The 41,023-nt window shown below is 42.3% G+C and carries 35 protein-coding genes and 3 tRNA genes; 16 read left to right on the top strand and 22 right to left on the bottom strand.

The features are described from left to right. Positions 1 to 15 precede the first annotated feature (15 nt). The 10 genes from GQA99_RS18810 to GQA99_RS18765 all read right to left on the bottom strand — a co-directional run bounded on the left by GQA99_RS18810 (position 16) and on the right by GQA99_RS18765 (position 7,863). Positions 16 to 91, bottom strand: a tRNA-Lys gene (locus tag GQA99_RS18810). 132 nt (positions 92 to 223) lie between these two features. Next, a tRNA-Lys gene (locus tag GQA99_RS18805) sits at positions 224 to 299 on the bottom strand. A 356-nt stretch (positions 300 to 655) separates the two neighbouring features. Continuing rightward, entirely contained in the window at positions 656 to 1,399 is a 744-nt protein-coding gene (gene ybgF / locus GQA99_RS18800; protein WP_160056543.1) for a tol-pal system protein YbgF, read from the bottom strand. Positions 1,400 to 1,455: 56 nt separating this feature from the next. Beyond that, positions 1,456 to 1,992, bottom strand: coding sequence for a peptidoglycan-associated lipoprotein Pal (gene pal, locus GQA99_RS18795; protein ID WP_160056541.1), 537 nt, complete (start codon positions 1,990 to 1,992; stop codon positions 1,456 to 1,458). Positions 1,993 to 2,015: 23 nt separating this feature from the next. After that, positions 2,016 to 3,344: a Tol-Pal system beta propeller repeat protein TolB gene (gene tolB / locus GQA99_RS18790; RefSeq protein ID WP_160056539.1), complete on the bottom strand. Its 1,329-nt coding sequence runs from the start codon at positions 3,342 to 3,344 to the stop codon at positions 2,016 to 2,018. A gap of 41 nt (positions 3,345 to 3,385) precedes the next feature. Continuing rightward, on the bottom strand, positions 3,386 to 4,369 hold the full coding sequence (gene tolA, locus GQA99_RS18785; RefSeq protein ID WP_160056537.1) for a cell envelope integrity protein TolA: 984 nt from the start codon (positions 4,367 to 4,369) through the stop codon (positions 3,386 to 3,388). Continuing rightward, a complete protein-coding gene (gene tolR / locus GQA99_RS18780; protein ID WP_160056535.1) occupies positions 4,370 to 4,798 on the bottom strand; it encodes a protein TolR in 429 nt (142 codons plus the stop codon). Then, complete coding sequence (gene tolQ / locus GQA99_RS18775; protein ID WP_160056533.1) at positions 4,798 to 5,487, bottom strand: protein TolQ; 690 nt, start codon at positions 5,485 to 5,487, stop codon at positions 4,798 to 4,800. Before tolQ ends, tolR begins: the two co-directional genes overlap by 1 nt. After that, a complete protein-coding gene (gene ybgC / locus GQA99_RS18770) occupies positions 5,477 to 5,878 on the bottom strand; it encodes a tol-pal system-associated acyl-CoA thioesterase (RefSeq protein ID WP_160056547.1) in 402 nt (133 codons plus the stop codon). The genes tolQ and ybgC overlap by 11 nt, the downstream gene beginning before the upstream one ends. Positions 5,879 to 6,993: 1,115 nt before the next feature. Continuing rightward, positions 6,994 to 7,863, bottom strand: a complete 870-nt coding sequence (locus GQA99_RS18765; protein WP_160056531.1) for a flagellar protein MotY — start codon at positions 7,861 to 7,863, stop codon at positions 6,994 to 6,996. Between the two features lie 186 nt (positions 7,864 to 8,049). Here GQA99_RS18765 and rnt point away from each other — a divergent pair, with 186 nt between their 5' ends. Continuing rightward, positions 8,050 to 8,712, top strand: a complete 663-nt coding sequence (gene rnt / locus GQA99_RS18760) for a ribonuclease T (protein ID WP_160056529.1) — start codon at positions 8,050 to 8,052, stop codon at positions 8,710 to 8,712. Between the two features lie 151 nt (positions 8,713 to 8,863). Here the strand turns inward: rnt and GQA99_RS18755 are convergent, their stop codons facing one another. Beyond that, the gene (locus GQA99_RS18755; RefSeq protein ID WP_160056527.1) at positions 8,864 to 9,469 is read right to left on the bottom strand and encodes a peroxiredoxin; all 606 of its coding nucleotides are present in this window, start codon (positions 9,467 to 9,469) and stop codon (positions 8,864 to 8,866) included. Between the two features lie 700 nt (positions 9,470 to 10,169). Here GQA99_RS18755 and GQA99_RS18750 point away from each other — a divergent pair. Further along, positions 10,170 to 11,492 carry a Na+/H+ antiporter family protein gene (locus tag GQA99_RS18750; protein ID WP_160056525.1) on the top strand — a complete coding sequence of 441 codons (1,323 nt, stop codon included), beginning with the start codon at positions 10,170 to 10,172 and terminating at the stop codon, positions 11,490 to 11,492. Positions 11,493 to 11,593: 101 nt separating this feature from the next. Here the strand turns inward: GQA99_RS18750 and upp are convergent, their stop codons facing one another. Then, positions 11,594 to 12,220: a uracil phosphoribosyltransferase gene (gene upp, locus GQA99_RS18745; RefSeq protein ID WP_160056523.1), complete on the bottom strand. Its 627-nt coding sequence runs from the start codon at positions 12,218 to 12,220 to the stop codon at positions 11,594 to 11,596. Positions 12,221 to 12,460: 240 nt separating this feature from the next. Here upp and purM point away from each other — a divergent pair, with 240 nt between their 5' ends. After that, positions 12,461 to 13,498 (top strand): phosphoribosylformylglycinamidine cyclo-ligase, encoded by a 1,038-nt coding sequence (gene purM / locus GQA99_RS18740; RefSeq protein ID WP_160056521.1) that lies wholly within the window; start codon positions 12,461 to 12,463, stop codon positions 13,496 to 13,498. Beyond that, the gene (purN, locus tag GQA99_RS18735) at positions 13,498 to 14,142 is read left to right on the top strand and encodes a phosphoribosylglycinamide formyltransferase (protein WP_160056519.1); all 645 of its coding nucleotides are present in this window, start codon (positions 13,498 to 13,500) and stop codon (positions 14,140 to 14,142) included. The genes purM and purN overlap by 1 nt, the downstream gene beginning before the upstream one ends. A 74-nt stretch (positions 14,143 to 14,216) precedes the next feature. Here the strand turns inward: purN and cysB are convergent, their stop codons facing one another. Continuing rightward, the gene (cysB, locus tag GQA99_RS18730; protein WP_160056517.1) at positions 14,217 to 15,194 is read right to left on the bottom strand and encodes an HTH-type transcriptional regulator CysB; all 978 of its coding nucleotides are present in this window, start codon (positions 15,192 to 15,194) and stop codon (positions 14,217 to 14,219) included. Between the two features lie 387 nt (positions 15,195 to 15,581). On the opposite strand from cysB, the gene GQA99_RS18725 reads away from it, so the two are divergent. The 3 genes from GQA99_RS18725 (at position 15,582) to GQA99_RS18715 (ending at position 18,210) form a co-directional block, all read left to right on the top strand. Then, the gene (locus tag GQA99_RS18725) at positions 15,582 to 16,361 is read left to right on the top strand and encodes a hypothetical protein (protein ID WP_160056515.1); all 780 of its coding nucleotides are present in this window, start codon (positions 15,582 to 15,584) and stop codon (positions 16,359 to 16,361) included. Between the two features lie 197 nt (positions 16,362 to 16,558). Continuing rightward, entirely contained in the window at positions 16,559 to 16,966 is a 408-nt protein-coding gene (locus GQA99_RS18720) for a LexA family protein (protein ID WP_160056513.1), read from the top strand. Further along, positions 16,954 to 18,210 carry a Y-family DNA polymerase gene (locus tag GQA99_RS18715; protein ID WP_160056511.1) on the top strand — a complete coding sequence of 419 codons (1,257 nt, stop codon included), beginning with the start codon at positions 16,954 to 16,956 and terminating at the stop codon, positions 18,208 to 18,210. Before GQA99_RS18720 ends, GQA99_RS18715 begins: the two co-directional genes overlap by 13 nt. Before the next feature lie 69 nt (positions 18,211 to 18,279). Here the strand turns inward: GQA99_RS18715 and topA are convergent, their stop codons facing one another. Continuing rightward, positions 18,280 to 20,919, bottom strand: coding sequence for a type I DNA topoisomerase (topA, locus tag GQA99_RS18710; protein ID WP_160056509.1), 2,640 nt, complete (start codon positions 20,917 to 20,919; stop codon positions 18,280 to 18,282). Positions 20,920 to 21,301: 382 nt separating this feature from the next. On the opposite strand from topA, the gene astB reads away from it, so the two are divergent. Beyond that, positions 21,302 to 22,636, top strand: a complete 1,335-nt coding sequence (astB, locus tag GQA99_RS18705; protein ID WP_160056507.1) for an N-succinylarginine dihydrolase — start codon at positions 21,302 to 21,304, stop codon at positions 22,634 to 22,636. 181 nt (positions 22,637 to 22,817) lie between these two features. On the opposite strand, the gene GQA99_RS18700 is transcribed toward astB, so the two are convergent. Beyond that, the gene (locus GQA99_RS18700) at positions 22,818 to 25,277 is read right to left on the bottom strand and encodes an Ig-like domain-containing protein (protein ID WP_160056505.1); all 2,460 of its coding nucleotides are present in this window, start codon (positions 25,275 to 25,277) and stop codon (positions 22,818 to 22,820) included. A gap of 225 nt (positions 25,278 to 25,502) precedes the next feature. On the opposite strand from GQA99_RS18700, the gene GQA99_RS18695 reads away from it, so the two are divergent. Both GQA99_RS18695 and GQA99_RS18690 read left to right on the top strand, forming a co-directional pair. Beyond that, positions 25,503 to 26,810 (top strand): dicarboxylate/amino acid:cation symporter, encoded by a 1,308-nt coding sequence (locus tag GQA99_RS18695; RefSeq protein WP_160056503.1) that lies wholly within the window; start codon positions 25,503 to 25,505, stop codon positions 26,808 to 26,810. A gap of 115 nt (positions 26,811 to 26,925) precedes the next feature. Beyond that, positions 26,926 to 27,603, top strand: coding sequence for a LysE family translocator (locus GQA99_RS18690; RefSeq protein ID WP_160056501.1), 678 nt, complete (start codon positions 26,926 to 26,928; stop codon positions 27,601 to 27,603). A gap of 11 nt (positions 27,604 to 27,614) precedes the next feature. On the opposite strand, the gene GQA99_RS18685 is transcribed toward GQA99_RS18690, so the two are convergent. The 3 genes from GQA99_RS18685 to GQA99_RS18675 are packed head-to-tail and all read right to left on the bottom strand — an operon-like array spanning position 27,615 to position 30,659. Further along, a complete protein-coding gene (locus tag GQA99_RS18685) occupies positions 27,615 to 29,132 on the bottom strand; it encodes a PhnE/PtxC family ABC transporter permease (RefSeq protein ID WP_160056545.1) in 1,518 nt (505 codons plus the stop codon). Positions 29,133 to 29,142: 10 nt separating this feature from the next. Continuing rightward, a complete protein-coding gene (locus GQA99_RS18680; protein ID WP_160056499.1) occupies positions 29,143 to 29,820 on the bottom strand; it encodes an ATP-binding cassette domain-containing protein in 678 nt (225 codons plus the stop codon). Further along, positions 29,820 to 30,659, bottom strand: coding sequence for a putative selenate ABC transporter substrate-binding protein (locus GQA99_RS18675; protein ID WP_439144430.1), 840 nt, complete (start codon positions 30,657 to 30,659; stop codon positions 29,820 to 29,822). The genes GQA99_RS18680 and GQA99_RS18675 overlap by 1 nt, the downstream gene beginning before the upstream one ends. 192 nt (positions 30,660 to 30,851) lie before the next feature. Here GQA99_RS18675 and GQA99_RS18670 point away from each other — a divergent pair, with 192 nt between their 5' ends. Together GQA99_RS18670 and GQA99_RS18665 are read left to right on the top strand one after the other, a co-directional pair. Then, the gene (locus GQA99_RS18670) at positions 30,852 to 31,526 is read left to right on the top strand and encodes a response regulator (protein ID WP_160056495.1); all 675 of its coding nucleotides are present in this window, start codon (positions 30,852 to 30,854) and stop codon (positions 31,524 to 31,526) included. Then, positions 31,517 to 32,863, top strand: a complete 1,347-nt coding sequence (locus GQA99_RS18665) for an ATP-binding protein (RefSeq protein ID WP_160056493.1) — start codon at positions 31,517 to 31,519, stop codon at positions 32,861 to 32,863. The genes GQA99_RS18670 and GQA99_RS18665 overlap by 10 nt, the downstream gene beginning before the upstream one ends. Before the next feature lie 64 nt (positions 32,864 to 32,927). Here GQA99_RS18665 and GQA99_RS18660 read toward each other — a convergent pair whose 3' ends face one another. Further along, positions 32,928 to 33,623, bottom strand: coding sequence for a 2OG-Fe(II) oxygenase (locus tag GQA99_RS18660; RefSeq protein ID WP_160056491.1), 696 nt, complete (start codon positions 33,621 to 33,623; stop codon positions 32,928 to 32,930). Positions 33,624 to 33,738: 115 nt separating this feature from the next. Between GQA99_RS18660 and GQA99_RS18655 the strand changes: the two genes are divergently transcribed. After that, positions 33,739 to 34,986, top strand: coding sequence for a cyclic di-GMP phosphodiesterase (locus tag GQA99_RS18655; protein WP_160056489.1), 1,248 nt, complete (start codon positions 33,739 to 33,741; stop codon positions 34,984 to 34,986). A 369-nt stretch (positions 34,987 to 35,355) separates the two neighbouring features. Here GQA99_RS18655 and corA read toward each other — a convergent pair whose 3' ends face one another. Both corA and yejK read right to left on the bottom strand, forming a co-directional pair. Next, the gene (gene corA, locus GQA99_RS18650) at positions 35,356 to 36,303 is read right to left on the bottom strand and encodes a magnesium/cobalt transporter CorA (RefSeq protein ID WP_160056487.1); all 948 of its coding nucleotides are present in this window, start codon (positions 36,301 to 36,303) and stop codon (positions 35,356 to 35,358) included. A gap of 212 nt (positions 36,304 to 36,515) precedes the next feature. Then, positions 36,516 to 37,544, bottom strand: a complete 1,029-nt coding sequence (gene yejK, locus GQA99_RS18645) for a nucleoid-associated protein YejK (protein WP_160056485.1) — start codon at positions 37,542 to 37,544, stop codon at positions 36,516 to 36,518. A gap of 183 nt (positions 37,545 to 37,727) precedes the next feature. Here yejK and GQA99_RS18640 point away from each other — a divergent pair, with 183 nt between their 5' ends. The 3 genes from GQA99_RS18640 to GQA99_RS18630 all read left to right on the top strand — a co-directional run bounded on the left by GQA99_RS18640 (position 37,728) and on the right by GQA99_RS18630 (position 40,257). Continuing rightward, a complete protein-coding gene (locus GQA99_RS18640) occupies positions 37,728 to 37,940 on the top strand; it encodes a YejL family protein (RefSeq protein ID WP_160056483.1) in 213 nt (70 codons plus the stop codon). Positions 37,941 to 38,024: 84 nt separating this feature from the next. Next, positions 38,025 to 39,815, top strand: coding sequence for a DUF3413 domain-containing protein (locus GQA99_RS18635; protein ID WP_160056481.1), 1,791 nt, complete (start codon positions 38,025 to 38,027; stop codon positions 39,813 to 39,815). A gap of 365 nt (positions 39,816 to 40,180) precedes the next feature. After that, positions 40,181 to 40,257, top strand: a tRNA-Pro gene (locus GQA99_RS18630). Between the two features lie 448 nt (positions 40,258 to 40,705). Here GQA99_RS18630 and GQA99_RS18625 read toward each other — a convergent pair. Continuing rightward, on the bottom strand, positions 40,706 to 41,023 hold a 318-nt coding region (locus tag GQA99_RS18625; protein ID WP_229785956.1), incomplete at its 5' end, for a transposase.

Here is a 41,023-nt window from a genome sequence, read left to right as displayed (position 1 = left end):
CCACGATTTAGAAAGTGGTGGGTCGTGAAGGATTCGAACCTTCGACCAATTGGTTAAAAGCCAACTGCTCTACCGACTGAGCTAACGACCCATCTTGGTTTTTATAAGCTTTACTGCTTACTGGAGCAAAAGCCAACTGTCTATGTTTCAAGACCGACTGAGCTAACGACCCATCTGGTAAATCTGATATAACATCTAAATTCTTTAACCACGATTTAGAAAGTGGTGGGTCGTGAAGGATTCGAACCTTCGACCAATTGGTTAAAAGCCAACTGCTCTACCGACTGAGCTAACGACCCAACTTGGTTTTATAAGCTTTATCGCTTACTGGAACAGAAGCCAACTGTCTATGTTTCAAGACCCGCTGAGCTAACGACCCATCTTGGTTTTTATAAGCTTTATCGCTTACTGGAACAAAAGCCAACTGTCTATGTTTCAAGACCGACGTAGCTAACGACCCATCTTAAGTTTGCAAACCTTAATCACTTAATTATGCAGAAACTGCACAGGTAGATTAATGCTTTTAAACCCCTCAGAAGGCTGTGCCGTTCTGAGGGCGCCTATAATACCTTTTTCAATTTCTCATGCAAGCGCAAATTTATAATTTGTTGTTGTTTGCATGAAAAACAGACTAAGAGGCTGTTTTTTGGCTTAATTAGCCTTTCAATGCTGATAATTGCTGTTGAGCAAGGCGTGAAGATGCACTGTCAGCATATTCTTTAAGGACTTTGTTATAGAGTGCGCGAGCACCTGCTGAGTCATTTTCTTTCTCAGCAATCATCCCAAGTTTCACTAAGCTGTCACCACGCTTGTTCGAGTCTGAGAACTTACTCACAACGGTGCTGAATGCTTGCTTAGCGGCAGTATAGTCGCCTTTGTTGTATAACAATTGGCCTAACCAATAGTTTGCATTTGCTGCATAACTAGAATCTGGGTATTGTTTAATAAAATCCCGAAACGCAGGAATGGCATCATCGTATTTACGATCTTTCAAAACGAGGTTCACAGCAGCTTCATAGCTAGCGGTTTCACCTAATGTGGAACTGGCAGCAGCAACCGTTGCAGGGTCTGCTTGAGCTTCAGCAGGCGCCGCTTGGGTTGATGACTTAGCAGTAAGATTAGCAATTTCTTCATAAAGCTGACGTTGACGCTGCAGCATTTGATTCATTTGATAATTTTGTTGCTCAGTAATGCCTCGTAAATCCAACACTTCATTTTGTAATGCATCCATACGGCGTTGCATTTCAAACTCGCCCTGTTGCTTGGCCTTAATAATACGTTCTAGTTTCGCGAGTCGATCATCACTTGAACCACTCGAAGCATCTGAAACAGGTGCTGGTGCCGCAAATGCTGTCGCCGTAGTGAAGAACATTGCCGCAACTAATATGGCTTGTTTCATTTTTTTCACTCCTAAAAAAGGCCAACCGATACCGGTTGGCCTTGTATTTTTAACGCTTAGTAAACTAACACACCACGACGGTTTAAACCAAAACCAGTGTCAGTACGAGAGAAATCTAATGGCTTCTCTTCACCGTAGCTTACGATACTCATTTGGTTAGGTTGCACACCCATACCTTGTAAGTATTTAGCAATAGCTTTAGCACGACGTTCGCCTAGTGCGATGTTGTACTCTGGCGTACCACGTTCATCGGCGTGACCTTCGATCAATACACGAACACTTGGGTTTTCGACTAAATAGTTACCGTGCGCTTGAAGAATATCAGCGTTTTCGCTTTGAACTTCACTGCGGTCAAAATCAAAGTAAATGATATTTTGACGACGTAGCTCTTGTTCTTTTAAACGCTGCTGTTCAGCTGGGCTTAATACTGCACCAGCACCACCAGTTTCAATACCACCAGCACCATATTCACTACCAGTACCACTCATAGAACCGTTAGCGTCAGTCTCAGAGTCTGAAGTTGAGCTACAGGCACCCAGTGCCATAAGCGGAACTGCAACCAACATAGCTTTAAACAACTTATTCAGATCCATTTTAAATCCTTATCAATATCTATTTAGAGAAACGGAGACCATGCTGGTGACTTCACCTCGCCCTGGCCGACAGGCAATCTTGCTTTAAATCTGCCGTCTACAGAGACAGCAGCTAATACTTGTTTACCTTCATGGGTTGTACCATAGATAACCATAGTGCCGTTTGGAGCAACACTTGGTGATTCATCAAGTTGAGTTGACGAAAGCACCTGCATAAAGCGTGTTGCTAAATCCATTCTAGCAATGTGGAACTTACCATTAGTACGGTTTACAAAAATCATACTACGACCGTCTGGAGTAATAGAACCACCAAGGTTCCATTCGCCTTCAAATGTCATACGAGAGACTTTATTTGTATCTAAACTTACACGATATAACTGTGGTCTACCGCCACGCTCAGAGGTAAATAACAATGATTTACCATCTGGGAACCACGAAGGTTCAGTATCGATCGCATAATGGTCGGTAATGCGCTGTGAAGCTTTAGTCGCAATATCGACAACATAAATTTCTGGTTGGCCATCTTTCGATAATGTAATGGCTAACTTTTTACCGTCTGGTGAGAATGACGGAGCGCCATTGATACCATTAAAACTACTTACCATAGTACGCGTTTGGCTGTAGATGTCTTGTACAAAAATTTCTGCTTTTCTGTTTTCAAAACTCACATACGCTAGACGACGACCATCAGGAGACCAGGTTGGTGACATTAATGGTTCTGGCGAACGTAACAACATTTGTTCGTTATAGCCATCATAGTCAGCAATCATCAAATGATAAGGCGCTTTTTGACCTTGTTTAACAACAACATATGCAATACGAGTTAAGAACGCACCACGTATACCAGTCAGTTTTTCATAAACGATGTCACTAATACGGTGGCCATATTGTCTAAACTGGCTAGCACTTATCACCGTCTCACGGCTTTCAAGCAATAGTTCACTGTTATTAACAGGGCCCTTACTTAATACATTTCGAGCTTTAAATAAGTCGATTAGCTCAAAACTAACAAGATATTGGTCTGCACCATAAGGTTTTACGCTACCCACAACAATGGCTTCAGCGTCAACGTTTGCCCAATTTTGTGCAGCAAAACCGCTAACAGAAGACAAGTTCGTTTGTGGCAATGCACGTACATCTAATGACTTAAAAGCACCACTACGAGCTAAGTCAGATGTTACGACGTCTGAAATAGAGGCTGGTGCAGGTCCTTGCCCTTGCCAAACAAAAGGCACAACCGCAATCGGTCTTGCCGCATCAACGCCTTCTGTAATTACAATATCTAACGCTGCGCGAGCAGGTGTTGTTAACACAACAAGTGCCAGTGTTAACCATTTAGCCAAATTCTTCATGCGACTCCTTTAATTCAATTCCATCTTAAATACGTTTGATATTAATTAAATTCCGGTGAAACGGTTAAATTAATTTCTTTTAACTGTTGATAAACAGCAGGCTCTGGCGATACAGGTAAACGCCCCGCTTTATTTATCGAAACTTTTGCTGCACGGCAAACAACCTGGTCGCCTTCAAGTGTTTGTGCTGTTGTCACAAACCCATCTGCGGCTAAGCGAATAAAGACTCGGCAACTTTTACCCCGCATTGATTCATCCACCACTAGGTTACGCTGAATAGTGGCAATAATCATCGCTTTGTATTTATCAACTTCTGACAATACTTGCCTGTTGCGTGTTTTAGATAACGAATCTTGCTCTGCGGCCATTGCTTCAGCCATTTCACGTTCTTGACGTGCTTTAGCATCCGCCTCAGCTTTACGCTTACGTTCTGCATCTTCACGTTGTTTACGTTCGGCTTCCTCTTTACGTTTGCGTTCTTCTTCTGCACGTTGGCGCTCTTCTTGCGCTTTTTTGGCAGTAGCTTCTTCCTGCTTACGTTTTTCAGCGGCTTGTTTAGCGGCTTCTTCAGATGCCTTTTGTTCTTTTTCTTTCTGTTTTCTGATCTCTTCAGCTTTTAAAGCACGCTCTTTCTCTTGCTGCTGCTTAACCTGAGCGGCTTTAGCGGCATCATTTGCTTTTTGCGTTTCAGCTTCTTTCAACTTACGTTGGATCTCTAACGTTTTAATCTTTTCTTGTTCGCTTTCACGTTCACGCCTTGCTTCAAGTGCTTTACGTTCTAGCTCTGCTTGACGCGCTTTCTCTTGTTGCAGCGCATCTTGCTTTTGTTTCTTTAATTGCTCAACTCGATCAGTCACTTTTTGTTGATCAATCACAATTGCTTGCACAGCAGGCGCACTGGCTGCCGTTTGCATTTGTTTAGGCTTATCGTCAAAACTAATGCCTAAGGCAAGAATGACAATAACCCCAATGTGAATACCCGCCGAAATAGAAACGGGTACGGTTAAATCTGAGTTTCCAGCCACCTATTTCTCCTTCGGCGAATCGGTCATAAGTCCTACAGCAGGCACTCCCGCACCTTGCAGACTTATCATTAATTGAATCACGCTCTCATACGGAATTGAGCGGTCGGCTTTGACAACCACAGGTCTTAATGGTTCGAGTTGGATTAATGCTCCAACCTCGGTAGACACTTGCTCTAAATCCATCGCCACAGAGTTTGAGCTACTGCCAACGTTTAAAAAGTATTCACCCGCAGCGTCAATTGACGCCACAATCGGTGGTTTACTGTCTGGTGGCAGCGTTTCAGCATTGCCTTGCGGCAATTCAACTTTTACACCTTGCGATACAATTGGCGCTGTCACCATAAAAATGATTAACAACACCAACATGACGTCGATATAAGGCACCACGTTGATTTCTGCAACCGGACGACGACGTTTACGCTGATACATTAAACAGCTTCCTTCTCGCTATATGCTTGACGTTGCAATATGTTTGAGAATTCTTCCATAAAGTTAGCATATGAGCTTTCAAGCTTTTCTACTTGAGTCGAAAATCGGTTGTAACCGATTACCGCAGGAATTGCCGCAAATAGACCCATTGCGGTTGCAATCAATGCTTCAGCAATACCTGGTGCAACCATAGCTAACGTCGCATTCTCAACCGCACCAAGTGCGATAAACGAGTTCATGATCCCCCACACAGTACCAAACAAACCAATATATGGACTTGTTGAACCGATGGTCGCAAGTAAAGGTAAATTATTTTCAAGCTTTTCCATTTCACGAGACAAGCTTACACGCATCGCTCGTGATGTTCCGTCCATCACAGCTTCTGGAGATTTACTGTTGACTTTGCTTAAACGGGTATATTCTTTAAAACCAGCAACAAACATGGCCTCTAAACCAGAAATTGCACTACCACGTGCAATAAGCTCTTTATAAAGACGGTTTAAATCAACACCTGACCAAAAGGTGTCTTCAAAACGTAGCGCCTTTACTCTAGCAGAACTTAATAACTTGTTGCGTTGGATGATCACGGCCCAAGAGGCAATTGATAATGCCAACAAGGTCAACATGACCAATTTTACCAACACACTGGCTTCTAAAAACAAGCCAATAAATGAAATTTCAGCGTGCACTGTCAAACTCCTGAACAATATTTAGGGGAATAGCGCGGGGACGCATACGTGACAAAGATATACACGCGACAACCACTGTCGCTTCACAATAGCAATCACCTTGATGATCAACTAAGCGCTGGTGAAACACCAATGACGCTTTTTTTAATTCTACGACCTTGGATTCAACCAATAAGTCCTGTTCAAATTTTGCTGCTTTACGAAAATCTATTTCTGCATGTTTTACGACAAAAGCAATATCTTCCGCCAGTAAATCTGCTTGACGGACACCCATTGCTTTTAACCATTGTGTTCGTGCCCGTTCAAAAAATTTCAAATAGTTTGAATGATACACAACACCACCAGCATCGGTATCTTCATAGTAAATTGATATAGGCCAAACAAACATAATCAGAGCATCAATTCTTAGGAGACAAAAGTTGGCTTACTATACCGAGTAGCAACACGCTTGTGAATAATGCTTGAGGTTAAAAACAGACTTTATTTTGCTCAAAATGCGCTAAAACACGCGAATTACCTCAGGAACTGTAATAGATGAAGCTTTATTAATGTTTTTACCCAAAACATTAACAATTTTTTAAACAAAAAATCGTAATTAAACCACGAGTTATATGAGACGACATTAATTGAGAATGTGGTGATTAATTGACACTGAATCGCACAAATACATTATCCAACTTCTATTCTGTTTACCCCAGGCTCATTAAGTTTTTTACCACAAAAAAACACACTCAATAACGTCACATCAAAAGCGTAATCCCCCTTCAAAACACAAGACCTCAAACAGAACTTATCAACACTTAATTTAACCTTAAAACCACAAGATAATAACCTCTTGCTTGCCACTAACACCACCTTACTTCTATAAAAAATACAGTAAACACGATTTGGGCGATTCAGCGGCAACAATTGCATTATTCACTGTATTTACCACTAAAAATGTGTCTCAAGAATCATCATCTGATTTTTTTGTTAAATATTATCGTTTAAACCAATTTGCTAATCCGACTAGTTATGCAACAAAAATGGATAATAACCTAGCAAACCACTACAACTGGATATAAAGCCTATTTTTGCTTCCAACAAAACCGTTAAACCATTAGTTTTAATAATGCGAAACTGTAATTTTTCTAGTTTGTCGAATAAGTGTATTCACTCTAATATAGCCTTGTTTTCAGGACACATCCGATTCAGATGTTGAAAACCAAGAACTCCAAACTGGTGTAACCCAATACTTCAGTTTACCCTAGTTCTTATGCTTGACTTCCTTCCTTAAATTTGTTGATTGCAAATTATTTAGCCCACTTGGATTAAGTGGGTTTTTTTTGCTTTTTTTTCAACAAGCCACTGCACTTAATCAATACAGACGAGTCCATGGCTGCACAAGTTTTTTACATCACATCTCACACAGCAAGAGTATCAATGTAATGCCCATATTTGAGGCAAAAAATAAGCCCAGGCAGTGATCCGCTTGGGCTTATTCTACAATATCGGCTATGTAGCAGATTAAATCTCTTTGGTAATTTTAATCACCACGCGACGGTTGATTTGGCGTTCTTGTGCAAGCTCGTTAGCCGCAACATGGCGCTTCTCTCCATGGCCTTGGGTATGAATACGGTCTTGCGGGATACCGCTGGCAACCAAAATATCTTTAACTGAGTCAGCACGTTTATCTGACACTCTTTGGTTTACTGAGCGGCCACCGTAGCTGTCTGTGTAGGCATCAATCAGTACTAGCTCTACTTCAGGGTCAAAAGACAAATAGCGTTGCACTTTTTGTAACTGCATTTTCGAAAAACGCGTGAGCTCTACACCACCCTCTTGGTAATTTAATACGGTAAACGCAATATCATCAAAACTGTAAGGCAGTAAATTGGCTAAACAAGCGCGAAACTCACGGTATTTGCCACCAAAGTTAGCAGACGATAATCCGACCGCAATTTTGGAACTTTGGTTGTACCAATCGGCATAATAGAACGTCGGTTCCATTCCTTGGCTTAATTCCGTCAACATCGACCATGCGGCTTTTTTAGGGACTTCGCCATTAAACTGTTTTTGATAAGACAGTTGGGTAATTTCTTTAGAATTATGTCCTGGGCGCCAACTCGGTGCACGGCTAATTAACCTGGCATTGGTTACAGAATCAGGCTTTAGCCACATGTCTAAGGTGAAATGTAGATTTAACTCTTTGCCGGCATGGCTAGTAAAAATGGCCCGACCGTAATCTGGAATGTCATGTTCGAGTCGACATTCAATGGGGTTATTTTCACCTACTCGCCATGCTGAGTTTTCTAAAGACGCAACATAATGTCTCAAATCGGCATGAGCCGTTGAGCAAAGACACAAACTTGTGAGTACCATCAGTTTTCGCCACATAAAAAACACCCTTTATATCGGTTACATAGTAGCTATCGGCCTTATACTGGGTTTCTTTAGTAGACAATCATGTTTAATCGCTGATAAAAACCACAATCAAACATGACACTGCGCCTCAGTTTGCGCATAATACTCGGCTTATGTCATTTGCTCTGAAAATGATATCAATTGAGGATGAAGACTGTAATGACTGATATTTGTGACGCTAACAAGTTTAAACACCGCTTCCGTGGTTATTTCCCTGTGGTGATTGACGTTGAAACGGCCGGTTTTAATGCCAAAACAGATGCGTTGCTTGAGATTGCCGTCAGCATGTTAAAAATGAACAGTGATGGTGTCATTGAACTCGATAAAACCTTACATTTTCATATTGAACCATTTGAAGGTGCAAATTTAGAACCCGAAGCTTTAGCATTTAACGGCATTGACCCAACCAATCCGCTACGTGGTGCTGTAGATGAAAAAGTGGCTTTTTTAGAAATCTTTAAAGAAGTTAAAAAAGCCCAAAAAGCCGCTGACTGTCATCGCTGTATTATTGTCGCCCACAATGCTGCATTTGATTTAGGTTTTGTTAATCAGGCAATCGAACGTAATAGTTTAAAACGTTCACCTTTCCATCCGTTTGCAAGCTTTGATACTGCAACACTGGCAGGTTTAGCCATTGGCCATACAGTACTGGCTAAAGCGTGTAAAATGGCAGGAATTGATTTTGACAACAAAGAAGCACATTCAGCGCTTTACGACACAGAACGTACAGCGGAATTATTTTGCCATATCGTTAATCGTTGGAAAGCTCTCGGTGGTTGGCCACTTGTTAGTGCAGACGCCGATGACGCGCAAGCAGAATAAATAACCTGAGAAAATACGTTACATCAACCAGCACTTTATTTGGCCGGTATCAATAACAACCGCGATGAGTATAGTGAGTATCTCTCTCAATCATTTATTGCAACAAAAAAGCTGCCGAGGCAGCTTTTTTTATTGGCTAAAACTCGCAGCATTATAGCTTTGAAGAGTTATCTTTTAAGTATGCAGCCACACCTTCAGTGCTAGCAGTCATACCTTTTTCGCCTTTTGACCAGCCTGCTGGACAAACTTCACCGTGCTCTTCATGGAACTGAAGGGCGTCAATCATACGGATCATTTCATCAACGTTACGGCCTAATGGTAAATCGTTAACCACTTGGTGACGTACTTGGCCTTCTTTATCTACTAAGAAAGAACCACGGAAAGCAACACCCGCTTCTGGATGCTCAACATCGTACGCTTTACAGATTTCGTGCTTAACGTCAGCTACTAGAGTGTATTTAACTTGGCCAATACCACCCTTGTCGACTGGAGTGTTACGCCATGCGTTATGAGTAAACTGTGAATCAATAGAAACACCAATCACTTCAACACCACGCTTAGTGAACTCTTCCATGCGGTGATCAAAAGCAATAAGCTCTGATGGGCATACAAAAGTAAAATCAAGTGGGTAGAAGAAAATAACCGCTGGCTTACCTTTAATTGCGGTAGCTAGGTTAAATGTGTCAACAATTTCACCAGAACCAAGAACGGCTGCTGCGGTAAAATCTGGGGCTGGACGGCCTACTAATACGCTCATTATCTATCTCCATTTAATGGCTTTTTACATGTTACAAGGGCGCAGATACTCTTCCGTGGTTACCCACTACTCAAACTCTACTGCCATTGATACTTATTCAGTCATATACCATACAGTTAATTTAGCCGACTTATAAGCTATTTCAGTTGAAAAAAGTTTACCTGCTGAAAAATAAAACATGCAGGCTCACTAATATAATACTGCCGTGTGACAAAAACACGACAAAGTCTGATAAATCGGTAAACTCAGCCATACAGCCATGATGTGTTGCGCTATTTTGTTATTAGAGCAATTAACACATCGGCTAATATGTATTAAATCTGTTCAACAATTGATGTATACCCAATCAACCTGAAGATCCGTGTTTCAGAGCTTCACCGTGTTTTCAATACTAGGCGCGTTAATGCGGTAATGTAGGTACCTTATAAATTAGCGCAACAACGTAGTGATAACACGGTGAAACTCCCAAAGGGCAAGTTTTACACGTGTTTATGCTGCGTTATTGATTTTGGAAAGGGAACGACCATTACCCGCAATCAATGCCTTGCCTAAACGCGTGTAAATTCTTGCTGAAATCGAGCATCTTCAGGTTGTTTGGGTATAAACCTTGCATCATCACCTAAAATTTTCATCTGCACTGGACAAACACCACTGCGGCAGTCAAAAATAGCCGTCTCATTTACTTTAAAGAATTACGATTATGAATGCGGTTGTTATCGCTGTCTGTTTAATGCTGTTTTTAAGCTTTATTCGAATTAACGTTGTGGTTGCATTAACCATCAGTGCCGTTGTTGCGGGTTTAGTCGGTGGATTAGATATTCATCAAACCATCGCGGCCTTTAATGATGGTTTAGGTGGTGGTGCTCAAATCGCGTTAAGTTACGCATTATTAGGCGCTTTTGCTGCCGCGTTGTCTCACTCAGGCTTAACGACATTAATTTCTCATGCCATTATTAACAAATTAGGCAAAGAACCAAATAGCAGTAACACCCAAATGGTGCGGTGGTTATTGTTAGTCACCATTCTTGCAATGGCTGTGTCGTCGCAGAACATTTTACCAATCCACATCGCCTTTATTCCTATTCTTATTCCGCCTTTATTGCATGTTATTTCTAAACTCAATATCGATCGTCGGCTCATAGCATGTATTTTAACGTTTGGCTTAGTCACCACTTATATGATTTTACCGATTGGTTTTGGTGGCATTTTCTTAAATGATATTTTATTGGCTAATTTAAATACCAATGGCTTAAATGCCGTCACAACTCAAATACCACAAGCCATGTTATTGCCAGCTCTGGGCATGGTGTGCGGTTTACTCACCGCGGTATTCATTAGTTACCGTAAACCAAGAGAGTACATGATTGAGCAGCCGGTGGTGAGTGACACAGAAACACCGGTGATTAGCCGAAAAAGCATTATCATTTCTATATCGGCCATTGTCGTTACACTCATTGTTCAACTGCAAACTGACTCGATGATTTTTGGCGCATTAAGTGGTTTCATCATTTTTCGTTTTTCAGGCATTATTAAACAAGACATCAGCAAAGACTTGTTTAATCAAGGCGTGCATATGATGGCTAACATCGGCTTTATTATGATTGCCGCGGCAGGTTTTGCTGCTGTCGTGAAATCAACTGGTGAAGTCGGCACTTTGGTAACATCATTAGGCGATATTATTGGCGATAATAAAGCGCTCGCCGCACTATTAATGTTGATTGTGGGTTTGCTTATTACCATGGGGATTGGCTCATCGTTTTCGACTATTCCCATTATCGCCACAATTTATGTGCCATTAGCGCTCAGCTTTGGTTTTTCGGTTGCGGCAACGATTGCGTTAGTCGGCACAGCAGCTGCACTTGGCGATGCGGGCTCTCCAGCATCAGATTCGACCTTAGGCCCTACTGCAGGTCTTAATGCTGACGGCCAACATGATCATATTCGTGACAGTGTGATCCCTACATTTGTGCATTACAACATTCCATTGTTAGTCTTTGGCTGGATTGCAGCCATGGTGTTGTAGAACACAATCGTTTTATCAATTAACGTAAAATACTCATAAAAAATGGGAGCCTACTGGGCTCCCACTTTATTAACGATATTTTTTACCGGCTTAATAATCGGTTATTTCGTCCCGAAAATCTTATCACCTGCATCACCTAAACCAGGTAAAATATACCCTTGTTCGTTTAAGCAGTCATCAATGGCAGCAGTGTATAGTTCAATATCAGGATGCGCTTGCTCTAACGCTTTGATGCCTTCTGGCGCAGCGACAAGCACTAATGCTTTAATTGAAGTACAGCCACGCTTTTTGAGTAAATCGATAGTCGCAATCATTGAACCACCTGTCGCAAGCATTGGGTCGACCACTAACGCGATACGCTCTTCAACATTGCTGACGATTTTTTCAAAGTAAGGGACAGGTTGTAGCGTTTCTTCGTCACGGTAAATACCCACAACAGAGATACGTGCACTTGGAAGATGCTCAAGCACGCCGTCCATCATACCTAAACCCGCACGTAAAATAGGCACTACCGTAACTTTTTTACCTTTAAGTTGCTCAATACTGACAGGACCATTCCAACCATCAATAGTGACGGTTTCAGTTTCAAAATCAGCTGTTGCTTCATAGGTTAATAAACTGCCAACTTCAGTGGCCAGTTCACGAAATCGTTTGGTGCTGATATCCGCTTCACGCATCAAACCGACTTTATGACGAACCAGTGGATGCTTAACTTCAACGACTTTCATTTCTTTCTCCTAGATTTTTCGACTTTCAGGCAAATTTGACAAATGTTAGTCCATTTATCCCTTCTATAAAACATAAAGTTTCAAAAATGCAGTAAATCGTGAGCTAAACCAATAAAAAATAGGCAATTCATCGTTTTCTTTTGAGGATAAAGTAAAAACATGGCTTTCGACCAATGAGACAAACTGATAGAATACTGCCGCATAAAATTCCATAAAACGATGTACCCTAGAGGATCCTCCGTGAGCACTCCTACCCCCCTAAGTTACAAAGACGCCGGCGTTGATATCGATGCAGGTAATGCGTTAGTTAGCAACATTAAATCTGCGGTAAAACGCACTCGCCGTCCAGAAGTTATGGGCAATTTAGGCGGTTTTGGCGCACTATGCGAATTACCAACTAAATACAAGCACCCTGTATTGGTTTCGGGTACTGATGGTGTTGGTACCAAATTACGCTTAGCCATTGATTACAAAAAGCACGACACTGTTGGTGTCGATTTAGTTGCGATGTGTGTCAATGATTTAATTGTATCTGGTGCAGAGCCACTCTTTTTCCTCGACTATTACGCGACAGGCAAATTAGACGTTGAAACGGCGACTTCTGTAGTGAATGGTATTGCAGAAGGTTGTTTTCAGTCTGGCTGCGCATTAATTGGCGGTGAAACGGCTGAAATGCCAGGCATGTACGAAGGCGAAGATTACGATCTTGCTGGTTTCTGTGTTGGCGTTGTTGAAAAAGCTGACATCATTGACGGCACAAAAGTAAAAGCTGGCGATGCGCTGATTGCATTAGGTTCTAGTGGTCCTCACTCAAACGGTTATTCATTGATCCGTAAAGTATTAGAAGTTAGCCAGGCCGATACCCAGCAAGATCTTGCTGGCAAGCCGCTAATAGAGCACTTACTCGAGCCAACCAAAATTTATGTTAAGCCACTATTGAAACTGATTGAACAATCAGAGATTCATGCAATGGCGCACATCACTGGCGGCGGATTCTGGGAAAACATCCCACGAGTTCTTCCTGAAGATTGTAAAGCCGTTGTAAAAGGTGATTCTTGGCAGTGGCCAGTGGTATTTGACTGGTTAATGCAAAACGGTAACATCGCTCAACACGAAATGTACCTCACGTTTAACTGTGGCGTAGGCATGATTATCGCATTACCTGCAGACAAAGTAGATGCAGCATTAACACTACTTAAAGCTGAAGGCGAAAACGCTTGGTTAATTGGTGAAATTGCCACTCGTCAAGGTGACGAAGAGCAAGTGGAGATCATCTAATGAGCCAAAGCTGTCGTGTTGTGGTGCTGATCTCTGGCAGTGGTAGTAATCTTCAAGCCATTATTGATGGCTGTGACGATAACTTAAATGCCAATGTGGTTGGAGTCATTAGCAACAAACCGGATGCTTATGGATTAATCCGCGCTCACCATAGCGAAATTGATACCAGTTGTGTTATTGCTTATAAAAATGAAACGCGTAGCGAATACGATGCGCGTTTACTGGCTGCGGTTGAAAAATATCAACCCGATTTAGTTGTACTTGCTGGCTTTATGCGCATTTTAACCGATGACTTTGTTAGCCGTTTTCTAGGGAAAATGATCAATATCCATCCGTCATTGTTACCTAAGTACACCGGTTTACATACTCATCAACGTGCCATTGATGCCGGTGATAACGAACACGGTGCTAGCGTGCACTTTGTTATTCCAGAGCTAGACTCAGGACCGGTAATATTACAAGCAAAAGTGCCGGTATATGCAGGTGAAGATGCCGCTGAACTAGCAGAGCGAGTACATGAACAAGAGCATGCTATTTACCCATTAGTGGTTAAATGGTTTAGCTTAGGTCGATTAACAATGTCAGATGGTAAAGCGTATTTAGATGGCGAATTAATTGGCCCTTCTGGTTACGCGCCAGACTAAGCAAGATTAAGTTGTTATTCATCCATAAAAAACCTCGCGGCAGCGAGGTTTTTTGTTGGACAATATTGAATCGACTACCGTACAGGTAACGCGATATCGTCAAACATCTCGTCAATCAATTGCTGATCACGCAATGCCACCGCTTTTTCTACTACGTCACGAGTTAAATGAGGTGCGAAGTGCAACATAAAATCATACATGTAGCTGCGTAAAAAGCTGCCACGTCTAAAACCAATTTTCGTGGTGCTGTGGGCAAATAAATGGCTCGCATCAATCGCGACTAAATCTTTATCGACTGCGGGATCGATTGCCATCGAGGCAATCACACCCACGCCTAACCCTAAACGTACATAGGTTTTTAATACATCGGCACTGGTTGCGCTAAACACCACTCGAGGGTCTAAATCTGCGCGTTTAAATGACTTTTCAATTTCAGAGGCTTTATCAAAACCAAACACATAAGTCACTAATGGGTGCAGGGCCAAATCTTCGATACTGATTTTACCCGATTGAGTCGCCAAAGGATGATCGCGGGTCACCACAATTGAGCGATTCCAGTGATAACAAGGCAACATAATCAAATCGGTATATAAATGCATGGCTTCTGTGGCGATAGCAAAGTCGGCATCACCTCTCGCGGCTTGTTCGCTGATTTGCGAAGGCGTGCCTTGATGCATATGCAAGTTCACTTTTGGATAACGCTTAATGAACTCACGAATAATTTGTGGCAGCGCATAACGAGCTTGAGTATCTGTGGTGGCTATATTTAACTCACCTTGATTAGGTTTGGTGTACTCTTCTGATACTTTTTTAATACTGTCAACTTTGCTTAATATATCATTAGCGATATCAATTACTTGCTGACCAGCTGGCGTAACATGAGTTAAATGCTTACCACTGCGACCAAATATTTGAATCCCCAGCTCATCTTCAAGCATGCGCACTTGCTTACTGATACCAGGCTGTGAGGTATAGAGGTTTTCTGCTGTCGATGACACATTAAGATTATGTTTTACGACTTCTGCAATATATCTAAGTTGCTGCAGTTTCATGGTGTGATCCTTGATTTAACCGTCACCTATCCACACATTACGCGAATAAGAATAAAGCCAATTAGCGTCCCACCAAAGATGAACCATTGTTCAACTATGACAAAACGTTATACTAAGTGTGAAATGTAATACAAATAGTAATAACGAGCAAGAAAAAAAAATGACAATGCGTGCTTATTAGCTGCCGGTTAATGATTTGTTTGTTCTGTTTAAGAATTTCTCCACAAAACGACTTATTATTCAACGACAGCCGTAATGACATACGCTAAGATATAAGGTACTTTTGATGAAATTTACTAATATATTTATCTGTTCATCAAAATCACTTTTTAGCCATCACTATTGGCTTTTTTACCTTTGTGATATGCAAGATAAAATGGAACCTTTATGTCCTTAATTTTGGTCTTAATTCTTATCGGCGCCCTGCTATTACTGATTATCGGTTTTAGCATCGTCCAACAACAAAAAGAGCGTGCAGAAGCTGAACGCCGTATTGAAGTATCGCGCCAACGTGCCATTATTGACGAAACCGATGCAGTATTATCTAACACAGGTATGGCTCCCTGCTCTAGCCACATCATGCTCGTGTTATACCGCCGTATTCAAGATGCATTAGAGCAATCAGTACCCCATTCTTCTGGTCAATTAAAATCTGACTATGAACGTCGCCTTGGTGATATTAAAGCGCAAATAACCACAGTATCCAACTCTCCAAGTCAAGTACCCGCTATTGAAAACTTTCGCTTACCAGACAATGACAGACAGGTCTTAGAGTTAGTTAAAACCCTTAAAAAACTCAAAGCCATTTTGCGAGCTGAGCACAATAAAGGCAAAGTTGACCCTACTGTATTTGCTGAAGAAGAAATGCGTATCGATAATTTACAGTTACGCATCAATGTTGAGTCAATGATTAGCCGTGCCCGTGCGGCCTGCTTTATGAAACAATATGGCTCGAGCAAACAAATGGTGACAAAAGCATTAAATACCTTACACACTATTAAAGCCCAAACGCCCAATGATCCATTTATTGCGCGTAAAGTCGATGAAGCAAAGCAATTGCTCGATGAAATTATGGGCGCACAACGTACCAGCGAACCGAGTACACCGAAGCCGAAAAAAGAAGGCGACGATATTGATATGCTGTTCCAACCTAAAAAGAAATGGTAATGCAGCCCATTTCCAACAGTTAATCATCTAATTAGCCTCGTAAAGAGGCTTTTTTGTGCCTTTCTTTTAACGCTCATTAGCCAATTTGCTAGCACTGAGTATCACACTCTTTTGCAATGAACATTTGATCATTTCAATTTCACTGCTAAAATACTGTTTATTTATACAGCATTGTTATGTGATGACTTGGTGCGAATATGAAAGTGATCCCAATCTACATTGCCGGCGGCATTAGCGGTTTTGAGTCACCCGCGGCAGAATACCAACAACGGCCATTAAGCCTAGATGAACTGTTAATTACTCATCCAAGTGCCACGTTTATCGGTAAAGTCCAGGGGGATTCGATGACCGGCATTGGTATTTTTGATGGCGATCTAGTAATTGTTGACCGCAGTTGTACCGTTAAAAATGGTCAGGTTATTGTGGCTAATTTTAATGGCGAATTCGTGTGTAAAATGATCGATCTCAAACGAAGACGATTACTATCCTCCAATGATGCTTATGCCGATGTGGTGATTAATCAATATGATGATTTTAGTATTGAAGGTACGGTTATCTATTCGATACGATGCCATGATGAGGCAATTAACTTATGTTCGCGTTAGTTGATGCCACCTCATACTATTGCAGTGCAGAACAGGTATTTAGACCTGAATGGCGTCATCGTCCGGTGATTGTATTATCCAATAACGATGGTTGCGTGGTAGCTGCAAATCGTCTCGCCATTGAATTAGGAGTGCCCAAATTTAAGCCTTACTTTCAAATTGCCAATCTTTGCCGCCAGCACCAGGTGGTTGTGTTATCAAGCAACTATGAGTTGTACGCTGACTTATCCGCTAAGATGATGCAAGTGATTGGCCGTTTTGCCCCAGAGCAACATATTTACTCGATTGATGAATCTTTTCTCTCTTTTAAGCATTGCCAGCAAGCCATTCCGTGCTTAGCCACTCACGCAAGACGCATTCGACAAACCGTTTGGCAATATACTCGGTTACCTGTTTGTGTCGGTATAGGATCAACACTGACACTTGCAAAAGTGGCCAACAAAGCAGCTAAATTATCCGCGTCATCGGGTGGGGTTTGTGTTATCGATAATGAAGTCGTACGCCAAGCAACATTAGCCTCGCTGCCTGTAAGCGATGTCTGGGGTATTGGCCGTAAAACAGCGGCCAAGTTGGCCTTAATGAATATTCATACCGCCTGGGAGCTCGCAAACACCTCGCCCACCATGATGCGTAAGCAATTTAGCATTGAAATAGAGCGCACCATTCGTGAACTCAATGGCATTGTGTGTAAGCAATGGGATGAAGCAAAGGCCGATAAACAACAAATATTCTCAACCCGCAGCGTCGGCGAGCGGATTACCGATATCGATAGCTTGCACCAGGCGTTATGCATGCATATCTCTATCGCCGCAGCCAAAGCCAGAAAACAACATTCTTTATGCAAGGTAATGATGTTATTCGCCCATAACTCACCTCACGATAGCTACCCGCAAAGTTTTAAAGTGAATGTTAACTTTACCTGTGCTACCCACTGCAGCGCCGAAATGACTCATGCCGCATCTTCAGTTATCCATCGGCTTTACCGCCCTGGTGTGCATTATTATAAAGTCGGCGTAGGACTACTCGACTTAGTCAATAGTCAACACCAGCAACTCGACTTATTTAATACCAGCAAAGCCAAGCCACAATTGATGCAGGTACTCGATAACATTAATCACCGCTATGGAAGCGACACCCTATTTTTAGGTGCACAAGGCGCACAACAAAAATGGGCAATGCATCGTGACTTTTTAACGCCCCAGTACACCACTGATTGGCGCCATATTCCGATTATTCGCTGTTAGTTAATTTATTAAATAAGGCCCATAAAAAAGCGCTACCCGAGGGTAACGCTTTTATAGTTGAAGTACAGATTACTTCTTAGCTTTTTTCTTCGTTGATTCGCTAACCCACTTACCATTAACGAATTTCGCAGACCAGCCAGTCGCTTTACCGTCAACTTCAGTAGCAACGTATTGCTCTTTAGTTTTGCGGCTAAATTTAACGGCGGCTTTGTTACCGTCGTCATCTTCAACAGGTGCATCGGCAAGATAGGCGTACTTAGGCCATAAAAGCTCACGGTAGGTCACAAGCTCTTCCACTAAAGGCGCTCGAGTTTCGCGTGATTTAGGGAAAGTACTCGCCGCTAAAAATATACCTGCTGCACCATCTCGTAATACAAAATGGGCATCTGACTTAGTACATTTTAATTCTGGTAAGAAAATAGGATCTTCTTTTGGTGGCGCAGCTTCACCACTACGTAACAACTTACGCGTGTTTTTACACTCACTGTTGGTACAACCAAAATACTTACCAAAACGACCGTTTTTAAGTTCCATGTCATTGCCACAACGATCGCATTCAATCAATGGACCTTCATAGCCTTTAATTTTGAACTGGCCCGCTTCAACCTCATAACCGTCACATGATGGGTTATTACCACAGACATGCAGCTTACGAGACTCATCAATGAGGTAACTGTCCATTGCCGTGCCACACTTACCACAACGATGTTTAGCGCGTAATGCTTCTGTTTCACCATCTTCATTATCACTAACCGCTTCTTCACCTGGGGTTAAGTTAAGCGTAGTTTTACAACGCTCTTTAGGCGGTAATGCATAACCAGAACAGCCTAAGAATACCCCGGTAGAACCGGTACGGATCCCCATTGGACGGCCACAAGTAGGACACTTAATGTCTTCTGTTAGCACCATCTCATTTGGGCGCATACCACCTTCATCAGGGTCTAACTCGGCCAACAATAACTGCTTGGTAAAATCACCGTAAAAACCGTCGAGCACCTTTTTCCAATCCAGCTTACCTTGAGCGACATCATCTAATGTTTGCTCCATGCTGGCGGTAAAGTCGTAGCTCATTAAATCTTTAAAGCTGTCAACTAAACGTTCGCTAACAATCTCGCCCATTTTCTCAGCGAAGAAGCGACGGTTATCCACTTTGACATAACCACGGTCTTGAATAGTTGAAATAATCGTTGCGTAAGTTGATGGTCGGCCAATGCCTCGCTTTTCCAACTCTTTAACTAACGATGCTTCACTGAAACGCGCTGGCGGCTTAGTAAAGTGCTGCTTTGGCAGTAATTGATCAAGAGTAAGCTTGTCACCCTTTTCAACTACCGGCAAGGTGTTGTCTTCCTCGTTTTTCTTACCCATTGGGGGTTGCACGCGAGTCCAACCATCAAAACGCAGCGTACGGCCACTGGCTTTTAATTCATAATCACCTGCGGTAACCGTTAATCGAGTCGCATCGTATTGTGCTGGTGTCATTTGACAGGCAACAAACTGGCGCCAAATAAGCTCATACAGGCGCTGAGCATCTCGTTCCATATCAGTCAATGATGCAGAGTGCACAGCAACGTTTGACGGTCTAATCGCTTCATGCGCCTCTTGTGCGCCTTCTTTACTGCCATAACGAATAGGATCGGCAGGCAAGTACTTAGCGCCAAACTCAGAACCAATCATTTCACGCACATTTTCAACGGCTTCTTGACTTAAGTTTGTTGAGTCAGTACGCATATAAGTAATATGCCCGGCTTCATACAAACGTTGCGCCATCATCATGGTTTTCTTCACACCAAAACTCAGACGAGTACTCGCCGCTTGTTGCAGTGTAGAGGTAATAAAAGGGGCTGAAGGTTTGCTTGAGGTTGCTTTGTCTTCACGAGCTGAAACGACAAAGGTTTCATTACGTAATGCATCGACTGCAACTTGAGCTTGTGCTTCATTAATCGGTTCAAATGCTGCAGATTGATATTTCATCACCTGCATTTTTAAACTTTGCGCTTTAGTGGTGTTTAAATCGGCATGAATATCCCAAAATTCTTCAGGAACAAACGCCTTAATCTCACCTTCTCGCTCAACCACTAAACGCATCGCTACCGACTGAACACGGCCAGCAGATAACCCGCGAGCAACCTTTTTCCATAATAAAGGTGACACCATAAAGCCAACTACGCGGTCTAAAAAGCGGCGCGCTTGTTGAGCATTAACCATATTGGTATCAAGTACCGATGGTTTGCTAAAAGCTTCTTGAATAGCGGTTTTGGTAATTTCGTTAAATACCACACGTTGATACCGCGAAGCGTCGCCACCAATAATTTCCTGCAAATGCCAGGCAATGGCTTCCCCTTCACGGTCCAAATCTGTTGCGAGATAGATGTGGTCAGCATTTTCAGCTAACGCTTTTAATTCTTTAACGACTTTTTCTTTGCCAGGCAAAATTTGATACTTGGCAGCCCAGTCTTTATCTGGATTGACGCCCATACGCGCCACAAGTGCTTGCTTGTCCCTGATTAGCTTGTATTTAGCTTTTTCTTCAGGCGACATTTTTCTGACTTCAGCTGCGGTTTTAGTTGCAGTTGTACCGTCAGAAGTAGACGAAGTCGGTAAGTCACGGATATGACCCACACTCGACTTCACGATGAAATCTTTACCAAGATATTTATTAATTGTCTTGGCTTTGGCCGGCGATTCGACAATAACTAGCGATTTACCCATAGTTTTATTTGCGCCAAAAAGTCTCAAAATATAGAAAATTGATTCCATATATAGAGGGTTGAGACAATAGTTTCAAGTTAATCCCTCTTTTATATAGGTTATTAAGTCATTTTTTAAACAATAATAAAAAATAGAAAAAATAATATGCGTTTTTTAAACGTAATTGTTCACTTAATGATACTTGCGAGCATCTTCAGTGCATTTTTAGTCATTTATGCGTGTTTGTGCAAAATTAACACACCTTGTTAAGCCTTATAGCTTCAGTATACTGACGTTAATTTAGCGTTAACTGACATGAGCAATCACGTTTCCTTTTTTATAAGTAACACAAAAAAGTGTAACTACAATAATAATTATTCACAAAAATTTTCAAGGATCACGAATGAAGCATTTTGAAGCAAACTTTGATGGGTTGGTTGGACCAACCCATAACTATGCTGGATTATCGTTTGGTAATGTCGCCTCATTAAGTAATGCGGCCCTCACTTCAAACCCAAAGGCAGCAGCCAAACAAGGTTTGCAAAAAGCCAAAGCGTTAGCCGATTTAGGTATGGTACAAGGCGTATTAGCCCCACAGGAGCGCCCAGATCTATACACACTACGTCGAATTGGTTTTTCTGGGTCAGATGCTGAAGTTTTACAAAAAGCCGCTCAACAGGCTCCTGCATTGCTTAATGCTTGTTGCAGCGCATCGAGTATGTGGACAGCTAACGCCGCAACGGTTTCACCCAGTGCCGACACTCGCGACGGAAAAGTGCATTTCACTCCTGCCAATTTAGTCGACAAATTACATCGCAGTATTGAGCCCATTACCACGGGCAATATTTTGCAAGCCACCTTTAATAACGATCGCCACTTTAAACATCATCAACATCTCCCAGAGCACACAAGCTTTGGTGACGAAGGCGCAGCAAATCATACGCGTTTATGTAGCGAATATGGACACGCTGGCGTTGAACTATTTGTTTATGGCCAAGAAGCCACTAATCCAAGTGCTGTAAAACCGACAAAATACCCAGCGCGCCAAACATTAGAAGCATCACAAGCGGTTGCGCGTTTGCACCAGCTTGAAGATGAAAGTTGTGTATTTATGCAGCAAAACCCTGATGTTATCGACCAGGGTGTATTCCACAATGACGTGATTTCTGTCGGTAACCAAAACGTGTTGTTTTATCATGAGCAAGCGTTTTTAAATACCGACACAAAATTTGATGAAATTCGTCGTAAAATGAACGCTGACATGCATTTTGTTAAAGTGGCAACCAGTCAGGTATCAATCGATGATGCGGTTCGTAGTTATTTGTTTAATACACAAATTATTACTTTACCCTCTGGCGAAATGGCGATTATTGCACCCACTAATTGTCAAGAAAACCCTGCAGTATTTGCTTACTTAAATGAACTTGTCACGCTAGGCACCCCCATTAAGCAAGTGCGCTATTACGATGTAAAACAAAGTATGCAAAACGGTGGTGGCCCAGCTTGTCTACGTTTACGCGTGGCAATGAACGAGCAAGAAGTTGCCGCGGTAAACCAAAACACCATAATGAATGACGCCTTGTTTACTCGCTTAAATACCTGGGTAGATAAACACTACCGCGACCAGCTCACCGTAAGCGATTTGGCAGACCCGCAATTGATTATTGAATCGCGCACCGCATTAGATGAGTTAACCCAAATCTTAAAGCTTGGCAGCGTATATCAGTTCCAACGATAACGTTTTCAGCAAAGCGACATTATCAAGACATTAAAAAGCCAGTCACTTTCGTCACTGGCTTTTTTATTGCCTAACGGTTTAGAAATAAGCCATCTAAGACAGGGCATGTTTATATTGATTGGTAATCAACAAAAAGGGCGCTCAATGCGCCCTTCTAAAAACAACAAATATTGGTTAACAATTAAAGAATCGTAACCCCTATCGATACTACCGGCGTGACTAAACCATTAGGTGATTCAACTTCCACAAGGAATACACCCGAGTTAGGTTCATCTTCACCTTTAATAGTGGCCGTAAATTGACGGCCACCATTGTAATTCGAGCTCGGCCATGTGTATTCACTTGTACTCACGACAGAACCTGCAGATGTTGTAAATCGTACAATAGAACCTGCTGGCATTTGCTGATTATGTAAATCAGAAATAGTGAACGTTGCCGTTGCAGAACCTTTACCGACGATCGTCATGCTGCTTTCACCAGAGTGAGTGCCAGTGCTATCGACAACAACGATACTGCTCGGTGCTGTTGCATATGCTTGGCTACCAGACATCACTAAAGTTAAGCTACGACGGACAAACAACGACTTAGAATCAGTTACACCATCAGCACAAGCACTGTGCACAGGATCTGAACAAAGCACCCCGTTGTACTTACTGTCTTTAGCGTCAAAAACACCGTTAGCATTAAAATCAATTAACTCTTCTAAAGTACCACCAGCTTGACCGCCTGTTTGCTGCGGATTAAAGAAACCGTCTTCGTTATAGTCATTATATGCATCAGTTAAATCAAATGACTGCCCAGTAACATCTGTGCCAGTAAGAAACTCTGACGCTTCTGATGCATCAAATCGACCATTACCATTAAGGTCTGGGAAAGACTCTTCACCAATGGCCGTCGCGGTAATCGTTGCACGACCACCATATTTTTGACCATAAATATTACCATAAAGGTCTAATGTAGCGTCGTAAGCTAGAGATGCATTAGGGTTACGATACATCTGCCCTGCGCCATTAAGAAGCGTTTCACCTTCTGGTCTTGGCAGTTGGCTGGTCCACAACACAGAACATGCACCATCTAGGGTTTGACAAGCGTCTTCAATAGAACCACCTTCAGTGGTAAATGAGACCGTGGTTCCATCTGGTACAGGGTTATTGAAGGCATCAGCCATACGAGCAGTAATTGTTACGGTAGTGCCATCAACATCCCACCCTTCAGCGTTTAACAACGTCGCAGCTAAAGAGAAACTGTCTTGATCTGGAATACCCGTAGATACGATTAATTGGCTTGATTGACTTGAAATAGCAGGTACAGCACCATTATCAACAGTAGCAGTCACTCGTAAAGACGTGGCGACAGTACCCGTGGTAACCACTGTTTGCACAATACCATCATTGTCAGTCGTTGCTTGTAATGGGTCAATTTTTACACCACCAGCACTGGTGTTGAGTGAAAATTTCACATTTTGATTAGCCACAACATTACTGTTTTTGTCTAATACTTTGAACTTAACGATTGAAGACTCTGTACCGCCAGTGCCTAAAATACTAATATTTTCAGGGACGGCAGAAACAAACACGATACTACCAACATCAGCCTGAAGCACATTAATAGTACCAACAGCAGATAAGCTTATTCCACCAGCGTTAGCCGTTACGTTAATTTGGTCTTCACCAACACAACCTTCAGCACGATAAGTTGACGTTGCAACGCCGTTACTTGAAGACACCGGCGAACTGATCACCGCTTGAGCTGGGCTTTTAGTTGCACAAGTAGATGAAAAATTAACATCGACAGGTTGAGTAAAAGGATTGCCTAAATCATCTTGAATAGACACGCTAACAGTTGCCGTGCCACCCGCAGATAAATCAGTAGTGCTAATAGAAGCCACACCCTCAACAAATGGAGTGCCACTGCCCATAACAACATTAGTTGCACCGACCACCACGATAGTAGAACCGCTTTCGTTACTCGATAAGGTTGCGGTTGCTTCACCAGCGCCTAAAGAACTACCAGCATAAATATCAACGGTCGCTTTACCCTGAGCATTAGTAACTGCAGTCTTAACCGGTAAATCACCAATTGGACTATCAAAAGTCACAATAGATGCTTTAGTAATACCGGTAACGGTTGCGGTTAATTTGCCTGGCGATAATGTACTAATAGACTGAATAGTATTACCCGCAGCATCAGTTAACACCAAAGAGACTTGCGCGCCACCACCGGCTGCACCACCATCGCCTGTCATAGTGACAAACAATGAAGCACTTTCACCAGATGTGGTCGTTGCGGTAACCGTTGCACCTGTATTGATTTCTGCTGTATTAAGCTGAATTGTCGCCACACCACTGGAGTTAGTGACGACTTCGCCTGTGCTTGGCGAAAATGAGCCATAAGTCTCGTTATTAAGCGTAAAAGTAACCAGAGTGCTTACCGCTTTACCCGATGAGTCTTTTACCGTTGCGGTAATGGTTGCCGGTTCAGCGACAGAAACTTGAGTGTTGTCGATAGCTAAGGTTATTATTGTTGTCGCTGTATCTGTACCATCTCCTGTCCCATCATCTGTAATACTTCCCCCACCACCACAAGCGAAGAGAAAAAATGAACATAAAAGTGCAAAATATACTTTATATGCTGACCTCATTGTCAGGCTCCCTGTTACATTAAGATTAAACTAAATAATTATTATAGTTACTTATAGATTAACAATACGCAAATATCTTGTAACTTTACCATAACTCTATTGTTTTCTGTGTCATTTATCCTCTAAAACTTTCACTTTTTGGCCATTTCCTAAAAGGGCGATTCCTGCTAGTCTTTAATGCATTCAAAAAAGATCTAAAAATATTATAATGAAAAGGAATACTCTGTGAGTAAACAAGGCAAGCTCGGACTCACGAGCAAAATTTTAATCGGTATGGGAATAGGCATTTTATTTGGCCTCGCATTACGAAACTTTTTCCCAGGTAGTGCGTTTATTCAAGAATACATCACCGATGGATTCTTACATGTGATTGGCACTATTTTTATTTCCAGCTTAAAAATGCTCGTCGTACCGCTAGTATTTATTTCACTTGTTTGTGGTACTTGTTCACTAAGCGACCCATCTAAGTTAGGACGTCTTGGTGGTAAAACCATTTCATTCTATTTATTTACTACAGCTATTGCGCTCACCATTGCCATTTTAGCCGCGGTGATTATCCATCCAGGCAATGCCAGTCTTGCAGGTAACGCATTAGAATACACAGCAAAAGATGCACCGAGTCTGTCTGAAGTCCTTATTAATATCGTACCCACCAACCCTATGCAAGCCATGAGTGAAGGCAATATGCTGCAGATCATTCTATTTGCAGTTATTTTTGGTTTTGCTATCTCACACATAGGTGAACGTGGTGCACGTGTCGCATCATTCTTTAATGACCTTAATGAAGTCATCATGCGTGTAGTCACGCTGATTATGCAGTTAGCGCCTTATGGTGTTTTTGCCTTAATGGCAACGCTGAGCTTAACGCTAGGCCTAGAGACCTTTGGCAGTGTGGTTAAATACTTCTTCTTAGTCGTCGCGGTATTATTTATCCAAGGCTTAGTAGTTTATCCCACATTATTAAAGCTGTTTTCAGGCTTAAGCCCACTGATGTTTTTACGTAAAATCCGTGACGTACAATTATTTGCATTCAGTACGGCCAGTTCAAACGCGACATTACCTGTCACGATTGAAACGGCAGAACACAGAATGGGCGTAGACAATAAAATCGCCTCATTTACCTTACCATTAGGTGCCACACTTAACATGGATGGCACTGCCATTATGCAGGGTGTTGCCACGGTATTTATTGCGCAAGTATTTGGCATTGAATTAAGCATTATGGATTATGCAACGGTTGTTGTTACCGCAACGTTAGCATCTATCGGTACAGCGGGTGTGCCTGGCGTGGGCTTAATTATGCTTGCAATGGTGCTTAACCAAGTCGGTTTACCGGTTGAAGGTATTGCGTTGATTATTGGTGTCGACAGAATGCTAGACATGATCCGCACAGCAGTAAACGTAACCGGAGATGCTGTCGCAACAGTGATTATTGCTAAATCTGAAGGTGAGTTTAACGAAGAAACCTTTAACAATTCACAAGCGGGTAAAGCAGCAAAAAGCTTTGAAGAGCAAGTGCTAAACAGTAAATAACAGACTTAGTCAGCTCGAATATAAAAAAGCGCTAATATAGCGCTTTTTTTGTATAACTAAGGCATTATCATTGGCTTATACCATAAAATAAAATCAATATCAGAGCACAATGAATATGGACATCACTTTATTAGCCAGTTTAGCGGTTATACATATAGTCGCATTAATGAGCCCAGGGCCGGACTTTGCCATCGTCGTAAAGATGGCTACGCAACAAACACGCTTAACCGCCGTTTATTGCGCCTTAGGGATCGCCGCTGCTATTTTGGTTCACACCCTATTGTCACTCTTGGGGATCAGCGTGATGATCCAGCAATCACCTGTAGCTTATATTGTGGTTCAACTTATTGGGAGTGGGTATTTGGCTTGGATGGGATTTGGCGCGCTAACATCAGCTTTCAAAGCACTTAAATTAAAACGTCAACCCGCTCAGGTAGTGACTTCACCGATTGACAATGTGGCACAAATGTCGTCATTTAAGGGGTTTAAAATTGGCTTGTATACCAATTTACTCAATCCCAAAGCATTAATCTTTTTTATTACGCTGTTTACGGTACTCATTACCCCACAAGTGAGTTTTGCCACTAAAACAGCCGCGGCAATAGTATTATTTAGTCTGTCTTTTATTTGGTTTGGCTTATTAGCATTAGTGTTATCTAAACCGCGTATTCAACAAAAACTACTCGCGGCCAATACCATTATTGATTTATTAGTGGGGATCATTTTTATTGCATTCGCGGTGACTATCGCGAGTAATATTGCCAGCAATATAATGAGTCAGTGGCTCGTTTGATAATCGCAGGGTTAACACGCTTGTAATTTGTCCCGCGGCGCTTGAAGCAGTCTGCGGGCAATGTAATCAACCAACACATTTAAACCTGCTGTGAACATCAATAACAATAACGCACCACTAAAACGAATTTCAGCAAAGTTACTGTCCACATAAAACCCTAATGTCATTACGCCTAACATGCCTAAAATAGCGGTTTCGCGAATAATGACCTCAAAGCGATAAAACAATAACCCCATAAAGTGTGGATAAATTGCAGGTAACACAACATAGCTATAGTGATCTAATCGTGGGCGATAAGTTAACGGCACAATAATATCATCCGACTGCCGAGCCATTAAAAAAACCATTAAGCCGCTATTGTGCAATGCTAGCGCAATGATTGCCGGTAGCATTGATGGGCCAAGTAACAACATAAACACAAACGCTAATAAGTATTCGGGCAATGAACGCAATATTAAATTCACCCCGCGCATTAGCATGATGACCCATTTGGGCATCATCAATGTCGTATTGAGCGGTAACATTATTAAGGTTAAGACATGGGTTAAGCCCAACGCGCAGCAAGCTAAAACTAACGTAGCGATTATCCCCGGCCACACTTGGTCGCGCACTAACTCATAAGCCCATTCACAGACAGCAATAAATGTGTCTGCAGCAAACCAGGTAGTGAGCGTTTGCCCTTGGAGCATCGGCGGTAAAATATCTATCGAGATAAAGCGCCAAATCAATTGCGGTTGAAGCACGGGTAACTCAGGTAAAAAATATACGGCTAACGGTAAGTAAACCCATAGCATCGCGGGCTTCGCCCAAAAACGAATAGTGCCTATCAAGGCGATAAACAAGATCAACAGCGCCCCGCCCTGCTGGTAGTGGCCTTGACGAAACGCAGACTCTAAATAAAACCCTAGCGTCGGCATACCAATAAACCCTAATACTGCACTGCTTCGAAGCGCACATTCAAAGCGATAACGAATATATGCCACAATTTGCGGATACATATGCATCCAGCGGCCATAAATCAGTGCAGACAACCTGTCCGTACCTTTAGGCATAGCAAACACGGTTTGCATGGGAGCTTGTTGTAAAATATCGGCAAACACGCGAGCAAATGTGGCGGCATATGGCAGGCCAATAGCTAAAATACCGGTAAGCGGTGATAACCCAAAAACTTGTAAAAAAATCAGCGCCCAAAAAATTTCATGAATAGCCCGAATAAAGGCGCACATAGCCGCAATCAAAGGGTGTTGATAGGCTAGCGCTAATGGAAATCCGAGCAATAGCCCCAGGTAAATTCCTAATAACGCAAAGCTGATGGTTTGCCACACGGCCTCTAATAAATATTCGGTTGCGCCAAAATCAGGTGTGATAAACCCCGTAAACATCCGCCCAAGTTCAGCCCAGGGCTCTAATGCAATCACTTCTGTGTCGGCAAAAAACCAACACACAAGCACCAGTAGAAATAACCCTAAGGTGATTTTTTGCCAGTGGCCAATAAAAGGGAAAAAACGTGTCGAAGCGGTATTTACCATTTTGTTAGGGTTAATTTGCACGATGAGGCGATTCATCGGCCACAACATAATGCTGAGACAAATAGGCCAGAGTGAGTTGCTTAGCGTTAGCATCTAGCGCCACTTTGCCTGCACTAATCACAATAATGCGATCAAAATGCGCCAACGCCAGCTCAGCATCGTGCAAAACACAAATAACACTTTGATGTGATTGTTTCACTAAATTGAGCAACCTCACACCCATAAGTGGATCTAACGCCGAAAAAGGCTCGTCACCCATAAATACTGGTTGTTGCTGAAACAACGCACGAGCAAGCGCGACACGTTGGCGTTGACCGCCAGAGAGCTCGCTGACTTTTTTTTGCAGTGGCATATTCAATTCAAGCTGTTGGCAAATAACGCTAATTTGTTGCTGTGGTTGTGTAAACGGTAGCAACAAATTAACCATATTATACCAACGAGAATGACGTGCTAATCCGCCGATAAACACATTATGAAAAATAGACAGATTGTCGACTAAACCTTGTGCCTGTGAACACAAACACGTTTGCTCAGCCAGTTGTTGATACAGATGATGTAACAAGGTCGTTTTACCGACACCCGACGGCCCCAAAATCGCAACATGCTCATTGGCATTGAGTGCCAAGTTGATGTTGGGCAAAATAATTTTTTGCCCATAGCCTAAATCGGTATCAACAACGGTCAGCATTAATCTAACATTCCAATCGCTTTCGCCACACGTTCAATAGGCTCGTAATCACTGTTACTCGCTGGTACAAATGATTCGCGTGGAAAGCTGTCTAATAAATCTTTATCTTTCATGTCGATTAAGGTTTTGGTTAGCTTGTCTTTAAAGCCTGCACCATAAACAGTGTCTACACCAGAATGCACTGTCCATTGGTAATCTGGATAAGTCGGACTTTGCCAGATCACGCTGACTTTTGACGTGTCAACTTCGCCTTTTTCAACTGCGGTGTCCCACACTTTGTAATTTACCGCGCCCACTTGATACACACCGGCCTCAACCTGGCTAATAGTACGGCTATGGTCGCCTGAAAAACCAATGCGCTTAAAGATTTTATCGACAGATTGACCCACATTACTTTCAATAAAATACTGTGGCATTAAACGCCCAGATGTTGAGTCTTTTGAGCCGAACGTAAAGGTATAATCATTTAATAGCGGAAAGCTATCGGTTGCAGCTAACTTCGTAGAATGATGCGCAATAATATAGCTTTTGAAAAATTGGTCTTCAAAACCCTGGGCAATGGCCTCTGAACCCGGTACTAAACGGCGGGCTTGTACACCAGATAAACCACCAAACCAGGCTAACTGAACTTGATTATTACGAAAGGCGGTGACTGCAGCAGAGTACGATTTTACTGGCACATATTTCACTTCAACGCCTAATTGCTCAGACAAATACACAGCAACTTTATCAAAGCGAGTGCGTAACTGGCTTTCATCTTCATCTGGAATAGCAGTAAACGTAAATGTTTCACTCACCGCAACGGTTGAAAACAAGCTTAAAACGCCTGCCAATATCATTCCTGTAAATTTCATCTTAATCCTTTGATTATCCATTAATGGCATCATTCTAACGTCCTACGACAACTTAACCTAGGGCCGCAAGCATAATAGTGCAGGATATTTATTACGGTTAATATTCAACCAAACAAATAGATAAGGTACTATCGATGAAATATAATTCTTTTCATATCACCTTCGTTAAGGATAAAAATGCGTATATTGGTCATAGAAGACGATCCGATTTTATCGCATCACTTAACGGTGCAACTGAGCGATGCGGGTAATCAGGTACAAGTGGCCTTAACCGCCAAAGAAGGCTTTTATCAAGCAACGAATTACCCTATTGATGTGGCCATTATTGACCTAGGCCTGCCAGACCAAGACGATATCAGCCTCATAAAATCACTGCGTTCGGCTGATGTGAAAGCGCCGATCATCATTTTAACAGCACGCTTAACCTGGCAAGATAAAGTTGAAGGACTCAACGCTGGCGCCGACGATTACCTAGTCAAACCTTTCCAAAAAGAAGAGCTTATCGCCAGGCTAGATGCCATCGTACGTCGCAGTGGCGGTTTTGTTCGCTCCGTCATTACCAGTGGTCCATTACAATTAGATTTAGCCGCCAAACAAGTCAGCCTGCAACAAACACCACTAGACATCACCGCATTTGAATACCAACTACTGGAATATTTAATGCGCCATAGCCATGAAGTGGTGGCCAAACAGCGTCTGCTTGATGTGATTTATGCCGATAAAGAAGGCGACCCAAATACTATCGAAGTGATGATAAGCCGATTACGAAAAAAGCTCAGTCAAGGCGGGATAATCGACCCCATTATGACCATTCGCGGCCAAGGATATAAATTTAACCACCCATGCGACTAACTCTGCAGCCCAAAAAGCGTTTACTCACAAGGATGTTTGTCACCTCCTTGTGCATCATTGCCCTCGTCGGGTTTGGCTTAGCCTGGTTAATTAATTTACTCCACGCTCAAAATCGATATAACCAAACCACCAGCGAACTTATTGCTAAATTGCCCATTATCGCCGCTGAATTTCGCGAAAATAATTTAGTACCGATAACCCAGGCGCGTGAAGGTGATGACATTGATATTCAATACATTATGGCAACTTGTAATGCGGGTTATGACACGTTATGGCGTTCAGAATACGCCACTGATTTACACCTAAGCCAAATATGCGAACAATACCTGACCATTAAAGACGACTTGCCGCCGTTTTATCTTAATTTTAACCAAAATCAAAGCTACTTTGCTTACCTGCTGAGCATTGATGTCGACGCGCAAATGTACCATTTATTGATTTTACAAGATGCCGGCGAGCTTAAAGCCGAACTGAGCAAGTTTAATCGACTCACCTATTTTAGGCTCGCCATAATATTACTTGTCGCGTTGTTATTACTGATCAGCGCAGCCTATTGGAGCATGCGCCCCTTAGCGCAATTAAAACTTGAGTTGATTGAGCTTCAACGTGGACGCAAACAGCGGTTATCTCACGATTATCCAGAGGAATTGCAAGGGATCACTACCGCACTTAATCAATTAATCACGCAAGCAGATGATCGCCAAACGCGTTATCAAAATGCGATGAATGACCTTGCTCACAGCCTTAAAACGCGTCTAGCCGCAAGCATCGCTATTATTGACGACAGCACCTTAGAGAGACAGCAACAAAACAAACACATCCTTGAGCAAATTAATGACATGGACCACCTTGTTCAATACCAGCTCAAGCGCGCTATGCTTGGCCAGCAAGGGTTGCATTTTCAACACACCGAGCTGCTACCCATTGTTGAATCGCTCGCGCAAATGCTCACTAAACTGTACCAACAAAAACACATTTCATTGAGCCACAATATCAGTGAAAATCTTGCGTTGCCGTTAAGCAAAGGCGATGTAATGGAGTTGCTAGGTAATTTAATGGAAAACGCGTGTAGGCTGTGCATAAACCAAGTCAGCGTGAACGCTCACATAAAAGATGGCAACACTATATGCCTAAGCGTAGTAGATGACGGCCCCGGAGTGGATGAGGCCATAAAACAAAAAATTATACAACGAGGTATACGCGCCGACACGCAATCACCCGGCCAGGGCATTAGGCTTGCCGTTTGCCATGAGTTGGTCAATAGCTATGGCGGCACGCTCACCATTAATACCAGCTCGTTGGGCGGCGCGGCATTTATTATTGAGTTTCCGCTCTAGTTGACACGATCTAGGCAACACGATCCAGTCAATACGCGTTAATCCCACGGCTGAGTCTAAAACGTTAGCTCAGTGGCGCGTATAACTGCTCGGCACGATTAAACATGGCCCAAGACGTTGCAATATATTTATCGTTGCTAATGGGCACATTACCACGATGGCTGTGCGTAAAACCGGCAGGCGCTATCACCATGGTGCCTTTTTTAGGGCTGATTTTACGCTGCTGGTAATAAAACTCTGTCTCTCCGCCCTCTTCAACATCGTTTAAATAAAACATGTATAACACCACACGGTGCAAGGCTTCATTATGGCCATTTTGCGGAAACTGCTCCGAATGCCAATGTGGATATCCCCCAAGGCCTTTTTGATAATGTTGAATATTGATTGTGCCACTGCGATACAAATACTTGGTTAAGGTGCTTGCTCTGGGCTTGCCTAAAGTATCAAAATTGTTAGGCGTTAATGTTTGAGCTTGCCCTTGATCATCGGTCACTTGCACCGACACCGCACCCATTAATGCTAATGAGTATTGGGTAAAATAATCCGTCATCTGCGTAAACGTTACAGCTAAAAGCTCATTTTTTAAGTCAGCTAAATCGTCAAAAGCATCTAACATTAAATCACGGCTACGCTTTTTTTCGTTATCCACGCCAAAACCAGTTTGGCCCGGGCCGACATTAGGGTGCGCATTAAATGCAGCGATTAAGCGGTCACACAAATCATCGCTAATCACATTGGGATATACTTCAATAAAATCCATAGGGGGTAACTATTATTTGTCCATTTATAGTATTATGCTGCCACGCCAACAAAGGCCCTGTAAAGCATAAAGGCAAACATAGCGAGTTGTTCTATAACGTCACCATGACAACATTATGAAAAAAAACCAAAAAGTCGCTGTAGAACAACTTGAAGTGGGTACTTTTATCCGTCTGCCTATTTCGTGGAAAGATCACCCATTCTTGTTTAGCAGTTTTAAAATCAAAAATAGTGCCCAAATTGAGCTAATCAAAGGATTAGGACTCAAGGATGTGTTTTTTGACCCTGAAAAAAGCGACATAGAACCGGTAACATCGGCCGATGTGCAACAACCGCCTTCAGAAGAAGAACTCACTGCACTAAAAGAGCAAATGCTTAGCGACAAAACAGCCAAAATAGATGAACAAAAAAAGCTCAAACGTGATTTAAAGAAAACCGAACAACAGTTTGAACGTTCAGTCGCCATGATGCGCTCGATGGTGTCAAAAGTGAGCAGCCGCCCACTCAATGCCGTGAGTGAGGCCAAAGATTTAATTAGCAACATGACCAATATGTTGCTCAACTCAGACAACCTTGCATTGCATTTAATGGGCGATGCCAAAAACGATGAACATATTTACCACCACTCTCTCAACGTTGCCATGCTATGCATGTTAATGGCTAAAGAGCTTGGCTGGAGCCGCGAAGAAGTTGAAACCATCGGCCTTGGTGCGCTATTTCACGACATTGGCAAGCTCAAAGTGCCCAGTACAATTCTTAATAAACGTGTCCCGCTGTCTGCCCCTGAAGAAAACTTTATCAAACAGCACCCGTTAATGAGCATTAACTTTTTAAAGTTAGCCGACAGTTTCCCAGAAGAAGCCAAACCATTAATTGCAAATCATCACGAATTTCTAGACGGTAGCGGTTTTCCACAAGGGCTTAAAGCTGACAATCTTGATAAACTGTCGCAACTTATTGCGGTAGTCAATGAATACGACAACTTATGTAATGGCACGGGCCAGATTAAGGGTAAACCGCCGAGTGTGGCACTAGGCATGCTGTACAAAAACTACAATGAAAAACTTAATTCAGAATACGTGAGTAAACTCATTAAAATGCTGGGTATTTATCCACCAGGAAGCATTGTTGAGTTATCGAGCGGCCAATTTGCCATGGTGATGTCGGTTAACCTACAGCAACTATTATTTCCTAATATTGTGGTGTATGACCAACTGGTGCCTAAAGACCAGGCACCAATCATTAGCTTAGAAAATCACAATATCACCATAGTACGTAGCTTACCGGCAGCGGGACTGCCTAAGATAATTCATGCCTATCTTAACCCAAGAGATAAAATCAGTTTTGGTATCGGAACAAATTAAACTCGCCTTAATAAGCAGTATTAATCAAAAAGCCACTTGTTTTAGGAAGTGGCTTTTTGTTACACGCTATTGACGGATAAAAATGAAGCTTTCACAAGGTTAATACCATTGCGCATTAATAAGTGACCACTCAGAATGCGTCCAGCGGTTTTGATTAAGGCGTCGCTATGTAGTCATGGTTGTTCCCTTTCAAATAGCGAGAACGTAAAGCAAAAGCGGCTGGGGCATTCCTTTCAGGCGAGTTTTAAAAGGGCTTACACTGCGTTGCATGACTTCGAAAGAGAATAACTATTCATTCAGTCATACGCCTTGTTTAAGCCCTTTTAAATTCTCGCTGAGAGAGCATTTACTAACGCGCAATGGTATAAATTACAACCAGCCTTTGCGTTTAAAGAAAAAATAAGTCCCTGCCGCACTGGCTAGCATTAATGCGACGGCCATTGGGTAGCCAAAGCGCCAATCCAGTTCGGGCATAATATGAAAGTTCATCCCATAGCTGCTCGCAATCAAGGTTGGCGGTAAAAACACCACCGCCGATACCGAAAATATCTTAATAATCTTGTTTTGCTGCAATCCACTAAAGCCCATTGCCGCATCAAGTAAAAACTGTAACTTATCGAAAATAAACTGACTGTGAGGCATTAATGATTCAATGTCTGACAACATTTCACGAATCGATTTTAAGTTCTCATCAGACAAACTTTCACGGTAATAACGTTGCATGTAGCGTAACGAACGCTGAGTATCGAGCAAACTTAAGCGAATTTTACCGTTAGAGTCTTCTTGCAGGGTAATGAGTTTAAACACGTCATCAAGCTCGTCGTCGTTAAACACTTGCTCGCCGACATTTTCAAGTACGCTATACACGTCTTCGATTAAATCTGATAAGTAATCTACTTTTAAATTAAATAGCTCTAATAACAAGCCTTGCGGCGTGGTGATGTCTAAACGGCCTAAACGCAAATAGTTACGCAATAAACGGATTAAACCGACATCTTCTTCACGAATGGTCAGTAAAAACGCTTTACGTAAGTTAAACGATACGTTTACTGCGCGCACATCAGAACTGACGCGTTGTGGGAATAACGAGTTAATGTGTAAGCCGTCTTGGTTTTGGTAAAAACGTGCCGAGGCCTCAATTTCTTTAATATCTTCTTCGTCGGGCACTTCTTCAGCAGAAAACGAACTCAACCAATCACGTTCTTTATCATCGGGTTTTAATAAATCTAACCATAATGTCGACTCAGGTACCTGGTCACCGACTTTTAATTCTGTGGTGACCAGTTGTCTATTTTGATAGGCGTATGCAGTGATCATCGCTCCCCCAAAGTTGGTTACACCATTAAAGGCATAACAAACAAAAATGCTCAAAAATTGGCGCTAGTTTACTCAACTAAAGCGTAATGAAAAGCAAAAAACGGATCCTCGTTGAATAATCGTACCAGTTGATACAAAAAAATGATGATTCAATATAAAAAAGCGCCCTCATTGGACGCTAATTTAACGATATAAATAACCCTACTTGATGATTACTCGCCTTTCAAACGTCGGTCTAACTGATCTTTTAAGTTAGCGGGCACACCTTTAATTAAAATGGTGTCAGATACGGGGTCGTAAATCACACGTTCGCCTAAATGTCCGCCGTCAAAACTTAACGTTACACCGCCGCCAGTGCCCGAAAACTTTTTCAAACTGCGTAAACTGGCTTTATCTGCCGGAAACTCTTCATCAAGCTCATAACTGCCGCCACAGGCAAAATCATAAAATGAATCCATACCGGAGTCGGCTAATTCATCAGCCAAGTCTTTAACTTCAATCACTTCACCCGCATCTGCTCGCTCAGAGCAATACTCAAACACTTTATTACGGCACTCTTGACGCTCATCTTTAGTCAGCTCGCTGCCCGCGACAAAATCTTCAACCGCATGAATTAACGTTTTGTTTTGCGCTTTGGTGTTTACCCCTTCAACGCAGCCCATAAAGTCTAAAAAGAAGTCGGCTACTTTACGACCAGCACGACCACGAATAAACGAAATATACTTACGCGAGCTTTTATCTGCTTGCCACTCGGTTAAATCGATGCGCGCCGCTAACTGAATATTGCTTAAATCTAAATGATTGTTTTGCGACAATTCCATATCATCTAAAACTGTCATTGATGATTTAGCACTTAGCAATGCCACAAACAAATAGTCGCTCGTCATGCTGGTGTAGCAAGACATCAACAAAAAGCCGCCCTGACTAAAATCGTACTTGGCTAACTCTTGTTGCAATAACTGACTTGCTTGACCACTAAACTCAACAAAGCCTAAGTCGCCGTTGCGGTAACCGGTTAACGCATTCGCAAATTCATCGTTGGCTTCGCCATCATCACCGTGAGTGCCAAAAAAACCAAAGCCCTTACCCGCTTTACCTGAGTAAGTCTGGTGTAATTCTTCTAACATGGTTTCAACAGCGTTGGTATTCAACAACGGTTGCGGACGTAAACGACAGCGCATTTGTCCCTGACCGTCTTGAGAAATTTCGTGAATAATTGCTTGCTCAATACTAATCGCCATAAGCCTTGTTAACCCTAGTCTGTCGCAGATGATAATTTAAAAAAGAATGATATCAGACCCACAGTATAAATCGAACAAGGGTTTGCGATATTCCTTAACCAGGTCGAATAAAACTTGAGGCGATTAATGGCTAAATCCGTTATTATGTGCAGCTAATTCATTCTTTATCGAAGTTTTCTGACTATGGCAATTCAATCTAAATACACCAACACCCAAGTTGAAGCACTTATCAGCGAGCTGCTTGCTACCCTTGCTAAGCACCAAGCGCCTACCGATTTAAGCCTAATGGTATTAGGTAACTGTGTAACCCATTTACTTGACAAAAAAGTGCCCAATGAGTCACGTCAAAAAGTGGCAGAGCAATTTGCCAAAGCGTTAACACAGTCGGTTAAGTAATCGACAAAATAAAATTTATCACTAGGGCTAACAATCAGTTACACTGAAATAGTCTGTGATGATAACGTAGGAATACGAGTTAAGATGATCGAGCGCAAAAAGCAGCAAATGACACGAGATAACGTGTCGCGTTTAGTTAATTGGGGTCACTGGTTTGCCTTTTTTAATGGCATATTAGCGATGCTAATTGGCGCTCGATATATTGGCAGTGTGGGCTACCCAGAAACCTTTATCGGTTGGGCCTACCTTACCATCAGTACCATTGGCCATTTTACTTTTTTGGCCTTTATTGGTTACTTACTGTTTATTTTCCCGATTACCTTACTGCTACCTTATTCTAAAATTTTACGCGGTTTTGCCGCGTTTATTGCGTCACTCGGACTCTATGCTTTACTGTATGACACAGTCATTTATGACGACTACGGGATACATTTAAGTCCATTTGCATTCGACCTAGCCTGGCAAGACCTCAATGCATTACTCCACAGTACTTCTTATATTATTACGCCCATCGTCATTGTGCTAATTGAGTTAACAGCTGCAAACTTTTTGTGGAAACGCATCGATAAAATACAGAAAAAACAGTGGGGTAACCGCGTTGTGCTTTTTGTCGGTGCTTGCTTTGTCAGTAGCCACTTGTTCCACATTTGGGCCGACGCCACCAGCATGACAGAAGTCACTCGTTTCGACGACGCCTATCCTGTGTCATACCCAGCAACAGCACGCTCGTTTATGGAAAGCCACGGTATCGACAGCAACATGCAAACGTCCCAATCGCGCAGTGAAAAATCGCGTAAACTCAGCTACCCAATAAACCCAATGCAGTGCAGCGCCGACACTCAACAAAACGTCTTATTGATAAGTATCGACAGTCTGCGTGCTGATATGGTCGATAACGATACCATGCCGTTTTTAAGCCAGTACCGTAATAAAAATCAACGCTTTATGAAGCATTTCAGTGGTGGAACCGATTTCGACACCAGCATGTTTACATTAATGTATGGCTTACAGGGTAATTACAGCGATCGTAAAGAGTTTACTGTCACTAGCCCAATGCTAACCAATATCTTAACTGAGCAAGGCTATCAGCAAGCTTTTTTTGCGCCGACGGTAAGTATCGACATCAACAACAGCGCCATGTTTAAAGGGATGCAAATACATACCAGCGAAGGTGCTAACGGCAGTGCCGATGCAGACATTAATACCATCAATGCTGTTGCCGCGTGGCAGGCAAGCCAAAAGCAACCCTGGTTTGCCTTAGTTAACCTCACAGCGCCAAAAGACTACGACACGCCTATCGGTTTTTTAGGGGTACAAACCATTAAACCAAAAATGGAGTTAAAACCAGCGCAAAAGGTGTTATTTAATCAATATCGTCAATCGCTTAACTTTATAGACCAGCAACTGTCTAACTTACTGAATAATGTTAGCGACGACACAGTGGTGATCATTACCGGTACTTATGGTCAAGTGTTTACCAGTAACAGCAGCGACGCGCGCAACGACTTATCGCCTGGGAATGTGAATGTGCCACTCATTATTCATTGGCCAGACACCTATGGCAATAAAGTCAATTACCGCACTAGCCACTACGGTATTGCTCCAACCATACTCAGCCATGTTTTAGGTTGTACCAACCCTAGCACCGACTATAGTGCTGGTCGCAGCCTATTAGAGCCCAACAGTGAAACCTGGGTGTACATCGGCGACAGCCGCCGCTTTGCGATTTATCAAAAATCTGAAATCACTGTTCTTGACCGCTTCGGTAAATACCGTATTTATGATGTTAACTACGATAAGCGCTTAGATAAAAAAATGAGCGCACCAGAGCTAATCCAAGTCATGCGAGAAGGCCGTAGACTCTATAATCAATAATACCGTTGCGGCTAATTGTGTTTGATTAGCCGCACTCTTATCTGTTGATTCATTGAGCTGCCAACTTACGATAAAACCATTTTTCAAATACAGTAACGCCCCCTACAAGACATCACTTTCGTAACAGCACTTTAGTAATATACTGCCGCCGCAGACGAATGGTTGGCAATGGATCAATAGTCTGACCGTTGGTAGTTGGAAGTTGAATAAGAGAATAGTTGGAAGTTGAGTAGTTTATAGCCAATCGGCAATTAGCATATAACTAACTGCTTGCGCTCATTAATTACTGTTGATAAAGTGCATAACCACTTAGTTACCCCAGTTGTTAACACTCACTAAGTGCTGATGTATACATCAAAAAATTTCGGTATGTAGCGCAGCCCGGTAGCGCACTGTCATGGGGTGTCAGGGGTCGGAGGTTCGAATCCTCTCATACCGACCAAATTAAAATTCAATGTCGATTTTTTATCGAGATTGAATAAAACAAACCCCGTATCAGCTTTGCTGATACGGGGTTTGTTTTTTACGTATAGGTCAATCACGTCCTTGTTTATCCGGCGGGCGTACCTGTCCAATCGCCAATTCATCGACATTTAAAGCCTAGCAAGATTGAGGTTTCTGTTGATGTCAATTGAGCCGCTAAAAAATCATGTTCACTTATCAGCTGATGATAGCCAATATCAATAAAATACCGATAAGAACAATGTGCGTAATACATCAACGCCATAAGAGTTCAATATGATACAAAGCACATACATTGACGATATCATACATTCAGATCGCGTCCATCGCAGACAGTCAGTAATACCCCCTACCAGTTATACCATTGCACATTAATAATGTGACCACTCAGAATGCATCCAGCGGTTTTTGATTAACCTCAGATCTGGTTAAGCAAACACGATATTAGTGCTATCTAACAGCGCAAGTTCTTGAGCTGTTAGATTTAATGATGGCTTCTCGTCTTTTAAACAATATGCAATCAATCCACCAAGTAGATTAAGCATGAACCCATGCGCGCTGCGGTGTCTTGAGTGTTCTATATAGGAAATATTTTTCAATTGGTCATTTACTGTTTCAATGATGAATCGCTTTTTTAACATGGCTCTATCCCATAAAGAAATAAACTTTTTCTTCATGTTCTTACGAACGGTGGTGATTAATTCAACGCCCTTTTCCAAAAGCTCACCCGTTAGAGCTTGGCTAAT

Origin of the sequence: Shewanella litoralis (assembly GCF_009828585.1) — a bacterium.
Taxonomy (GTDB): domain Bacteria; phylum Pseudomonadota; class Gammaproteobacteria; order Enterobacterales; family Shewanellaceae; genus Shewanella; species Shewanella litoralis.
Note: the sequence above shows the minus strand (reverse complement) of the source record. Positions and strands in the feature narration are given on the sequence as shown.

Excerpts from the sequence above, each read along its gene's own strand:
- upp (WP_160056523.1), bottom strand. The coding sequence starts at position 12,220 with ATGAAAGTCGTTGAAGTTAAGCATCCACTGGTTCGTCATAAAGTCGGT.
- GQA99_RS18680 (WP_160056499.1), bottom strand. The coding sequence starts at position 29,820 with ATGCTGACCGTTGTTGATACCGATTTAGGCTATGGGCAAAAAATTATT.
- GQA99_RS18765 (WP_160056531.1), bottom strand. The coding sequence starts at position 7,863 with ATGTGGCGAAAACTGATGGTACTCACAAGTTTGTGTCTTTGCTCAACG.
- GQA99_RS18725 (WP_160056515.1), top strand. The coding sequence starts at position 15,582 with ATGTCCTTAATTTTGGTCTTAATTCTTATCGGCGCCCTGCTATTACTG.
- GQA99_RS18715 (WP_160056511.1), top strand. The coding sequence starts at position 16,954 with ATGTTCGCGTTAGTTGATGCCACCTCATACTATTGCAGTGCAGAACAG.
- GQA99_RS18690 (WP_160056501.1), top strand. The coding sequence starts at position 26,926 with ATGGACATCACTTTATTAGCCAGTTTAGCGGTTATACATATAGTCGCA.
- yejK (WP_160056485.1), bottom strand. The coding sequence starts at position 37,544 with ATGGCGATTAGTATTGAGCAAGCAATTATTCACGAAATTTCTCAAGAC.
- GQA99_RS18635 (WP_160056481.1), top strand. The coding sequence starts at position 38,025 with ATGATCGAGCGCAAAAAGCAGCAAATGACACGAGATAACGTGTCGCGT.
- astB (WP_160056507.1), top strand. The coding sequence starts at position 21,302 with ATGAAGCATTTTGAAGCAAACTTTGATGGGTTGGTTGGACCAACCCAT.
- GQA99_RS18670 (WP_160056495.1), top strand. The coding sequence starts at position 30,852 with ATGCGTATATTGGTCATAGAAGACGATCCGATTTTATCGCATCACTTA.
- ybgF (WP_160056543.1), bottom strand. The coding sequence starts at position 1,399 with ATGAAACAAGCCATATTAGTTGCGGCAATGTTCTTCACTACGGCGACA.
- GQA99_RS18660 (WP_160056491.1), bottom strand. The coding sequence starts at position 33,623 with ATGGATTTTATTGAAGTATATCCCAATGTGATTAGCGATGATTTGTGT.
- GQA99_RS18640 (WP_160056483.1), top strand. The coding sequence starts at position 37,728 with ATGGCAATTCAATCTAAATACACCAACACCCAAGTTGAAGCACTTATC.
- pal (WP_160056541.1), bottom strand. The coding sequence starts at position 1,992 with ATGGATCTGAATAAGTTGTTTAAAGCTATGTTGGTTGCAGTTCCGCTT.
- GQA99_RS18720 (WP_160056513.1), top strand. The coding sequence starts at position 16,559 with ATGAAAGTGATCCCAATCTACATTGCCGGCGGCATTAGCGGTTTTGAG.
- GQA99_RS18700 (WP_160056505.1), bottom strand. The coding sequence starts at position 25,277 with ATGAGGTCAGCATATAAAGTATATTTTGCACTTTTATGTTCATTTTTT.
- GQA99_RS18755 (WP_160056527.1), bottom strand. The coding sequence starts at position 9,469 with ATGAGCGTATTAGTAGGCCGTCCAGCCCCAGATTTTACCGCAGCAGCC.
- topA (WP_160056509.1), bottom strand. The coding sequence starts at position 20,919 with ATGGGTAAATCGCTAGTTATTGTCGAATCGCCGGCCAAAGCCAAGACA.
- GQA99_RS18655 (WP_160056489.1), top strand. The coding sequence starts at position 33,739 with ATGAAAAAAAACCAAAAAGTCGCTGTAGAACAACTTGAAGTGGGTACT.
- GQA99_RS18665 (WP_160056493.1), top strand. The coding sequence starts at position 31,517 with ATGCGACTAACTCTGCAGCCCAAAAAGCGTTTACTCACAAGGATGTTT.
- tolB (WP_160056539.1), bottom strand. The coding sequence starts at position 3,344 with ATGAAGAATTTGGCTAAATGGTTAACACTGGCACTTGTTGTGTTAACA.
- GQA99_RS18675 (WP_439144430.1), bottom strand. The coding sequence starts at position 30,659 with ATGATATTGGCAGGCGTTTTAAGCTTGTTTTCAACCGTTGCGGTGAGT.
- tolR (WP_160056535.1), bottom strand. The coding sequence starts at position 4,798 with ATGTATCAGCGTAAACGTCGTCGTCCGGTTGCAGAAATCAACGTGGTG.
- GQA99_RS18685 (WP_160056545.1), bottom strand. The coding sequence starts at position 29,132 with ATGGTAAATACCGCTTCGACACGTTTTTTCCCTTTTATTGGCCACTGG.
- rnt (WP_160056529.1), top strand. The coding sequence starts at position 8,050 with ATGACTGATATTTGTGACGCTAACAAGTTTAAACACCGCTTCCGTGGT.
- cysB (WP_160056517.1), bottom strand. The coding sequence starts at position 15,194 with ATGAAACTGCAGCAACTTAGATATATTGCAGAAGTCGTAAAACATAAT.
- GQA99_RS18750 (WP_160056525.1), top strand. The coding sequence starts at position 10,170 with ATGAATGCGGTTGTTATCGCTGTCTGTTTAATGCTGTTTTTAAGCTTT.
- purN (WP_160056519.1), top strand. The coding sequence starts at position 13,498 with ATGAGCCAAAGCTGTCGTGTTGTGGTGCTGATCTCTGGCAGTGGTAGT.
- corA (WP_160056487.1), bottom strand. The coding sequence starts at position 36,303 with ATGATCACTGCATACGCCTATCAAAATAGACAACTGGTCACCACAGAA.